48 protein-coding genes (1 of these 48 cut by a window edge) are annotated in these 57,671 nt (G+C 43.6%); 27 read left to right on the top strand and 21 right to left on the bottom strand.

Features of this window, described 5'->3' with window-relative positions; all coding sequences use genetic code 11:
- The 6 genes from I6E84_RS09670 to I6E84_RS09645 all read left to right on the top strand — a co-directional run.
- On the top strand, window positions 1-113 hold the 3' end of the coding sequence (locus I6E84_RS09670; protein ID WP_197217820.1) for an RnfABCDGE type electron transport complex subunit B. Its footprint begins 721 nt before the window's first position; 113 of the gene's 834 nt are visible here — the last part of the coding sequence; its start codon lies beyond the left edge, outside the window; it ends in the stop codon at window positions 111-113.
- Window positions 114-244: 131 nt separating this feature from the next.
- The gene (gene nth / locus I6E84_RS09665) at window positions 245-940 is read left to right on the top strand and encodes an endonuclease III (protein ID WP_197217818.1); all 696 of its coding nucleotides are present in this window, start codon (window positions 245-247) and stop codon (window positions 938-940) included.
- Between the two features lie 49 nt (window positions 941-989).
- The gene (locus tag I6E84_RS09660; RefSeq protein ID WP_197217722.1) at window positions 990-1,586 is read left to right on the top strand and encodes a DJ-1/PfpI family protein; all 597 of its coding nucleotides are present in this window, start codon (window positions 990-992) and stop codon (window positions 1,584-1,586) included.
- Between the two features lie 161 nt (window positions 1,587-1,747).
- Window positions 1,748-2,914: a methionine adenosyltransferase gene (gene metK, locus I6E84_RS09655; RefSeq protein ID WP_110922765.1), complete on the top strand. Its 1,167-nt coding sequence runs from the start codon at window positions 1,748-1,750 to the stop codon at window positions 2,912-2,914.
- 71 nt (window positions 2,915-2,985) lie between these two features.
- Window positions 2,986-3,342 carry a DUF3144 domain-containing protein gene (locus I6E84_RS09650; RefSeq protein ID WP_110922764.1) on the top strand — a complete coding sequence of 119 codons (357 nt, stop codon included), beginning with the start codon at window positions 2,986-2,988 and terminating at the stop codon, window positions 3,340-3,342.
- A 228-nt stretch (window positions 3,343-3,570) separates the two neighbouring features.
- Window positions 3,571-3,912 (top strand): hypothetical protein, encoded by a 342-nt coding sequence (locus I6E84_RS09645; protein ID WP_197217721.1) that lies wholly within the window; start codon window positions 3,571-3,573, stop codon window positions 3,910-3,912.
- 216 nt (window positions 3,913-4,128) lie between these two features.
- Here I6E84_RS09645 and I6E84_RS09640 read toward each other — a convergent pair whose 3' ends face one another.
- The 8 genes from I6E84_RS09640 to I6E84_RS09605 form a co-directional block, all read right to left on the bottom strand.
- Entirely contained in the window at window positions 4,129-5,784 is a 1,656-nt protein-coding gene (locus I6E84_RS09640; RefSeq protein WP_110922762.1) for a BCCT family transporter, read from the bottom strand.
- Window positions 5,785-5,985: 201 nt separating this feature from the next.
- On the bottom strand, window positions 5,986-7,629 hold the full coding sequence (locus tag I6E84_RS09635) for a BCCT family transporter (RefSeq protein WP_197100100.1): 1,644 nt from the start codon (window positions 7,627-7,629) through the stop codon (window positions 5,986-5,988).
- Between the two features lie 178 nt (window positions 7,630-7,807).
- Window positions 7,808-9,052 (bottom strand): PQQ-dependent sugar dehydrogenase, encoded by a 1,245-nt coding sequence (locus tag I6E84_RS09630; protein WP_197217720.1) that lies wholly within the window; start codon window positions 9,050-9,052, stop codon window positions 7,808-7,810.
- 180 nt (window positions 9,053-9,232) lie between these two features.
- Window positions 9,233-11,830: an ATP-dependent chaperone ClpB gene (gene clpB / locus I6E84_RS09625; protein WP_197217718.1), complete on the bottom strand. Its 2,598-nt coding sequence runs from the start codon at window positions 11,828-11,830 to the stop codon at window positions 9,233-9,235.
- Between the two features lie 568 nt (window positions 11,831-12,398).
- Window positions 12,399-12,980 carry a L,D-transpeptidase family protein gene (locus tag I6E84_RS09620; RefSeq protein ID WP_197217716.1) on the bottom strand — a complete coding sequence of 194 codons (582 nt, stop codon included), beginning with the start codon at window positions 12,978-12,980 and terminating at the stop codon, window positions 12,399-12,401.
- Between the two features lie 124 nt (window positions 12,981-13,104).
- A complete protein-coding gene (locus I6E84_RS09615) occupies window positions 13,105-13,884 on the bottom strand; it encodes an SDR family NAD(P)-dependent oxidoreductase (RefSeq protein WP_197217714.1) in 780 nt (259 codons plus the stop codon).
- Window positions 13,885-14,008: 124 nt separating this feature from the next.
- Window positions 14,009-15,724: an AMP-binding protein gene (locus I6E84_RS09610; RefSeq protein ID WP_197217712.1), complete on the bottom strand. Its 1,716-nt coding sequence runs from the start codon at window positions 15,722-15,724 to the stop codon at window positions 14,009-14,011.
- A 293-nt stretch (window positions 15,725-16,017) separates the two neighbouring features.
- Window positions 16,018-17,154: a DNA topoisomerase IB gene (locus I6E84_RS09605; RefSeq protein ID WP_197217710.1), complete on the bottom strand. Its 1,137-nt coding sequence runs from the start codon at window positions 17,152-17,154 to the stop codon at window positions 16,018-16,020.
- A gap of 180 nt (window positions 17,155-17,334) precedes the next feature.
- On the opposite strand from I6E84_RS09605, the gene I6E84_RS09600 reads away from it, so the two are divergent.
- Together I6E84_RS09600 and I6E84_RS09595 are read left to right on the top strand one after the other, a co-directional pair.
- Entirely contained in the window at window positions 17,335-17,787 is a 453-nt protein-coding gene (locus tag I6E84_RS09600; protein ID WP_197217708.1) for a GNAT family N-acetyltransferase, read from the top strand.
- Window positions 17,788-18,080: 293 nt separating this feature from the next.
- On the top strand, window positions 18,081-18,518 hold the full coding sequence (locus tag I6E84_RS09595; protein ID WP_227681431.1) for a GNAT family N-acetyltransferase: 438 nt from the start codon (window positions 18,081-18,083) through the stop codon (window positions 18,516-18,518).
- A gap of 111 nt (window positions 18,519-18,629) precedes the next feature.
- Here I6E84_RS09595 and I6E84_RS09590 read toward each other — a convergent pair whose 3' ends face one another.
- The 3 genes from I6E84_RS09590 to I6E84_RS09580 all read right to left on the bottom strand — a co-directional run bounded on the left by I6E84_RS09590 (window position 18,630) and on the right by I6E84_RS09580 (window position 20,889).
- A complete protein-coding gene (locus tag I6E84_RS09590) occupies window positions 18,630-18,914 on the bottom strand; it encodes a pyrimidine/purine nucleoside phosphorylase (RefSeq protein ID WP_197217706.1) in 285 nt (94 codons plus the stop codon).
- A gap of 61 nt (window positions 18,915-18,975) precedes the next feature.
- Window positions 18,976-20,071 (bottom strand): peptide chain release factor 2 gene (gene prfB, locus I6E84_RS09585; RefSeq protein WP_110922751.1). Its coding sequence is split into 2 segments (ribosomal slippage): window positions 18,976-19,998 and window positions 20,000-20,071, totalling 1,095 coding nucleotides; the frame shifts between segments, so codons are not numbered across the junction.
- Between the two features lie 116 nt (window positions 20,072-20,187).
- Window positions 20,188-20,889 (bottom strand): HAD family hydrolase, encoded by a 702-nt coding sequence (locus I6E84_RS09580; protein WP_197217705.1) that lies wholly within the window; start codon window positions 20,887-20,889, stop codon window positions 20,188-20,190.
- Window positions 20,890-21,125: 236 nt separating this feature from the next.
- Here I6E84_RS09580 and I6E84_RS09575 point away from each other — a divergent pair, with 236 nt between their 5' ends.
- Window positions 21,126-21,575: a hypothetical protein gene (locus tag I6E84_RS09575; protein ID WP_197217704.1), complete on the top strand. Its 450-nt coding sequence runs from the start codon at window positions 21,126-21,128 to the stop codon at window positions 21,573-21,575.
- A gap of 118 nt (window positions 21,576-21,693) precedes the next feature.
- On the opposite strand, the gene I6E84_RS09570 is transcribed toward I6E84_RS09575, so the two are convergent.
- Window positions 21,694-22,230 carry a gamma carbonic anhydrase family protein gene (locus I6E84_RS09570; RefSeq protein WP_197217703.1) on the bottom strand — a complete coding sequence of 179 codons (537 nt, stop codon included), beginning with the start codon at window positions 22,228-22,230 and terminating at the stop codon, window positions 21,694-21,696.
- Between the two features lie 659 nt (window positions 22,231-22,889).
- Between I6E84_RS09570 and carA the strand changes: the two genes are divergently transcribed.
- From carA to I6E84_RS09520, 10 genes are all read left to right on the top strand, one after another.
- On the top strand, window positions 22,890-24,122 hold the full coding sequence (carA, locus tag I6E84_RS09565) for a glutamine-hydrolyzing carbamoyl-phosphate synthase small subunit (protein ID WP_197217702.1): 1,233 nt from the start codon (window positions 22,890-22,892) through the stop codon (window positions 24,120-24,122).
- The gene (locus I6E84_RS09560) at window positions 24,119-24,844 is read left to right on the top strand and encodes a hypothetical protein (protein WP_197217701.1); all 726 of its coding nucleotides are present in this window, start codon (window positions 24,119-24,121) and stop codon (window positions 24,842-24,844) included. The genes carA and I6E84_RS09560 overlap by 4 nt, the downstream gene beginning before the upstream one ends.
- 71 nt (window positions 24,845-24,915) lie before the next feature.
- Window positions 24,916-28,185 carry a carbamoyl-phosphate synthase large subunit gene (gene carB, locus I6E84_RS09555; protein ID WP_197217699.1) on the top strand — a complete coding sequence of 1,090 codons (3,270 nt, stop codon included), beginning with the start codon at window positions 24,916-24,918 and terminating at the stop codon, window positions 28,183-28,185.
- Between the two features lie 352 nt (window positions 28,186-28,537).
- Window positions 28,538-29,014, top strand: a complete 477-nt coding sequence (gene greA / locus I6E84_RS09550; protein WP_110922744.1) for a transcription elongation factor GreA — start codon at window positions 28,538-28,540, stop codon at window positions 29,012-29,014.
- Window positions 29,015-29,195: 181 nt separating this feature from the next.
- A complete protein-coding gene (locus tag I6E84_RS09545; RefSeq protein ID WP_227681429.1) occupies window positions 29,196-30,167 on the top strand; it encodes a hypothetical protein in 972 nt (323 codons plus the stop codon).
- A gap of 112 nt (window positions 30,168-30,279) precedes the next feature.
- Window positions 30,280-30,855, top strand: a complete 576-nt coding sequence (locus I6E84_RS09540) for a hypothetical protein (RefSeq protein WP_197217696.1) — start codon at window positions 30,280-30,282, stop codon at window positions 30,853-30,855.
- 148 nt (window positions 30,856-31,003) lie between these two features.
- Complete coding sequence (locus I6E84_RS09535; RefSeq protein WP_197217695.1) at window positions 31,004-31,618, top strand: hypothetical protein; 615 nt, start codon at window positions 31,004-31,006, stop codon at window positions 31,616-31,618.
- A 137-nt stretch (window positions 31,619-31,755) separates the two neighbouring features.
- On the top strand, window positions 31,756-33,024 hold the full coding sequence (locus I6E84_RS09530; RefSeq protein ID WP_197100088.1) for a putative DNA modification/repair radical SAM protein: 1,269 nt from the start codon (window positions 31,756-31,758) through the stop codon (window positions 33,022-33,024).
- Between the two features lie 78 nt (window positions 33,025-33,102).
- Entirely contained in the window at window positions 33,103-33,975 is an 873-nt protein-coding gene (locus I6E84_RS09525; RefSeq protein WP_197217693.1) for a TIGR03915 family putative DNA repair protein, read from the top strand.
- A 141-nt stretch (window positions 33,976-34,116) separates the two neighbouring features.
- Window positions 34,117-35,439: a glycosyltransferase gene (locus I6E84_RS09520; RefSeq protein ID WP_227681427.1), complete on the top strand. Its 1,323-nt coding sequence runs from the start codon at window positions 34,117-34,119 to the stop codon at window positions 35,437-35,439.
- Between the two features lie 87 nt (window positions 35,440-35,526).
- Here the strand turns inward: I6E84_RS09520 and I6E84_RS09515 are convergent, their stop codons facing one another.
- Both I6E84_RS09515 and I6E84_RS09510 read right to left on the bottom strand, forming a co-directional pair.
- The gene (locus I6E84_RS09515) at window positions 35,527-36,174 is read right to left on the bottom strand and encodes a cupin domain-containing protein (RefSeq protein WP_227681425.1); all 648 of its coding nucleotides are present in this window, start codon (window positions 36,172-36,174) and stop codon (window positions 35,527-35,529) included.
- Window positions 36,152-36,889: a gamma-glutamyl-gamma-aminobutyrate hydrolase family protein gene (locus tag I6E84_RS09510; RefSeq protein ID WP_110922738.1), complete on the bottom strand. Its 738-nt coding sequence runs from the start codon at window positions 36,887-36,889 to the stop codon at window positions 36,152-36,154. The genes I6E84_RS09515 and I6E84_RS09510 overlap by 23 nt, the downstream gene beginning before the upstream one ends.
- Window positions 36,890-37,233: 344 nt before the next feature.
- Between I6E84_RS09510 and I6E84_RS09505 the strand changes: the two genes are divergently transcribed.
- The 6 genes from I6E84_RS09505 to I6E84_RS09480 all read left to right on the top strand — a co-directional run bounded on the left by I6E84_RS09505 (window position 37,234) and on the right by I6E84_RS09480 (window position 45,221).
- A complete protein-coding gene (locus I6E84_RS09505; RefSeq protein ID WP_194197303.1) occupies window positions 37,234-38,577 on the top strand; it encodes a glutamine synthetase family protein in 1,344 nt (447 codons plus the stop codon).
- Window position 38,578: 1 nt separating this feature from the next.
- The gene (locus tag I6E84_RS09500) at window positions 38,579-39,910 is read left to right on the top strand and encodes an NAD(P)/FAD-dependent oxidoreductase (protein ID WP_227681423.1); all 1,332 of its coding nucleotides are present in this window, start codon (window positions 38,579-38,581) and stop codon (window positions 39,908-39,910) included.
- Between the two features lie 174 nt (window positions 39,911-40,084).
- A complete protein-coding gene (locus tag I6E84_RS09495; protein ID WP_197217691.1) occupies window positions 40,085-41,578 on the top strand; it encodes a Na+/H+ antiporter NhaC family protein in 1,494 nt (497 codons plus the stop codon).
- Between the two features lie 173 nt (window positions 41,579-41,751).
- The gene (gene aguB, locus I6E84_RS09490) at window positions 41,752-42,621 is read left to right on the top strand and encodes an N-carbamoylputrescine amidase (RefSeq protein ID WP_197217689.1); all 870 of its coding nucleotides are present in this window, start codon (window positions 41,752-41,754) and stop codon (window positions 42,619-42,621) included.
- A 48-nt stretch (window positions 42,622-42,669) separates the two neighbouring features.
- Window positions 42,670-43,776, top strand: a complete 1,107-nt coding sequence (aguA, locus tag I6E84_RS09485; RefSeq protein WP_197217687.1) for an agmatine deiminase — start codon at window positions 42,670-42,672, stop codon at window positions 43,774-43,776.
- A gap of 71 nt (window positions 43,777-43,847) precedes the next feature.
- Window positions 43,848-45,221, top strand: coding sequence for an NAD-dependent succinate-semialdehyde dehydrogenase (locus tag I6E84_RS09480; RefSeq protein WP_197217686.1), 1,374 nt, complete (start codon window positions 43,848-43,850; stop codon window positions 45,219-45,221).
- 95 nt (window positions 45,222-45,316) lie between these two features.
- Here the strand turns inward: I6E84_RS09480 and I6E84_RS09475 are convergent, their stop codons facing one another.
- The 3 genes from I6E84_RS09475 to I6E84_RS09465 all read right to left on the bottom strand — a co-directional run bounded on the left by I6E84_RS09475 (window position 45,317) and on the right by I6E84_RS09465 (window position 49,999).
- Window positions 45,317-46,759: an APC family permease gene (locus tag I6E84_RS09475; RefSeq protein ID WP_197217685.1), complete on the bottom strand. Its 1,443-nt coding sequence runs from the start codon at window positions 46,757-46,759 to the stop codon at window positions 45,317-45,319.
- A 326-nt stretch (window positions 46,760-47,085) separates the two neighbouring features.
- A complete protein-coding gene (gabT, locus tag I6E84_RS09470; RefSeq protein WP_197217684.1) occupies window positions 47,086-48,360 on the bottom strand; it encodes a 4-aminobutyrate--2-oxoglutarate transaminase in 1,275 nt (424 codons plus the stop codon).
- Window positions 48,361-48,532: 172 nt separating this feature from the next.
- The gene (locus I6E84_RS09465; protein WP_197217683.1) at window positions 48,533-49,999 is read right to left on the bottom strand and encodes an NAD-dependent succinate-semialdehyde dehydrogenase; all 1,467 of its coding nucleotides are present in this window, start codon (window positions 49,997-49,999) and stop codon (window positions 48,533-48,535) included.
- A 234-nt stretch (window positions 50,000-50,233) separates the two neighbouring features.
- On the opposite strand from I6E84_RS09465, the gene I6E84_RS09460 reads away from it, so the two are divergent.
- Entirely contained in the window at window positions 50,234-50,998 is a 765-nt protein-coding gene (locus tag I6E84_RS09460; RefSeq protein WP_197217682.1) for an IclR family transcriptional regulator, read from the top strand.
- Between the two features lie 86 nt (window positions 50,999-51,084).
- Here I6E84_RS09460 and I6E84_RS09455 read toward each other — a convergent pair whose 3' ends face one another.
- From I6E84_RS09455 to I6E84_RS09445, 3 genes are all read right to left on the bottom strand, one after another.
- Window positions 51,085-52,131, bottom strand: a complete 1,047-nt coding sequence (locus tag I6E84_RS09455; RefSeq protein ID WP_197217680.1) for a histone deacetylase family protein — start codon at window positions 52,129-52,131, stop codon at window positions 51,085-51,087.
- Window positions 52,132-52,248: 117 nt separating this feature from the next.
- Window positions 52,249-53,475 carry a CaiB/BaiF CoA transferase family protein gene (locus I6E84_RS09450; RefSeq protein WP_197217678.1) on the bottom strand — a complete coding sequence of 409 codons (1,227 nt, stop codon included), beginning with the start codon at window positions 53,473-53,475 and terminating at the stop codon, window positions 52,249-52,251.
- 186 nt (window positions 53,476-53,661) lie between these two features.
- Complete coding sequence (locus I6E84_RS09445) at window positions 53,662-54,846, bottom strand: acyl-CoA dehydrogenase (RefSeq protein WP_010198628.1); 1,185 nt, start codon at window positions 54,844-54,846, stop codon at window positions 53,662-53,664.
- Window positions 54,847-55,037: 191 nt separating this feature from the next.
- On the opposite strand from I6E84_RS09445, the gene I6E84_RS09440 reads away from it, so the two are divergent.
- The gene (locus I6E84_RS09440; RefSeq protein ID WP_197217676.1) at window positions 55,038-55,865 is read left to right on the top strand and encodes an IclR family transcriptional regulator; all 828 of its coding nucleotides are present in this window, start codon (window positions 55,038-55,040) and stop codon (window positions 55,863-55,865) included.
- Window positions 55,866-55,934: 69 nt separating this feature from the next.
- Here the strand turns inward: I6E84_RS09440 and rtcR are convergent, their stop codons facing one another.
- Entirely contained in the window at window positions 55,935-57,644 is a 1,710-nt protein-coding gene (gene rtcR / locus I6E84_RS09435; RefSeq protein WP_197217675.1) for an RNA repair transcriptional activator RtcR, read from the bottom strand.
- Between the last annotated feature and the right edge of the window lie 27 nt (window positions 57,645-57,671).

The following is a 57,671-nucleotide window of genomic DNA, read 5'->3' as shown; positions in this document are numbered from 1 at the left end:
CAGCCAAGATACGTAGCAAAATTAAAAAGCTAGAGAAACAGTTAAGCGTTCGTGCAAATGATCAAAAGCAAGCCGATCTTGAAGCGCTACAAGCGGAGCTATCACAGCTCTAATCGTGCAACATGCGATTCATACAATAGCGTGGATGGTATATGGTATAAATCATGCACTACATACATCACCTAAAGAACTCGATAGCCAATAGTCTTTCATGACTAATCGCCAAAATAGTAGTAAAGATACCATGAGTAAAACCGTCAAACACAAAACAGCTGATACACCGCCATCAAGACGAATGCCCAATCGTGACGTGCGCCCATTTTTTGAGAAGCTGGCAGCAACGATTGATGAGCCCGTCACTGAGCTCAATTATGACAGCAATTTTGAGTTATTAATTGCAGTGATATTGTCTGCACAAGCAACGGATGTGAGTGTCAATATTGCCACCCAGCAATTATATCCTGTGGCCAATACACCTGAGGCAATATTGGCATTAGGTGAAGATGGTCTGAAAACATATATCAAAAATATTGGCTTATATAATGCCAAAGCAAAAAATATCATCAAAACCTGCCGAGATTTGATTGAGAAATTCGATAGTACCGTCCCTGATAATCGCAAAGATTTAGAATCACTGGCGGGCGTTGGGCGTAAAACAGCCAATGTGGTGTTAAATACCGCTTTTGGTCAGCCCACTATGGCGGTCGATACTCATATTTTTCGGGTGGGAAATCGCACTGGTCTGGCTACAGGCAAAAATGTGCTAATCGTCGAAAATAAACTGGTTGAGCGTATACCAGACGATTTCATCGTTGATGCACACCATTATCTTATTTTACACGGACGTTACACCTGTCAAGCGCGCACACCGAAATGTGGCGCTTGTCCGGTGTACGATGAATGTATGTTTAAGGATAAGGCCGCATTTTTAGAGTTATAAAGGTAAGTCTATAACGCTGTTTATCTTTTAACGAATGTCAGAGGTTTTTATGCATACGATTACCGCGCTAGTGTTCGATGATTTTGAAACCTTGGATTTGTTCGGACCTATCGAGATGTTTGGGAGCTTGCCTGAGCATTATCGTATTCAATTTACCTCCATAGCTGGTGGTATCATCCGCAGTAAGCATGGCGTACTTATGCAAACGATTGCAGTCACAGAGTTAGCGTATCAGACTGATATTGTTTTAGTACCGGGCGGGCTTGGTACGCGGCAGCTAGTCTACAACCCCTCCTTTTTGCAAACGTTAACAACCCTCACTGATGAGGCTGATTGGGTACTTAGCGTCTGTACTGGTAGCGCCTTGTTAGCGAAAAGCGGTGTATTAAACGGTAAGCGAGCCACCTCTAATAAAATGGCATGGCAATGGGTAATATCTCAATCTAATAAGGTCCATTGGGTAGCGCAAGCACGCTGGGTTGTTGATGGAAAATTCTATACTTCATCAGGTGTGAGCGCTGGTATGGATATGGCGCTTGGCTTTATCGCCGATAGACATGATATAGATACCGCACGTCAAATCTCTAACCATACCGAATATCACTGGCAAGAGAATAGCGGTATGGACGAATTTTACCGCGCTTAATCATTATCTGGTTACCTCATAACACCATCCATTGCTAGAGTTTTTCCTCGATACACGGTAAAATACGATAATTTTTTGATTCCTTTTCGTCTTTTCATTTAGATATATTTAATAATGACTGAGTTCGTAGACTACAGTCCCTGCAATTAAGCGACCCTTTTATGCGTGAATACAACTTATTTACCTCAGAATCTGTAAGCGAAGGTCATCCTGACAAAATGGCTGACCAAATCTCAGACGCCATCCTTGACGCTATTTTACGTGAAGATCTGCATGCACGTGTGGCATGCGAAACCTTAGTGAAAACCGGCGCTGTGATACTCGCAGGTGAAATCACCACGACAGCAAATATCGATTTAGAGCGTCTCGTTCGTGACACCGTAAATGGCATTGGCTATCATCATTCAGATCTAGGTTTTGATGGCGAGACTTGCGCAGTGATCAACATGCTCGGCAAACAATCTCCTGAAATTGCCCAAGGTGTCGATCGTAGCGACCCTGAAGAGCAAGGTGCAGGCGATCAAGGCTTGATGTTCGGATATGCCAGTAATGAAACCGAAGTATTAATGCCAGCGCCTATCGAATATGCGCATCGTTTGATGGAGCGTCAGTCTGAGCTACGCCGCGCAGGAGATCTGCCTTGGTTACGCCCAGATGCCAAAGCACAAGTTACGCTAAAATACGATGGTAATAAACCTGTAGCGATTGATGCAGTGGTATTATCAACGCAACATGATCCTAGTATTTCACAAGCCGATCTACAAGAAGCGGTCATGGAATCTATCATCAAGCAGGTACTGCCTGCTGAGCTTTTACATGCCGGTACACGCTATCATATCAATCCAACTGGTAAGTTTGTGATTGGCGGCCCTGTTGGTGATGCTGGGCTAACTGGTCGTAAAATCATTGTCGATACTTACGGCGGTATGGCTCGTCATGGCGGCGGTGCTTTCAGTGGCAAAGATCCTTCAAAAGTAGATCGCAGTGCAGCTTACGCGGTACGTTATGTGGCAAAAAACATCGTCGCAGCAGGCCTTGCCGATCGCTGTGAGGTTCAGGTCAGCTATGCCATTGGTGTCGCTGAGCCGACTTCTATCTCTGTCAATACGTTTGGTACCAGCAAAATCAGTAACGATGAAATCATTCGTCTGATTCGTACGCATTTTGACTTGCGTCCTTATGGCATTACCCGCATGCTGAACTTATTACAGCCAATGTATCAGCAAACAGCTACCTTCGGTCATTTTGGTCGTCAAGGTTCAGAAACTGCCTTTACATGGGAAAAAACAGACAAAGCTGAAATCTTGAAAGCAGATGCTGGTTTATAAAATCCTTGCTTTAACTTATTTACAAACCGTTTTTAGAAATTTAATTTATTGATACTTATTAGGAGCAGCTCATGTCTCAAGACACGACTCAAGGCAACGAAGTTGATACCAACGTTGAGATTACCCCTGAAATGCAGGCATTTTACCAACGTGCTGATGCCATCATTGGTATCGCAAACAGCCAATTGGGTCCTGAAGCACATTCAGGACAAGTAGGCGCTTCTTTATTGTATGCAGCCGCCCGTTATAGCGCGTCAGTCGCTTCTATCGGTTTTGTCAAAGGCGATGATTTTGCCAAAGAAAAAGACGATATCGTTGAGTTTTATGTGAAGCAATATCGCCAAATGCTAAGCGACAACCTAACAGATTATGCGCAGAACTTTGATAAATATGTTCAGCTTAATCAAGATGACAAAGCAGCCAAATAGCACCGTGGCGTTTCGCTAAATCTCGCAAAGCGATGAAAGCCATTATAGTGATAAAAATTAAACCCAAGCTTATGATTAAGCTTGGGTTTTTTGTTCATCATGATTTAGTAGATGACTGCTCATAAATAGGCTACTATGGATGGAAACCACTTGATTCATAACATGGTTGAAGCTGACTATCGATAACAGGGATTTATCGAACTTTATCTTCTATAAGGACATATTATTATGAACCACTTACTCAAATCATGGCGATTGTGCGTGTCATTATTAGGCTTATCCGCAGCCATCGCGTTAACTGGCTGTAGCAATATCCAAGGCATTGATACGCCTGATACAGCCACCTACCCTATTCATAGCACTGAGCATCACCAACCGATATCTAGCGACAATCCTTTTACCAAATGCCCGCCCTACAATCCTGAGCAAACGATGTGTACCGCACAATACGATCCTGTCTGTGTCAAAGTGAAAACTGATTCAGGATTTAATTATCGTACTGCGGGCAATTCATGCTCAGCATGCGGTACAACGACGGCATTAGGCTATGTGAAAGGACAATGCTCATAACCTTGCATATATAGCCATTCCACTATAAAAATATTACAGCGTTAACCTCGTTTGAAGTATCACCTATACACCTGCACTCGGTTGCCTTGTATTCAAATTATATTGAGCCGACTATAGATAATTTAGATTAAAATTAAAAATAGCTGAATGATATAAAAAGCCCCCACTTAATCATAAGTGAGGGCTTTTAAATATTACTTTCGATTAACTTATTATTTAATTTTTAGAGTCTTCAAGATCAAGCGGACCTGTTAGCAAGTCTTCATCACGGAACTCGTTGGCTGAGTTATGCTCTGCTGACTCTTCGGTGACGAACCATTGCTGATTACGATATAGTATCAGACGATCTCGACTCAAGCCTCGTAGTAACGAATACATCATAATAACGATGACGATAGCGAAAGGGAAACCCGAAACGATAGAGGCTGCTTGCAGGGCACTCAATCCGCCTGCTGTCAACAGTACGGCCGCAATAACACCTTCTGTACCTGCCCAAAACAGACGCTGAATCTTTGGTGGATTGGCATCGCCACCAGAGGTCAACATATCAATCACAAAACTCGCTGAATCTGACGACGTCACAAACCACAAGACAATCATCACGACAATGAGTAAGTTAACGGCTGAGGTTAATGGGTAAGATTCCATCAGCTTGAAGATAGCACTGCCTGTATCTGCTTGTACCGCCTCGACAAGACCAGGACTCACCATACTAGGATCGGCTGCTGCCATCAGTTCCATATGCACCGCTGAACCACCGAAAGCGGTAAACCATAGGAACAAGATGGTAATAGGAATCAACAACACCCCTAATATAAACTCACGAATGGTACGACCACGAGAGATACGAGCGACAAACACCCCGACAAAAGGTGACCAGCTGATCCACCATGCCCAATAGAATATCGTCCATGAAGACTGCCAATTATCCTGACCTTCATAAGACTCTGTCCAAAGACCTAAGGGAACAATTTCATGTAAATAGTTACCAACATTTTCGACAAAACTATTAAAAATAAACTGCGTAGGGCCTAATATAATCACAAAGCTCAGTAGCACAATGGTGAACAAGATATTGATATCACTCAAACGCTTGATACCTTTATCTAGTCCCATAAACAGTGACAATCCTGCCAGCACCGTAATCAATGCAATGAGAATAACCTGAACGGTCGTGTTATTAGGAATACCAAATAAAGTCTCAAGACCTGAGTTGATCTGTAACACGCCTAAACCGAGTGTCGTCACGACACCAAACATCGTGCCAAACACTGCTAGCGTATCCACCGTATGGCCCCAGCCCCCATATATTTTTTTACCCAATATAGGATATAGTGTCGAACGGATGGCTAATGGCAAACCCACTCGGTAGTGGAAATAAGCCAATGACAAAGCGACCATACCGTAGAGCGCCCACACATGTAAACCATAATGTAGAAACGATATATTCATCGCTTGTTTGGCGGCAGCGACCGTTTCAGCTTCTCCTAATGGCGGTGCCATAAAATGGTACAACGGTTCAGCTGTTCCCCAATAAAGCAGCCCAATACCGATACCAGCGGAAAACAACATGCCAATCCAAGATAATAGGTTATATTCTGGTTTTTCATTTTGATGACCAAGCCTGATATCGCCATAGCGACTAAATATCATATAGATGCTCATCACCAATGTTAAGTTGACAACCACAATAAAAAACCAGCCAAAGCGTAAAGACACAAAGGCTTTTGCATGACCAAAGACCAGCTCTGCTTGCTCACTAAAGAGAGTGCCGAAGATAATAAACGCAAGAATTAACAACGCTGAAGTTAAAAACACGGGTTTACTTACCCGCGGAAAAGGGCCTAATCGACCAACTTTCACATGATCCATGTCGTAATCTCAATTTTTTGGGGTGGCTACCTTAACAAGATATGCGCAAACTATCAAATCTAAGCAGATATTCATTACAATTGAAAATATAAAAAACCCCAAAATACCTGCGTATTTTAGGGGTTTTTTCGAACGTCACTACTAATCAGTGCAACTTAATTAACAATAAATGCTGCAACAATTATTAGTTATCTTTGATGATTAGTCACCCTCTACAATCTTAGGTGGCCCTTTTAACAAGTGCTCATCAACGAATTCATTCGCTGAATTATGGTCTGCTGATTCATCAGTAATAAAGCCTTGCTGAGCTCGATATAGAATCAGACGATCACGACTCAAACCTCGTAACAACGCATACATCATGACAAAAATCACTAAGGCAAACGGTAGTCCGGCTACGATAGCCGCCGCTTGTAAGGCAGATAGTCCACCAGCCGCTAGCAATATAGCAGCGATAACGCCTTCTGTTGTTGCCCAAAACAAACGCTGAATCTTTGGAGGATTGGTATCACCACCAGCGGTCAGCATATCGATAACAAAACTGGCCGAGTCTGATGAGGTCACAAACCATAGCATGATCATAACCACAATCAGTAGCGTAATCGGTTTTGCCAATGGGTAGTACTCAACCAACTTAAAGATGGCACTACCAGAATCCGCTTGTACTGCTTCAACCAATCCTGGGCTGATACCCGACACGGCTGAAGCAAGCTCCATATGAACAGCAACGCCACCAAAAGTCGTGAACCAGAAGAACAAGATAAGCATTGGGATCAACAACACCCCAAGCGTAAATTCACGGATAGTACGACCGCGAGAGATACGGGCAATAAAGATACCAACGAATGGTGCCCAACTAACCCACCATGCCCAATAAAATATCGTCCAACTACTTTGCCAATCTGTCCCGCTATAAGACTCGCCCCACGTACCTAGTGGTACAATCACGGTCAGATAGTTGCCGATGTTTTCAATAAAGCTATCAAAGATAAACAGCGTCGGCCCTAAGATGACCATAAACGCCAATAAGACGATTGTGAATCCAATATTTATATCACTAAGGCGCTTAATACCTTTGTCCAAGCCCATCATAACAGAAGCGGCTGCAAGCGCTGTAATAAACGCAATCAAACCAAACTGTACCGTAAGACTATTAGGCGTACCAAACAACTTCTCTAGTCCAGAATTGATCTGCATCACGCCAAGACCTAGTGAGGTAACCACGCCAAACATCGTACCGAACACTGCCAAGATATCGACCGTATGCCCCCATCGGCCATAGATTCTTTTGCCGAGCAAAGGATACAGAGTTGATCGAATCGATAACGGCAACCCACGACGGAAATGGAAGTACGCTAAAGACAGCGCCACAACCGTATAGATACCCCAAGCGTGTAGACCCCAATGCATAAATGAGATGTTCATCGCTTGCTTTGCAGCTGCTACCGTTTCGGCATCGCCCATTGGTGGTGCCATAAAGTGATACAACGGCTCCGCTGTACCCCAATAAACTAAGCCAATACCAATACCTGCAGAAAACAACATACCAATCCAAGAGAACAGATTGTACTGTGGTCGCTCCGTTTGATTGCCTAGCCGAATGTCGCCATAGCGACTCATTGCCAAGTAAATACAAAGCGCGAGCGCCGCATTGACTAAGAGAATAAACAGCCAACCAAACTTATCAGTAATGAAATTTTGTAAAAAACTAAAGACGGCCCCTGCTGTTTCAGTGAAAAGTGCACCAAAAATAATGAATCCAATTATCAACAGTGACGATGTAATAAACACAGGTTTACTCACCCGTGGAAAAGGTCCTAATCTGCCTACTTTTACTTCTTCCATGTGCAAGTCTCAAAATCCAAGGAACATTACCTTAACAAAATAGGCCTTAACTATCAATCTTTTACAAAATAAAGCTTGATAAAACAGTTAATTTAATCTAAAAGATTTAATAAATTTATTTAAAATAATTGAATAAACTAAGAAATCAACACTACCTTCTTAGAACGCTAGCATGATGTTATTTAGGCAATAATCTGAGTAATTGACCATCATTACCATCTTCTAACACCCAAACGTTACCATCTACCGCCAGTACACTACGAATACGCTCCCCCATATCATAGCGATAACGTTCAGAAGCTGTGTTGTCATCATTCATACTCACCACAATGAGCGCTTTGGATGACAAACCACTAATCAGCACATTGCCTTGCCATGCTGGAAAATCATTCTCTGTACCCGCAGAATAGAGGCTCATCGATGAAGGTGATATAACTGGTGTCCATGTGATTTTGGGTGCTTCAAACTCAGGCCGAGTATCATGATCAGGGATATCAATCCCCGAATAATTGCGACCATTGGACACGAGTGGCCAGCCGTAATTTTTGCCTTTTTCAATCAGATTAAACTCATCTCCGCCTCTTGGACCCATCTCGTGCGCCCATAACTTACCGCTATCATCGAATGCCATGCCCAATATATTACGATGACCTATCGTCCAAAACTGCTTGGCGATGTCATTTGTATCATTTAAAAATGGATTGTCTACTGGGATAGAGCCGTCAGCATTTAGGCGTATAATTTTACCCAAATTGACACTCATATCTTGCGCTGGCGTTTTTTCTTGGCGCTCGCCTGAGCTGATATATAAATATTGTCCATCAGGTGAAAACAAGAGACGATGACTGTAATGTCCTTGCCCTTTTACTTTTGGAGATTGCTCCCAAATGGGCGTAATAGCTTGCAAACTTGGTGTACTGGTATCTAAACCCATTAATCTTGTCTTAATGACTTTGGCACCGAATTCATTACTATCTGCACCCTCACCTGCTTCAACGTAGCTTATATAGAGATTGTTAGAACTAGAGAAATCTGGCGCAATAACCACATCACCAAGTCCCCCTTGCCCGCCATAAGCGACTTTTGGTACGCCAGTCACTGCTATCTTCGCACCTGTTTCGATATCAACTATAAATAACTCACCTGTCTTTTGTGTCACCAATATTTTTTGTGGTGCATTATCCGCTTTAGGTAACGCTGCCATCGCCCAAGGTTCATTAAAAGTAGCAATAATTTCAGTGGTAAATTCTGGTTTATCAACACTCATGGACGAATTAGTATCTGAGGTTTTGTATTCTGCTAGATCTTCATTGGTATTAACTACCGACTGATTGGAGCACGCCGACGTGCTAATCAGCAATGTTGCTACTATAATCGGTAAAGTTAACGGCGCACTTAGATATTTTTCATTGATTATCGCCATGTTGTCATCTCCTTGTATTTTGCATTCGTCTTATGATTCCTTAGATTATTTATAGCATAGTAAAAGCATGCAAACGGTAAATAATAATAGCCTACAACGTAAAAACCCCTTACTTACCCATGTAAAATATAGGCAAGTAAGGGGTTGGTTTTATGAAGAAATAGTCCGTTTTTTTAGATATTAACTCATTCTAAGTTTATTAAAGCTCAGCTTATCATCAGCACCGACATCGACTTTGATGATATCTCCCGCTACAAAATCACCCGCCAATAGCTTCAATGACAATGGATTTTCAATCTCCTGCTGAATGGCACGTTTGAGCGGACGCGCACCATACACAGGGTCATAACCGACCGCGACCAACTTGTTCATCGCATCAGCTGACAGCTCGATATCCATCTCACGATCATGCAAGCGTTGACGCAAACGATCTAGCTGGATGGCAGCAATTCCTGCCATTTGCGACATACCAAGTGGATGGAAGACCACAATCTCATCGATACGGTTGACAAACTCTGGGCGGAAATGCTGACCAACAGAGTCCATCACCTCAGCTTTGATATCCTCGTAACTTTCACCGACCATTTCTTGAATTTTATGCGAACCCAAGTTACTGGTCATAATAATCACAGTATTCTTAAAATCAACGACGCGACCTTGCGAATCCGTCAAACGCCCATCGTCCAACACTTGTAATAATATATTGAATACATCAGGATGCGCTTTCTCAACTTCATCAAACAAAATCACACTATAAGGTTTACGGCGAACAGCCTCAGTCAACGCACCGCCTTCTTCGTAGCCAACATAGCCTGGAGGCGCCCCTACGAGACGGCTGACACTGTGTTTTTCCATGTACTCACTCATGTCGATGCGCACTATCGAATCTTCACTATCAAACAAGAAGTTCGCCAATGACTTGGTCAGCTCAGTTTTACCGACCCCTGTAGGCCCAAGGAATAAGAACGAGCCAGAAGGACGGTTGGGATCAGACAAGCCCGCTCGGCTACGGCGTACTGCATTTGCTACCGATTCGACCGCTTCATCTTGACCAATCACGCGCTCATGGAGTTTTTCTTCCATTGCCAGCATTTTTTCACGCTCGCCCTGCATCATTTTGTTGACTGGAATACCCGTGGCAGCCGCAACTACTTCCGCAATCTCATTGTCTGTGACTTTGTTACGTAGCAATTTAACACCACTGCCTTCACCTGTCTGCTCTTTTTGTTCTGCCAAGTCAGACTCAGTGATACGGCGCTCTAGCTGCGGGATGGTTTCGTATTGCAGCTTGCTCATGGTCTCATAGTCACCTTCACGACTGGCTTTGTCATAGGCAATACGGGCCTTGTCTAACTCGTCTTTTAGCTGCTGACTGCCTTTGACCAGTGCTTTTTCTGCTTGCCAAATTTCATTAAGATCAGCGTACTCTTTTTCTAGCTCTTCAATTTGCGCATTCAATACTTTACGCTCTGCTTGCGCGCCAGCGTCTTCTTCATTTTTGAGTACTTCACGCTGCATTTTCAACTGAATCAAACGACTGTCTAGCTTGCCTAATGCTTCAGGCTTGCTGTCCATCTCCATACGTAAGCGACTGGCCGCTTCGTCAATTAAGTCAATCGCCTTGTCTGGCAACTTGCGATCGGTAATATAACGATGGCTCATGCGTGCCGCAGCAATGATGGCGCTGTCTTGGATATCGACCCCATGATGCAGCTCATAGCGCTCTTTGAGGCCACGTAATATCGCAATGGTATCTTCAACCGTTGGCTCATCGACCAGTACTTTTTGGAAACGACGCTCAAGTGCCGCATCTTTTTCAATATACTTGCGATACTCATCTAATGTCGTCGCACCAACGCAGTGTAGCTCACCACGAGCTAGTGCAGGTTTTAGCATATTACCTGCATCCATCGCCCCTTCAGATTTACCGGCGCCGACCATGGTATGCAGCTCATCGATGAATAAGATGACGTTGCCTTCTTGCTTGGCCAAATCGCTCAATACGCTTTTGAGTCGCTCTTCGAACTCACCGCGGAATTTTGCCCCTGCAATCAGTGCGCCTAAGTCTAATGACAATACTTCTTTACGGCGTAGACCTTCTGGCACATCACCATTGATGATTTTTTGTGCCAAACCTTCGACGATAGCCGTCTTACCGACACCCGGCTCACCAATGAGCACTGGGTTGTTTTTGGTACGGCGTGATAGCACCTGAATGGTACGGCGAATCTCTTCGTCACGACCAATCACTGGATCCAGCTTGCCAAGCTCCGCCTGCTCAGTCAGATTAATGGTGTATTTATTTAATGCATCACGCTGATCTTCTGCATTTTGGTTATTCACCGTATCATCACCGCGCAGCTGCTCAATCACCGCTTTTAGTTTGCTTGCTGTGACACCAGCACTTTCAAATATCTTTTTGGTTTCACCTTGTTCAGCAAGTGCCAACATCACCCATTCAGTGGCGATAAAATCATCACCTTCTTTTTGCGCTTGGCGATCTGCCAAGTTTAAAATCTTGACCGAGTTTGGATTCAGATTGACGTCACCTGTCGGCTCCGAAATCGTTGCTTGATTATCTAATGCCTTCGCCACACCGTTTTTTAGAGCAGGAATAGAAGCGCCCGCTTGTTGGCAAATAGACAAGTTAGACTCATCTTGTAGCAATACAGCAAGCAGATGCACAGGATCGATACCCGTATGATCGCGGCCTAATGCTAGGCTTTGTGCTTCTTGAATAGCGGATTGCAGTTTTTGGGTAAATTTCTCAAATCTCATATTCACATCCTTTTATAATTAGTATTTACAGCAGATGCTTTATAGTCTAGCGACTACTGTTATCTGTCACTTATATAAGGTATATATACACCTATTTCAAGCCAATTATCGAATAAAACCTTACTATAAGCAATGATATTTAGCTTCGCCTATTGATTAATATCGTTTAAATATACTTTTAAGATAAATTTAAAAGGCATTTAGAGCAAATGGCACTATGAAATAACTAAAAATATAGTCACAGAACTCTAAAATGGGTACAAGGCAGCCGACTGCAGATTGTACAATTAGTACATCTAAGGAGGGTAACGCCGTAGCGGTTTAGTAGTTAATCGACTATAGACACAGTATAACCATGCAAAAGCATGATTAGTATGCGATTAAATATGAATGATAGGTAGTCGTTTTAAGATCAGCTAGTCGATTTAAAATAATATAGACACAAGGAGAGTGAGTGGCAGTGAGTAAAGGTATTCAAAGTAAAAACGATACAGATAGTAGATTATGTAATCCTGACACGTTATCTGATTTATAAATGATTGGCTCTATCAGAACACAATAGATAGCCCTATTCTACTATCTCAATAGGGATGCCAAGCGTTACTGCCGCCATAATTTCATCCATCTCATCATCGGTAACGGCGATACAACCATCGGTCCAATCGTACTTCTGATTGATAGCAGCCAAATGACCAAAGCCATTCATCTGACCATGAATCATAATATCTCCGCCCGGACTGACACCCAATTGCTTAGCACGGGCTTTATCGGCAGCATTGGGATAGCTGATATGGATAGAGCGATGGGCAATAGAATTTTCGTTTTTATAATCTAACGTATAAGTACCGATAGGTGTGCGCTGATCGCCTTCTTGCTGTTTATGCCCGACTGGACTATCGCCCAAGGCAATGCGATAGGTACGAATGACGTCATCACCACTCAATAACTGCAAACGGCGTTCGGATTTATCAACGAACACTTTATCAATCACCACATCAGCGATAGGCTGATTATTCTGCTTATCAAAGGTACTGCTACTCGCAGACGCGCGTGTCATGTAATTAAAAACGCTGCTGCTGATAACCGTAACCACCCCGAGGCCAATCAAGATAAGTAAGAAGCGATGAGTGCGATTACGTAAGAATGCCATGAGATGACCCTTTGTGATATTGATAACGTTAAATACAGTTAATCATAATCTATCAAAACATGGCACCTGCTACTGTGTAAATCATATGAAAAATGACTATCACTCTGTCATTTTATACAGATAACTACACCATACGAATCGCACCATCTAATCGAATGACTTCTCCATTTAGGTAGGCATTATCAATGATATGGACAGCCAATTTAGCAAACTCATTTGGCGCACCCAAACGCTTAGGATAAGGGACACCTGCCTCTAGCTCCTCACGAGCTTTTTCAGGAATACTGTCCATCATGGGTGTGGCAAATACACCAGGTGCGATAGTCATCACGCGAATACCATGACGAGCCAACTCACGTGCTAACGGTAAGGTCAAACCAACCACGCCCGCTTTAGATGATGAATAACTGGCTTGACCTACTTGCCCATCGAAAGCAGCGATAGATGCGGTATTAATAATAATGCCTTGATCTGAATTCTTTTCAACACTGCTATCATTAGCCACGCGTTTAGCGATACTGGCCGCAACCAATCGCGCCACGTTAAACGAGCCGACCAGATTGATATTAACACCGCGACTGAATGACCCAAGGTCTGCTGGATTGTTTTCACGATCCAGCAATTTTTGTACGACAGCGATACCTGCACAGTTGATAGAACCTTGTAAGCCGCCAAATTCTTTTTCGGCCATATCCACAGCCGCTTGCACCTCATCACCGCTAGTCACATCACAGCGCACAAAGCGTGCATTACCGCCCAACTCTGCAACTAGAGATTGTCCAGCTGACTCGTTTAGATCAGCGATAACGACGTTGCCACCTTGCTCTACGATAGCACGAGCCACTGACTCGCCTAGACCTGATGCACCACCCGTCACCAAAAAGCTGTGTTTTTCAATTTGCATAATTATTCCTTTAATTAGTATTTTTATTGAACGTTTTCTTAATTTTCCTGACGCATTGATGTTTTGATATTTGATATTTAATCTTCAATCCAGTCGTCAAAAGCTATCATGAACATAGTTACAGCTAAGCCAATGACAGACTACGTAGTAAAAAGCGCTGAATTTTACCACTTGGCGTTTTCGGTAATTCTGTCACAAACTCTACCTCGCGCGGATACGCATGAGTGGATAGACGCTTACGCACAAGGTCTTGGATTTCTTTGGCAATTTGCTCACTCCCAGCGATGCCGTCTTTTAGTACCACATAAGACTTGATGGTATGCCCGCGCACCTCATCTGGCACACCAACGGCTGCTGATTCTGCGACTGCTTCGTGCTCGAGCACCGTATTTTCGACATCGGTTGGCCCTACCCGATAGCCTGCGGTGATAATGATGTCATCATCACGCCCTGAGAACCAATAGCTGCCATCACTGTGACGTTCGACCACATCACCTGTCAGATAGTAATCATCTACAAAGGCTTGTTTTTCGTTCCAGCTATAGCCACGGAAATAAAATGCTGGCGATTGACTGACCACAACAGCGAGCTGTCCTTGCTCACCATCAGGCAACACTTGTATGTCATCATTTAGTACCACCAATGTATGCCCCGGTAACGCCATACCCATCGAGCCAACGGGACTCTTATGTGCCAGTGCATGATGGGCACAGCAAGTCATACCCGTTTCTGTTTGCCCGTATTGGTCTTTTACTTGGCAGCCCAGATAGGTTTCTAGCCAGCTGACGACTTCGGTATTGAGTGTCTCTCCTGCCGAGTTGGCACAGCGTAAAGATAGTTTGGCATTCGTATCGTTATGAATTTCTTCATTAACATTGTCAAACACACCGCTAGATTTCATCATACGAAAGGCAGTTGGTGAAGAGGCCAAATTGGTAATCTGATGACGCACCATAAAGTCGCGAGTATGGGTAGCATCAAAGCCCGCTTCATTGAAATAAGTAGTGACACCTAATAGCAAAGGCCCAGTGATTGCATAGTACAATCCATATGCCCAACCAGGATCGGCCATATTCCAATAGTGATCATCGTCGCGCAAATCAATCGCGTAGCGCATGTAGAGATAGAAAGCCGATAATGCCCCTAGTGGCACACTCACGCCTTTTGATTTACCCACCGTACCTGAGGTAAACATTTGCAAGAATGGCGCATCCGTATCGAGCGTCACGGATTCTAGAGTTTGCGGCTGCGCTACCATTGACTCGGCATAGTGATCATCACCCCAAGTCTGAGCATCCTCTACGTTACCTACCATGACCATTTTGGTTTGCTCGGCCAAATCTTCAAATTTGCCACGATTCTCTTGATTGGTAAAAACGACTTTGGTGTCAGCTTTGTCCATCCGATACTTAATTGAATCATAACCAAAAGCGGTAAATAGCGGCTGATAAACTGCCCCAATCCGCCAAGTTGCTAGTACAACGGTGAGTAATTCAGGTGTACGCGGTAGCATGGTCGCGACTTGGTCACCGACTTGTACGCCATAAGACAGTAGTAAGTTAGCGACTTGCGCACTCGCCGCATCTAGCTCAGCAAAGCTCATATGAGTCACGTTGCCAGAGGTATCTTCATGTACTAGCGCAATGTTATCACCGCGACCGTCACGTACATGACGACCACAGCATGCCATATAAGCATTCAATCGATCGTCTATCTGCGTGCCAAAGATTTCTGACAGCAGCGCGTTCATGTCGAAGTTATTATAATAATCAGTATAGTTTCTTGGTGTGATGGTAGCGTCTACATCAACGATCGTAGCAGTTTGAAAGGCCGTGTTCATAAGCTAATCCTTTAGCAATAACAGATAACTGGTAAAATGGTGGTTATGATTGTAAAACGGTCACATCCTATAGACCGTTCAATATCTTCATATTTATCATGTCCTATTAGTAACGCATTTTTATGTTTATTTCAATACATAACGTATCATTTTCATAGTAAATACTAATTTTTATAGAAATATAAATTCACTATATAGTCTATTAACCATCACTTCGATACAAGGAGTGTCATCCTAAGTGATGTCTAGTATGGCTAGCAAGATGAACGTCCTAAGGTTTTATAGTGAGCCGACTATCGTATGCTTAAAAAGCCTAGTAGCGCCTTTTCTTCACTGCTTTGATGTTTTTTGGTACGTCCACGATGGGCATTTTTGTACGGCTCAAAAAACTGACCCGCTAAAAACTGATCGATAACGACGGGATGAATATAAGATGCGCGGCATACTGTCGGGGTATTGCCTAGCTCCTCTGCCACGCTTTTGACCATATCAACGACCAGTTGTTGGCGCTCAGCGCTTTTAGGATCAGTGGCTAATATTGTTTTTCCATGTGCTGTTTGTAGCTCATCATATAAATGACTGGCTGCGAGGACACTGGCCATCCAAGTACGGAAATCCTTGGCGCTATACATATTGCCAGTACCATCACCACAGCCAGTACCATCACCACAGCCAGTATGAGTGCGTATATAATCATTAATATCGGCGCTGTCGACGACTTGTTTGTGCCCGTTGTCGTCTAAGTATTTGAAAATCTGGTAGCCAGGTAATTCAGAACATGCCTGTACAATGTCAATCAAACGCTCGTCTTGTAGCTCAATATGGTGCTCTTTTGCACTTTTTCCGACAAAATCAAACGCCAGTCCATTGTCCGTTTCATTTACATGCTTGCTGCGTAGCGTGCTTAAACCATAACTTTTATTAAGCTTCGCATAACGGCTATTGCCAATACGAATTAAGGTAGTCTCTAACAGTTTGACTACCGCGGCGAGCACATTAGCTCGTGACAAGGGCTTAGCATCTAGATCTAATTCAACCTGAGCACGTAGATTCGGTAGCGCCTCTGCAAAGCCAATCATGGCATCAAACTTCGCTCGATCACGTACGCGATCCCACTCTGGATGGTACAAGTATTGCTTGCGCGCTTTGTCATCACGCCCTGTCGATTGCAAATGCCCTGTTTCATCTTGGCATATCCAAACGTTCGACCACATCGGTGGTATCACCAATGCATCAAAACGCTTGCGTAAAGCCTTGTCTTTGACCGTGTTACCAGTGGCGTCCTTATAGGTAAAACCGCGACCCCAGCGTCTACGCTCATAACCAGGCTCATCATCACTCACGTAGCGTAAATTCGCCAAACGAGCCAGATGTTCATAGTTATGGCGCACATCTACTGCTTTATCTGTCTGATGGTTTGGCTTAGCCATAAAAATATCCGTCTTATAAAATAGTCGTTTTAGCATAATTAATGATGGCTATTTTTACTGTTTACTTGCCACGGGCAAAGTGTAATCGATGTGTAAAACTAAGCGGATGGCAGGGTTCCCAATTATTGAATTTTAGGGCATAATTTAATGACTATCAAAACTTAAGTTGAATAAAACACAATGAAAAACCCTTCTATAAAAATCACTTCATTATCTAATGCAGATTACGACTTTTGGTTAGCATTGTGGCAAAACTATCTAACCTTTTATGAGACCAGTTTGCCCATGAGCACGACTGACACAACATGGCGCAATTTGCTAGATAGCAATGTAGCTATTTATGGATTTGGCGCATGGCAGGATGGTACATTAGTAGGCATCACTCATGTGGTGCTGCACCCCAATACATGGAATACCACGGAATGTTGTTATTTAGAAGATTTGTATGTTAGTGAATCTGTTCGCGGACAAGGTGTCGGGCGAGCCTTGATTGAATATGTGTATGACTTTGCACGCCAGAAGAAATGCAACCGTGTGTATTGGACGACGCAAGAAGGTAACACAACGGCACGCACTCTATACGACACCATTGCCACTCAAACAGATATGGTGCAGTATCGTAAAAACTTATAGTTTTCTATAGTTCAGAAATAAAAAACACCAAGTGTTATTAAACACTTGGTGTTGATTGTCTAAAAACAACCTTATATAAATACGCTTTCTAAAAATTTTATTTACCGTATACACATAAGTATGCTGTTTTAGCATAATTAATGACGGTAGTTTTTGCTGTTTATTTGACACAGACAAAGTGTAATGCTGTGTAAAACTAAGCGGATGGCAGGGTTCTCAATTATTGAATTTTAGGGCATAATTTAATGACTATCAAAACTTAAGTTGAATAAAACACAATGAAAAACCCTTCTATGAAAATCACTCCATTATCTAATGCAGATTACGACTTTTGGTTAGCATTGTGGCAAAACTATCTAACCTTTTATGAGACCAGTTTGCCCATGAGCACGACTGACACAACATGGCGCAACTTGCTAGATAGCAATGTAGCTATTTATGGATTTGGCGCATGGCAGGATGGTACATTGGTAGGCATCACTCATGTGGTGCTGCATCCCAGCACTTGGACCAGTAATGGATGTTGCTACCTGCAAGATTTGTATGTTAGTGAATCTATTCGCGGGCAAGGTATTGGAAGGGCCTTGATTGAATATGTGTATGACTTTGCTACTCAAAAAGGCTGCAACCACGTCTATTGGAAAACACAAGAAAGTAATGCTGATGCACGCCAATTGTATGACAAAGTCGCAAGCTTAACGGACATGGTGCAGTATCGTAAAAACCTATGATTTGTACTACCTGTCTTATGATTTACAATGAATGAGCAAATAAAAAGCGCCAAGTGTTAAACACTTGGCGCTTTCTTATCAATACGGCTTTATATTAAGGCAGCTTAGACATTATTTACCGTAAACGCATAGATATGCTGTTTCTACGGCCACTTTTACTTGAAACTTCTGATTGGCCTCAACCATAAATTGCTCGCCAGCATTAAAAGTCTGCCACTCGTCACTTTCTGGCAATTTAACGGTCAACGCGCCACTTACCACGCTCATGGTTTCAAATTCGCTAGTACCAAACTCATACTCACCAATTTCCATGACACCGACAGTAGCAGGCTTAGTCGCTGTTTTAAAGGCAATAGAAGTCACTTTATCATCAAAATAATTATTAACGCTTGGCATAATTTTCCTTAATTAAATGTTAGTTGCTATTTTAAAACGGCTGCTTGTTTAAAACGGCTGCTTACAATCCTGCTTTTAGACTGGCTTCAATAAACTGATCGAGGTCACCATCTAACACAGCACCAGTGTTAAAGGTTTCAACACCAGTACGCAAGTCCTTGATACGTGAGTCATCAAGCACGTACGAGCGAATTTGACTGCCCCAGCCGACATCAGACTTACCATCTTCAACCGCTTGTTGTGATTCCATACGTTTTTGCATTTCTAGCTCATACAGCTTAGCACGTAGCATTTTCATCGCAGTGGCTTTGTTACCATGTTGACTACGCTCGTTCTGACAAGTGACGACCACACCACTTGGCTCATGGGTAATACGTACCGCAGAATCTGTCGTGTTCACATGCTGACCACCCGCGCCAGATGAACGATAGGTATCGATACGCAGGTCAGCCGGATTGATATCAATCTCGACGTTGTCGTCAATCTCAGGCGACACAAACACCGCAGCAAACGAGGTATGACGACCATTATTACTATCAAATGGTGATTTACGTACCAAACGGTGGACGCCAATTTCGGTGCGCAACCAACCAAAAGCATAATCGCCTTTGATCTCAATCGTAGCTGACTTAATACCCGCGACGCTACCAGATGACACTTCAATCACATCAACTTTGAAATTATGCGCTTCTGCCCAACGTGTATACATACGCAGCAGCATCTCAGCCCAATCCTGTGCTTCTGTACCACCACTACCTGATTGAATATCCAAATAGCAGTTATTTGGATCCATCTCGCCACTGAACATCCGGCGGAACTCTAAATCAGCCACACGTTTTTCAGCATTATCTAGCTCGGTCTGCACATCAGCGAGCAGTGATTCATCGTCTTCTTCTACCGCCAGCTCTAGCATAGCAGATGCATCTTCTAATGTCGTCTCAAGTGACACTACCACATCGATGACACCATCAAGATGGCTTTTTTCTTTATTAATCTTGGTCGCACGCTCTGGATCGTTCCATAGCTCGGGGTTTTCTAACTCTAAATTAACTTCTTCTAAGCGCTCTTGCTTACCATCAAAGTCAAAGATACCTCCGCAAATCCTGCCCACGCTCAGATAAATCTTTGATTTGTTCTTGATACGGATTGATTTCCATAAATGTTCCTGTTTTTTTAAATAAATATCTAACGGATATGCCGTCATTTTAAATGAGATTGAGGCTAAGTAGTTGGCTAATTAGTACCGCTTATATATTAAATAGCGTTAAATAACCTAAATCGACCAATCTTCTACTGCCCAGTGATGCGCTAACGCATGAGCATGTAGCGCATCGTCCGGCGACACACAAATTGCCACATCCGCCCACTCAAGCAATGGAATATCATTTTTAGAATCTGAATACGCATACGTTTTTTCAAAGGTAACCCCAGCCAACTGCTGCTTATTCACCCATTTATCTAAATGATATATCTTACCTTCTTTAAAATTGGGCTTATCCGCTAACTTACCCGTATAACGCTCATCTTTTATCTCAAGCGGTGTCGATAACACATTGGCGGCTTCTATACCGAAACGTTTAGCAATGGCAGAGACCACAAAATCATTGGTCGCAGAGATAATCACCACAGCATGACCCTTCTCAATATGTTGACACAACACTTCCATCGCTTTTGGACGAATATGCGGTTCGATTTCGCGTTTGATATAATCTTCACGCAACTCATGCAAACGCGCCAAGGGTAATGTGGTCAAAAACTGGGCGACAAATTCATTGTACTCGGTGGCATCGAGCGTGCCTGCTATATATTGCTCATAAAATTCTTGATTGGCTGTGCGATACTGCGCCTCATCGACCAGCCCGTTATTAACGATATATTCGCCCCACAGATAGTCGCTGTCGACATCAAGTAAAGTATGATCTAAATCAAATAGTGCCAGTTCTTTTTTAGTGTTTTGTGTGTGAGATGCTTGCATAGCGAAGCCTTATTATTTTTTGAAAAATTTGATGGTGAGTAGGATTAATTGTCATTAAAGGTTATATCGACCATATTTGCTCTAAAGCCTTCAATATAGTCGGTTTTATGGATATAACGTTTACTCAGTAAATTTGCTAGAACACTACTGTTTGCTAGACATAATTATGGTAAATTATTTCTTTAGCCCATTTTATAACGGGTCTAGAGGACTTAATAAGCAACCCAGAGAACCTTATGAAAGCATATGATAACAAAACCAGCTTACCTAATAGACCGCACCGCCCAGCTCGTTCTATCAGAGAGATCAGACAACGTCGATTGGGTGATGCTTATCAATCACCTTTAGACCGTGTGTTCTATGCGCTCTTGAATGGCTTGATGTATGGCTTTGGTGGCTTACTTATCGACCTTGCCATTGTTGTCATTCGCTCAGTAGCTGGTCTTGGTAATGGTGAAATTTTTTGGCTATTCACCCCTTTCATGATCGTCCTTGGCGTATTGATAGGACTCATCGTTGGTAAAAACGCAGGTGCTGAGAGCGTCAACGCATTACATATCGACGAAACTGCTAACCATAATCCTTATCTCGATGACACCTCTATCAGTCATGATATTTTTCGTGGACTCATTATAGGTATCATTATCTTTGCCGTTATTTGGCTGGTTATGATGCTCATGGTATAACCACTGGCATCATATTATAAGAATATAAAAAGGATGGAACAATATACTACCATCCTTTTATTTTTATCCACTACTGATCGCTTCCGCTGTACTGAACTGATCGCTCGCCCCGTACTAATTAATCAGGCATTGCGATTTCTTTTAAGCCTGTTTTAAACTTCTGACAACGTTCCGCATAATGCATCGCTGACAATTTCAGCATCGAGGCTTGCTCATCTGTTAATGTTTTCACCACTTTTGCTGGTGCGCCCATCACCAATGAGTTGTCCGGAATAACCTTGCCTTCCGTGACCAATGCTTTGGCACCAATGATACAGTTTTTACCGATTTTGGCATTATTCAATACCACTGCACCAATACCAATTAAACTGTTATCACCGACTTCGCAGCCATGCAGCATCGCTAAATGCCCAATGGTGACATAATTGCCGATTTTCACCTCAATACCTGCATCAGTGTGAATCACACTGTTTTCTTGCACGTTGCTATAATCACCGATATGAATCAGTTCATTGTCACCGCGGAGTACCGCACCGAACCAAATATTGGCTTGATGTCCCAAATACACATCGCCGATAACTTGTGCAGAATCTGCTACCCAGCCATTAAAAGGCATAGCGAACTTAGGCACCTTGTCTAAATATTGATAAATCATAACCACTCCTTGTTATTGTTTTTTATACTAACCTAATAATAGATAGCTATCTATATCAGTCAATAATGCCCTCTATTGTGGCAAAGCCTTCTATCAAAATCTAGTGCTATTCACCCCAGTATGATGGTTGTACCAGTCACGGTGAGAAACACCTAGCTTTACTTAGGCTATTATCACCGTTGTAGCTATTTACTTAAAACAAGTCATCACTTAGAACAAATCATCTTTTAGACCATAAGAATAGAAAAAATCATTCATCGCAATTAAAGCGCTGCTCATCATATGCTGTTTTTCATATATTTTTTTCAGAAATCTTTTATAAACAATTATTTAATAGATAGTATATTGTATATTTACGGTAGATGAGAAATCTGTGCCCGTTAAGTTAGGAAATCGACTGGCTATCTGCGTGTATATTGTATATAATGCGCAAAATCTGTGCCTAAGCGAGCGGACATGATGCAAGTTACCTATTCACTATCTAGTGGGTTTTGTAGTTTCCATCAATAATGTCTTCTCGCTTTTTTGTGGAAAAATTTTGGGTTTAGTTGTTTTTTATTCTTAATTCATAGTCATTATCGAGATATAAAAAGCTGCGTTCAATCCGAATTTTAATCATGAGAAATTACGGCACTCACCAATAACAGCGGAGGCAAACCTTGAATTCATCGGCAGAAATACAAGCAATTTTGGCATTAGCAGACGGTACGATTTTTCGCGGTGTGAGTATCGGCAGTCTCGGTCATCGTGTCGGTGAGGTGGTGTTTAATACAGCCATGACAGGGTATCAAGAAATCCTAACTGACCCCAGCTATGCTCGTCAGCTAGTGACCCTAACCTATCCGCACATCGGCAATACTGGTACCAATAGCGAGGACACTGAGTCTGGTAATGGTCATCAAGTATGGGCAGATGGTCTCATCATTCGTGATGCCACTATGGTTACTTCAAACTTCCGTAACTCAGAATCATTGAGTGATTACTTACAAAACCATGATACCGTCGCAATCGCTGAGATTGACACCCGTCAATTGACTCGTCTACTGCGTGATAAAGGCGCTCAAAACGGTTGTATCATGACAGCCTCTAATGGCAAGACCATTAGCAGTGATGACGAGCAACAAGCCATCAAATTGGCGCAAGAGTTCGCTGGTATTGAAGGCATGGATCTGGCAAAAGAATGCTGTACTAAAGAGACGTTCGAATGGACAGCAGGTACATGGGATTTATCAGATACCCTACTTAACCGTGATGCCGTTGGTAGTCATGATAGCGGTACAGGCGGATTTTTCAAGCAACTAGGCACACACGTTGAGCACAAATTTAATGTAGTCGCCTATGACTTTGGTACCAAGACCAACATCTTGCGCATGCTCGTCGATCGCGGCTGCCATGTAACGGTCGTACCAGCACAAAAGCCTATCGTTGACGTGCTAGCGATGAATCCAGACGGTATCTTCTTATCGAATGGCCCTGGTGACCCTGCCGCTTGTGGCTACGCTATTGACAGCGTGCGTCATATCATTGAGCAAACTGACGTGCCAACGTTTGGTATCTGTTTAGGCCATCAGCTAGTCGGTCTTGCCAGCGGTGCAAACACCATCAAAATGAAAACTGGCCATCATGGCGCTAACCATCCAGTACAAGACTTGGCGACTGGTACGGTTATGATTACCAGTCAAAACCATGGTTTCGCGGTTGATGAAGACACACTACCTGATAACGTTAAATCTACCCATCGCTCATTATTCGATGGTACCAACCAAGGGATTGAGCTGACAAATAAGCCAGTATTTAGCTTCCAAGGTCATCCAGAAGCCAGCCCTGGTCCACATGACTGCGCGCCATTGTTTGATAAGTTTGCTGAGATGATGGAAAAGGCGAAATCGTGAGCAAGTCTGTCAAAAGTAGTTTGTTGATTGGAGTATTAGCAATTGGTTTGGCGGCATGCACTACCACCAAACCAACTGTTGACCATATCAACTTACAAGATCAGCAGAAATTAGCGGTGTCTAATGCTAAAGTAACAAACAAGCAAGAACTAAACCTGAAAGATAAAAGAGAATTATTAGCGGAAAAAATTAAACTTGCTGATTTTTCTATCAGAGGAATAAATGACCCCATATTTATTGATTTCTTATTATCTGATGGCAATATCTCAAAACAAGATAAGCAATGCGTTTTCAAAAATATCGACAGAAAAGCTTTTTACAAACTCTCTAATCATAGTATTGAATACTTTATAGATAATCACTCAGAAAATACTGATTTATATTTAGATAAGTTAGACCGTCTGATTTCTATCGTAGATATTTTTTACAACCATTCAGGTCCAGTTGATTTTGACGATAAAAATTTATCAGCCTCTCCTGCGCTAACACTACTCTCAGAAGAAGATTCTTTAATTTTTCAAGAAATGATTAAAGATGAATACTACAAAGACCTATTAATAATGATAGGTCAGCCTGCAGAAGTAAATGGTTCGGTTTTTGATTTTTCTGTCATGAAGCTTTTAATCCTTACAAACTTTGTACGTGAATCTGAACAGCAGTGCAATCTTAATAGCACACCGCTACGATATAAACTTTTGAGTCAAGAACTAAAATCTAATTAACATTGTAAAAGTCAGCATCTTAATAAATACCTTGAGAATTCAAACCCGCCAAAATAGGACTTAAAAACACTATGCCAAAACGTACCGACATAAAAAGCATTCTTATCATTGGCGCAGGCCCCATCGTCATCGGCCAAGCATGTGAGTTTGACTACTCAGGCGCACAGGCGTGTAAAGCACTAAAAGAAGAAGGTTACCGTGTCATCTTGGTCAATTCAAACCCTGCGACCATCATGACCGATCCTGTTATGGCTGATGCCACGTATATCGAGCCAATTACTTGGCAGACGGTTGAGCAAATCATTGCTAAAGAACGTCCCGATGCTATCCTGCCAACGATGGGCGGACAAACAGCGTTAAACTGTGCATTAGATTTGGATAAGCATGGCATATTGACCAAGTACGATTGCGAACTGATTGGTGCAACTAAAGACTCAATCGAGATGGCAGAAGATCGCAACTTGTTTGATAAAGCAATGAAGCGTATCGGCCTTGAATGCCCACGCGCTGAAACGGCTGAAACCATGGAAGAAGCATTTGCTACCCAAGAAAAAATGGGCTATCCATGTATTATTCGTCCTTCATTCACGATGGGTGGTTCAGGTGGCGGTATTGCGTATAACCGTGATGAGTTCATTGAAATTTGTGAGCGCGGTTTTGATTTGTCTCCTAACCATCAGCTACTTATCGATGAGTCGTTAATCGGTTGGAAAGAATACGAGATGGAAGTGGTTCGTGACAAAAACGACAACTGCATCATCATCTGTGCCATCGAAAACTTTGATCCAATGGGCGTGCACACGGGCGACTCTATCACGGTTGCACCTGCGCAGACTTTGACGGACAAAGAATACCAAATCATGCGTAATGCTTCATTGGCAGTACTGCGTGAGATTGGTGTTGAAACAGGCGGCTCAAACGTACAGTTCGGTATCAACCCTGATACAGGTCGCATGGTCGTCATCGAGATGAACCCACGTGTATCGCGTTCATCAGCATTGGCATCAAAAGCCACTGGTTTCCCGATTGCTAAAATCGCGGCAAAATTGGCGATTGGTTATACCCTAGATGAATTGCAAAACGACATCACTGGTGGCAAAACACCAGCGAGCTTTGAGCCTGCGCTTGACTATGTTGTGACCAAGATACCTCGTTTTAACTTTGAAAAATTCCCGCAAGCCGATAGTGTTTTATCAACGCAGATGAAATCAGTCGGTGAAGTGATGGCGATTGGCCGTAACTTCCAAGAGTCGATGCAAAAAGCATTGCGTGGTATGGAAACGGGCAATGATGGTTTTGATGAGCAGATTGACTTTGCCGCTATCAAAGACGGTAGCCTTAGTACTGACAAAGCCCGTAGCGAGATTCATAACCGCTTAACCATTCCAACGCCTGAACGCATTTATTATATTGCTGATGCCTTCCGTATCGGTATGAGCGTCGATGAGGTCTTTAATCTTACCAAAATCGACCCATGGTTCTTGGTACAGATCGAAGACATCGTGAAAACTGAAGAAACTGTGAAATCATTAGGCTTCGGTGGCTTAACTGAAGACAACTTGCGTCGCTTTAAACGTAAAGGTTTGTCAGATTTGCGTCTGGCCAAATTGCTTGGTGTCTCACAAAAGCAACTGCGCAAAAAACGTTGGGATTTAAACGTTTATCCAGTTTATAAGCGCGTGGATACTTGTGCGGCAGAATTCTCTACCAGTACCGCTTATATGTACTCAACGTATGACAGCGAGTGTGAAGCCAACCCTACCAATAACAAAAAGATCATGGTTATCGGTGGTGGTCCTAACCGCATCGGTCAAGGTATCGAGTTTGACTATTGCTGTGTACACGCTGCCCTTGCGATGCGTGCAGATGGCTACGAGACCATCATGGTCAACTGTAATCCAGAAACGGTTTCAACTGACTATGACACCTCAGACCGTCTATACTTTGAGCCAATCACGTTAGAGGACGTACTAGAAATCGTCCGTATCGAAAACCCTGATGGCGTCATTGTACAATTTGGTGGTCAAACACCATTGAAACTGGCTCGCGCCCTTGAAGCCGCTGGTGTGAAAATAATCGGTACTAGCCCTGATGCGATTGACCGCGCTGAAGACCGTGAACGCTTCCAACATATGATTCAGCAATTGAATCTTGTCCAGCCAACCAATGCATTAGCGACCAGCTTAGAAGACGGCTTGGTTAAAGCAAAAGACGTTGGCTATCCATTGGTTGTACGCCCATCTTATGTACTAGGTGGCCGCGCGATGGAAATCGTCTATAACGAAGATGAGCTAAGACATTATCTGCGCACTGCGGTACAAGCATCAAACGAAGCGCCAGTATTGCTAGATCGCTTCTTAGATGACGCCATCGAAGTCGATGTGGACTGTGTCTGTGATGGTACTGATGTCGTAATTGGCGGCATCATGCAGCATATCGAACAAGCGGGTGTTCACTCTGGTGACTCAGCCTGTTCGCTACCGCCTTACTCGCTATCTAAAGAGTTATGCGATGTGATGCGCGCACAGACTATTGCTATGGCTAAAGAGTTGGGCGTTATCGGTCTGATGAACGTACAGTTTGCCGTAAAAGGTGAAACTATTTATATTCTTGAGGTCAATCCACGTGCTGCGCGTACCGTACCATTTGTCTCTAAATGCATTGGTACATCATTGGCACAAATCGCTGCTCGCTGTATGGCTGGTACGTCGCTCAAAGACCAAGGCTTTACCAAAGAGATTGTTCCTGCATTCTATGCCGTTAAAGAAGCGGTCTTCCCATTTGCTAAGTTCCCTGGTGTCGATCCAATCTTGAGTCCTGAGATGAAATCAACAGGTGAAGTGATGGGCGTTGGTAAAACCTTTGGTGAAGCGTTCTACAAAGCCATCATCGGTAGCAATGAGCGTCTGCCAGGTCTACCGACTGAGGGCGAAACCAAAACCGTCTTTATCTCAGTACGTGACAGTGACAAAGCGCAAATCGCGCCTATCGCTCGTCAGCTGGTAGACTTTGGCTTTGACATTGTGTCTACCACTGGTACACAAAAAATACTGAGCGACGCTGGTATCGAATGTAAGCAAATCAACAAAGTAACCGAAGGCCGTCCACATATCGTCGATGCATTGAAAAATGGTAAAATCGACCTTATCATCAATACGACTGAGGGCAAGCAGGCACAAGAGGATTCATTCTCTATTCGCCGCAGCGCGCTGCAAGGTAAAGTATTCTATGTCACGACATTGGGCGCGGCAGATGCCATTTGCAAATCTTATTCGATTGACTTGCCATTCGAAGTTTATAAGCTACAAGATTTACATGAACAAGCAAAGACTATTGCTTAGCTCTATTGACTTGGCTGAATAATTTCAGTAGATTAAGCATAACAGTCAGGCTTATGTAAAAGCTCATGCGAAATTGGTTTTTATATGACAGTAATGCTCTAATCAAACAATACCTTTGAAAAGACAGACCCAAAAAGCATAGTGGCTAAACTGCGACTATGCTTTTTATTACGTAAGGTTAAGTGTGCATTAGTGGAGCATAAATACGCTCATACATAACCAATCGTATGCTAGTTATGCAGCCTAAACCACTCTCTTTTTATATTTTATACCCATTGCAATAATCCCAACACCATCTCACTATTCACTAAGAGTAGGAGATGGTGTGGTGTTATTGGTTTAAGGAAAAAACATGCAACGTTATCCCATGACTCCGCAAGGACATGAGGCTTTAGAAGCCGAATTAAAACAGTTAAAAAGTATCGACCGTCCACGCATCACGGCTTCTATTGCTGAAGCGCGCGAACATGGTGATCTAAAAGAAAATGCTGAATACCATGCAGCCCGTGAGCAGCAAGGTTTTTGTGAAGCACGTATCCGTGATATCGAAGCCAAGCTTGGCGGCGCGCAAGTCATCGATCCTTCGACGCTGCCACAAGAAGGTCGTGTGGTATTTGGTGTGAGCGTTATCATCGAAAACATGGACACCGAAGAAGAAAAACAATACCAAATCGTTGGTGATGACGAAGCAGACTTTAAAGCGGGTAAAATCTCTGTCAACTCGCCAATCGCTCGTGGTCTTATCGGTAAATCAGAAGGCGATGAAGCCCGTATTGAAACGCCTAAAGGCGTGGTCGAATATGAAATTATGAAAGTCATATACAACTAGTATCGCTCCATCATTTGGCCTAACATCTTACTAAACACAATGATGACTAAATGATTGACCTTGGCTATTATAAATACTGATACCCTCGTTATTTGACATGCGCTATAGTGTCATTTAACGAGGGTTTTTTGTTTGCGCGTTATCTACTGCTTCACTTACTATTACTTTAAAGGAGTCTTTTATGAATATGGATTTTGCAGCATCACTGGTTATCACCAAAAAAATAGCGGTTCAAAAAACATCAATAGCCACTGCTATCTCTTCGATTGTTGCAGGCACTTTACTTGCCGTATCCTCAGCACATGCTGCGCCTGAAATAAGCATTAATCCGTCTGCTAGCGGCAGTACAACTGTGGTTGAGCAGTACTCTGATGGTAACACCGCGACTATCACTGCAACACCTAATGGCATCACCATGCAAGACGGTATGCCTTATGCTGTGACGCAAGTAACAACGACCCCAAGCTATGTCGTTCGTCAAAGCGCTAACGATACTATCATTTCTCAGGCCAGCACCACCGTCACTAGTGTGCCTGTGACCAATCAGGGGAGCAATGCCGTCACCAAAGTGAATGTTATCACCACACCACTCAATAACGTAAAGCAAGTCCTGCCTGTCGCATCTGCTAATCAACTGCCAGTGATGAATGCATCAACTGCCATTCAAGTCATGACCAGCTCATCAACGTTTAACCAATCAGCGATTAGCCCAACCTTTACCGATCAAACTGCTAAGACGGTTTCTTTAGAGACCCTACAACTAACCCCAAGCTTTAGTAAGCCTGATGTCGTCAATGCACAAACTAAGGTCATGAAAATATTAAAGAATAAAGAAGGACGTGAGATAGCAGTGCCTGCCAATCATATTGCTCAAGGTGATATTATTGAATACCACACCACTTATACCAATACCACCAATCAACTAGTAAACGGTGTCAATGCGATGGTGTCATTACCGAATGGCATCCAGTTGGTATCGCTAAACAGTTTACTGCCAACCCTTGCAACCACCGATGGCAACAGCTATCAAGTGATTCAACCAATGAGTAACACGGCAGCGACGCAAGTGAGCTACTCTGGTCTTAAATGGGATTTGGTCAATCTAGATGCCAATGCAACACAGACCGTAGTGATACGCGCTAAGGTTCAATAGAAACTAGGCCGTGGTTGTTTAATAAATTTGATGAGGTCTTGCTGGCTAACTTTCTAGCCGGCAATACCTTTTTTTAAATTGCCAAGTTTTCAATCATTGAGGAAGATAAATCATGAGCGTACTGTCCATTAGAATACTCTTATTCCTCATTGTTCCTGTAGGCATATTTACGGTATTCAAAGCGATAAAACTACTGAGAAGCGCATTCAATGGCGACGTATTATTAGCGCTGCCCTACCATGATAGCGTTGGTAGTTTCACTGTCTCGAAGTCCGGTGTTTATAGCATTTGGCACAAAGGCCCTGTGTTTAAAAAAACGCCGCTGGCTAAATTTCGACCTCATATCTCAAGTACCTCTACTGGCAAAGATATTAAGCTTAATCCCTCAATACTATCTCCACGCTCAAATAACTTTGCCACTGGCAGAATGGAGCTTTTCACCTTTCGGGCGGAAATTGGTCATTACGAATTAAAGCTAGTATCAGGGTCAAGCACCTCAAGACTGCAGGCAACTATGGGAAATGTCATACCTTTGGCAGATATTGATTTAAGCCTCTATTCTATCGAGGTTAAAGAAAGCCAATCACAGATCATAACGATACTGGCTATTCCCCTTCTACTGCTTGGTATTTTGGGTATTGTAGGTGGCTTGGTGCTCGGGTTATTGGCTGAGCAATTTTTTGTATAAACCATAACTGGCTCATATATAGTAGGTACATTGCCATGCTCACTCAGCCTACTATTCGTAATACTTGCATTCACCTTTATCATTTCTTAATAACCAACCTTTTGCTATAGTGCCTTAAATTCAAAACAAATATTCGGTTATTACCAGCATGTACAACTTCACCTCTCTCTCTTCATTGGCTTTTATTATTTTCGGCTGTATTTTAAGTGCTACATCTTTGGCTAAATCTGCCGAAGCAGAATTTGACGATCGCTTTTATATGTCGAAAATTTGTACTGCGTATATGAGTAAAGAAGATCATGGATATTGTGATGATGGTTATGTTCTTAAAAGCGAAACCTTGGAAGGCGGTCAAGTAAAAGAAACTCTGCTTATGGACGGAATCGGTAGCTACGGCTGGAATCATACCTCGCTTAAAAAAATTGATAAAGATACTTATCATGTCTATATTGGTTGTGGCAATCCGTGCGGTGCCAATATGTTATTTGGGCGTGGCGATAAAGAGCAGAACTTTGGTCGTTATTTCAACTTTGATCTAAATAGTCAATGTAGCGTTGCATATAACCACGACAAACAGTTATGGACGGCTAGCCGATTTTTTTCAGATAAAGAAATTGCTTTACCTTTGACCTATGATCCTGATGCTTTTGCGGCTTACCCCAAGTACGATGTTGAGTTTGATAAAAAAGGACATCTTATTGTCAAAGAATACTTCTCAGAAGAAGTGGTTCAAACTTTGCCTAATCCTTGTACTTCTCGTTAACCCTAAAAACACATAAAATCGATGGCCATAGGCGACAACCGTTGTCGTTTAATTTCTTAATTTTAGCTATAATTACAATGACTTAACGCTAATTTTGTTAAAATAGTCTTTCATTAATGCATTGGTAAATACCGCTTATGGCAACCATCAATTATGAACGACTACAAGGCAAACTAAACATCTTAGCGGACGCTGCTAAGTATGACGTTTCCTGCTCTTCCTCCGCTGGTACACGCAAGAACCAAGGCGGCGGTCTCGGTGATGCCTCAGCGACAGGTATCTGCCATAGCTATACCGAAGATGGCCGCTGTGTCAGTCTACTCAAAATCCTGCTGACCAATCATTGTATTTATGATTGTGCTTACTGTACCTCACGCAAAAGCAATGACACCCCACGTGCTGCCTTTAGTGTCGAAGAAGTCGTTGATTTGACCATGCAATTTTATCGCCGTAACTATATCGAAGGCTTGTTTCTCAGTTCTGGTATTTTTAAGAGTGGCGACTATACGATGGAGCGACTGGTTGAGGTCGCCAAACTACTGCGTACCCGCGAGCGCTTCAACGGTTATATTCACCTAAAGACCATCCCAGGTGCGTCAAAAGAGTTACTGCTAGAAGCTGGGCTGTATGCTGATCGCTTGAGCGTTAATATTGAGATTCCGACCAAATCAGGATTGGCATTGCTCGCGCCAGAAAAATCGCATGAGCAATTAAAGGCACCCATGGAAACGGTAAAAGAAGAGATTATCACCATCCGTGAGAGCCGTAAAACCCATAAAAAAGCGCCAAAATTCACGCCAGCGGGTCAGACCAGTCAAATGATAGTCGGCGCCAGTAATGAGACCGACTTGCAGGTTATCCAGCTATCGAGCCACTTCTATAAAACGTATGATCTCAAGCGTGTTTACTACTCTGGTTATGTACCAATGCTGTCTGATAATCGTCTGCCAGCGATTGGAACGCCGGTGCCTATGGTGCGTGAAAACCGCCTTTATCAGGCAGATTGGTTAATGCGTTTTTATGGTTTTGGCGCGCACGAGATAGTAGAGCCGGACTCGCCATTTTTAGATTTGGACTGTGACCCAAAACTGGCTTGGGCCATACGCCATCGTGAGCATTTTCCCGTTAACATCCAAACCGCAACTTATGAGATGATTGTTCGTATACCCGGTATTGGTACCAAAACGGCTAAAAAAATAGTGAAAGCGCGCAAGTTTAATCAGCTGACGTTATATCATCTCAAAAAGATGGGAGCGGCCGTCAATCGTGCCAAATACTTCATCGCGACTACTGGTAAAAATGAACACCTTGCTCATTTGACCCGCGATAACTTCCGTCAATATGTACTGGCACAGACGCAGACCAAGTTTAAAGATCAGCGTAGCGGGCAGCTGGCCTTATTTTAAATGTAAGAATAAAGTTTATTCGTAAGATTGATTCTTAAAATAAGCCACTACACGTCAACTGTTTTCTGAGGGCAGCTAATGTCAGTACTTGTTCAAAACAAAACTTACTCTGTCGGTCAAGTAACGCCTAGTATTGTGCTTTATGAGCCAAGTTTTGAAGGTTGGCTGAGTGCGGTCTATCATGCCTATGAGCATAAATTACAACACGATTCCGCATTACAGCTCATAGCGCAAGATTGCTATATACCCTCATTGATTGCTCAAGCAACCAGCGTGGCAACTGATGAAGACAAAGCCGAGCGTGTCCTCACAAAACTAAATAAGTTATTGGGGCGCTCAGGTATGCGCAATATGCTGTGGGGATTTTTATCTGAAAAGGATAATATCGGCACCACTCTATTTCAAGTAGTTAAATACGCCATCGACTATCCCAATCGTCAAATCATGCAGGATTTGGGTAACTTAGACGTGCTTGAGCTGGTGCAAACGGTCAAATCTGTGGGTCGTGAAAAGCACCGCATGGAAGCATTTGTGCGTTTTGAGCATACCACTGATGATATATATTTTGCGCGAGTGGAGCCTGATTTTAATGTATTGCCACTGATTGGTGAGCACTTCCGTCAGCGCTATCAAGACCAGCATTGGGCCATTTATGATATCAGTCGCGGATTTGGGATTTATTATGACAAAAGCCAAAGTACACCGTCACACCCTGCCACACTGCAAACCATTACTGACCTTGATGATGCGGTATTGCGTAATCCTGCCAGTATCCATAGCGAGGACGAGCAGCGTTACCAGAAGTTTTGGCAAGGCTACTTTACCAACGTCAATATCAAGGAACGTAAAAACCCCCGTTTGCACAAACAGTACCTGCCGCAGCGCTATTGGAAATATTTGAGCGAAAAACAAGTATTGCCCAATGCTGAACATTTACAAAAACGTCGATAAGCGTTTTCAGCGTTGTATCTATGGCAGACTTACTCCTCGCTCTGAAAAACAAACGCTTTAACTTTACCTTGATGGTTGAGTTTTTACTGCTTTTAACTGACAATAGCAACTTGATATTACTAACCTGTGATCGACGCTATTATGAAAGTTATGCGCTTACTGTCGTCTTTGAAGCATGATGAATCCGAGCGCGGTATTTTTCATCTTGGGCGCGCATTGGTCAAAAATGGACATACCTCTATCATCGTCTCAAGCGCTGATGAAGACAATGATTTGGTCAGACGCCTCAAGCGTGACGGCAATATCTATCACCAATTACAAATGAATAAAAAGTCTTGGTTATCACTACTCCAAGTTGCCCCACTACGCCATTTGATTGAAAAGTACGAGCCCGACGTCATTCATGCGCACTCGCGTACGCCAGCATGGATTGTACATTTAGCATTGCGCCGTGCACGTGTCAAACGTATGCCAAAACTGGTCTCGACCATGTATGGCTTTTACCCTATCAATAGATATTCACAAGCACTGCTCAATGTCGACACGCTTATTACCGTCTCTGACAGTGTTACTAACTATCTAAAACACCGACTACGCCGTGAAGATACCGCACCAAAAATTATCAAACGTATCTATCGAGGTATTGATACTCGCCGCTATCCCTATCGGCATAATCCATCAGTTTATTGGCTACGTCACACCTTTGCAGAATACCCAGAGCTTGAGCACAAAAAGTGGCTGATATTTCCAACCATTATCGGCAATGAATATGGTCAAGAGTGGTTGATTGATATTTTGGGTAATCTACAAGAGCAGTTCCCTAATATCCATGTCATTATCATGGACGATGACTATAAAGATGGCGATGTGGCGCATGAAGACTTTCGTCAACGCACTAATACCTTAGGTCTGGCGGAGCGCATCACTTATGTGGGTAGCAAGCGCAATGACATGCGAGAGTGGCTATCGGCGGCAAATATCGTGATGGCACTGGCCAATGAGCCAGAGTCTATTGGTATCAATGCGCTGCAAGCGATTCACTTAGGCACTCCCGTCATTGGTTGGGATCAAGCGGCCTTTAGCGAAATTCTACAACCGCTCTATCCGCAAGGATTGGTCAAAAAATACAATGCGACCTCTCTCTGTAAAGCGGTTAGAAACCAGTTGGAAAGCGTGACTCGTCCTGAGATGACGAACAAATTCACGATGCGTGAGATGATTGAGGAAACCCTCAAGGTCTATCAAAATCTAAGTGATATGGCGCTGGCAGAAGAGCAAGCTGAAGCCGATGCGGCAGCGGTAAGAAGAATTAAGAAGTATTTGAAACCCACTGCCAATACGATAAATAATAAAGCCAAAATTTATGATGCTAGGGCAAAACATAGCGATTCGCTAGCAAACACAGAACCTGCTAAAAAAAGGCTTTCTGAAGCAGCCAACCTCTCAAAAGAGACAGATACTTAGAAAGCCTGTTATAAATATTCAGCTATCTACTGACTGTACGCCTATAGATATTTCCGTGCCCGTTCTTACCAGCCGCCACCCTTCCAATTAATATGTCGCTGGCGTATGCGCGCTGACGATGCGAGTGATGGCATTGCTTGGATTGATAAAAGTATGCGGATGACAAGTTTTAATCACGTAGCTATCGCCTTCATTTAATAGGTAGGTAGTATCATCGATACGAATGATAATCTTGCCTTCGATGACCGTACCAATCTCCTCACCTTCATGAGAAATCCTATCTTCAGTCGAACTGTTCGGCTGATAAACCTCGATCAAAAACCCTAAATTCTTGATCGGACTGCCATTGAACACCTGTTTGATGGAGACCCGACTGTTTGGCTCACTAATCTCTATGAGGTCTTTTGGCGTAACGACGACTCTGTCTTTACGCTCTTTCCACTCGTCACTAAAAAAGGTATTTAGGTCAGAGTCGAGCACCTGCAAGATCGCTTTTAGCGTGTTGACAGCAGGGCTAACCTTATTACGCTCGATAGCACTGATTGAGGTATTGGTCAGTCCTGCCAGTCTCGCTAGTTTACGCTGTGAGAACCCTTTAGTAAGGCGCAATTGATTGATTTTTTTACCGATATTCTCTTCTGGCTTTTCAACCGATTCAGGCGCCTCTTGTTCTTCAACAGAGATTATCTCGTCATTTTCTGGGATATCGTTATCAGGATTTTGTTTGACTGGCATAGTGAATAAATTCCGTAAATAAAAATTTGGAAAAACCATCTTGTGCATAATTCAGCTCAGGATGCCATTGTACACCAATCATAAACGGATGTTCTATTAAGCTAATCGCCTCTACCAATCCATCACGTGCCAGCGCTTCTACAAACAAACCCTCACCCACTTTATTGATGGCTTGCTTATGTAACGAGTTAACGTGCCACTCGTCACCAAATGCTGCAAGCTTCCCTTCAGGCTGAATAATGACGTCATGTACTGGCTGATATTGCACTTCTAGCGGCTGGGTATTGTCTTCTAAATGCTGCTCATAGAACCCTTCTACTTCACGCCAATCAGGGTATAGCGTGCCATTGAAATGCACATTCATCTCTTGTAACCCTCGGCATACTGCTAGTAAAGGTGTGCCAGATTCCGCTGAATAAGCCAGTAGTTTAAAGCTTAGCTCATCACGATTTAAATCCTGCTTTTCTTCTACATGCGATGCGCCATAACGCATCGGCGCGACATTACTATAACTCCCTGTCAATACAATACCATCTGCCAACGCGACCAATGCATCAAAATTCTCGCTGTCAGCAGCCGTATAGGGAAGCAATATTGGATTGCCACCATAATACTGGATAGCATCGATGTATTTTTGATATACCGCTTGGGCTGGCTGGCCGTCCACCATTTTGTGACAGGAGACGATAGCGATGATAGGTCTAGAAGTAGGCATGTGATTTTCCCTAAATGTGATATCTGTACCTAGATGTCCAGATACTGCGGTATTTAACTTAACTAAAATTTATCATAACTACCTAGTAAATGTAAACTATAAACTTCATTGTCTATAAAATCGGTTTATATGAGTTATATAAATTACTTTTAGGTAATTAAAAATAAATATTGACAACTATAACCTTCATCCATATATTAAAAGACATCTTTATGACAAAGAACAATTTTTATACATTTAGAAAGTTGATAGACAGTATCCCGAAATACGTTAAGTGCTTCATATCGTGAACAAAATCAGCAAGGCCAACCCAAATATTTCAAAAACTGACAGGGATGAACAACATGACGACGACCAACGGAACCATCACATCTGCAAGTAAAACTGAATATGTATATGTTGCAGCAGGTGATATCAACGGCTTACTTCGCGGTAAACGTATCCCATTTAACCAAATGGACAAAGCACAAGCTGGTGGCATCCGATTGCCTCTATCTATTTTAGGCGTCGATATTTGGGGTGCAGACGTCATCGAGTCCTCTCAATGTAATGGTGATATTGATGCCATTGCTCGTCCTACAGGTCGTGCCGCTTATCCCCTTCTTAATACCAGTGCAGCCTCATCGCTATTACCTGTTTGGCTTTATACCGAAGACAATGAACCGTATTACGGTGATGCCAGACACGTTTTGGACTACATCAGCAAAAAATTCAAAGCGCTTGGTTTGACGCCAGTCATGGCGACTGAGCTTGAGTTTTATTTGGTGGACTACACAGAAGGTGAGACGCCAAAACCACCTATTCGTCCGAAAAGTGGCCTGAGATTAAATAAAACCTCTATTTTAAGCATCAATGATTTATTACAGTTTGATGAGTTTTTAGACGAAGTCTATGCTCAGTGTGAGAAACTCGATATTCCGGTTGATGCTGCTTTGGCTGAGAATGGCTGTGGTCAGTTTGAGATTAATTTACTACATGTCGATGATCCGTTAAAAGCTGCCGATGATGCGATACTATTCAAACAAGTGGTCAAAGCGGTCGCTGCTCGTCGTAAGCTCACTGCTACCTTTATGGCAAAACCGTTTGGCCTACAATCAGGTAATGGCTTCCATGTACATTGCAGCTTATTAGATAAAGATGGCAACAATGTCTTTGATGATGGATCAACGGAAGGCTCAGATATACTACGTCATGCCGTTGCAGGGCTATTGAAGACCATGTCAGATTGCACGTTATTGTTTGCACCACATGTCAACTCTTATCGCCGTTTTGCACCAGGTACATTGGCACCGAACAATGTGTCATGGGGCTATGAAAACCGCACAGCAGCCGTACGTATCCCAGGTGGCGATCCAAAAGCGCGCCGTATTGAGCATCGCGTTTCTGGCGCTGACGCCAACCCTTATCTCGTCTGTAGTGCGGTATTGGCAGGTATGCTGTATGGTATTGAAAACAAACTGGAAGCACCTGAACCAATCAATAGCATTACTTATAATGAAGAAGACCTCAAAACCTTACCGTTAGATTGGCTCTCAGCCATTCGTCAGTTTGAAAACAGCGACGTCATTGATGCCTTATTCCCAAGCGAAATGATTGAACTGCTGATTGCGGTTAAAAAACAAGAAGCCAAACGCTTCTCTCAGCAAGTCACCAATCTTGAATACCTCACCTATTTACAGGATGTCTAATATGTCAAATAGCAAACCGTCTAATAACACGCGCAATATCCCGCATTATTCAGATAAAGGACAGTATCCTGATAGCTACTATGCTGCCAGTCGCAATCCTAAACCAGATAGACCAACGCTAGAAAATGACATTCATGTTGAGATTTGCGTGGTGGGTGGCGGCTATAGTGGCCTATCAACGGCACTGCATCTCATGGAGACAGATCACGAAGTGGTCGTGCTAGAAGGCGCACAGATTGGTTGGGGTGCATCAGGCCGTAACGGTGGTCAGATTGTCAACGGTCTGAATGCGAGCTTAGAAAAAATCAAAAGCTCTTATGGTCAACAAAACGCCGATTTTGTCGGTCAGCTCGTCACACGCGGTGGCAAAATCATTCGTCGACTAATCCAAGACTACGACATCAGCTGCGATTTGAAAGAAAAGAATATCTTTGCTGCCTTAAACAACGGGCAATTAAAAGATTTGCAGAAAACGCATGCACTATGGGAAAGCCACGGCATGCATGATCGCGAAATGCTAGACAAATATGGCATGCAAGAGCATATCAAGTCAGAGGCTTATGTAGGCGGGGTTATCGATCATTCAGGTGGACATTTTCATCCGCTAAATCTTGCGCTTGGCGAAGCCGCTGCCATTGAATCACGTGGCGGTACTATTTATGAAAACACGCTAGTCGTTGATGTTGAATATGCTGATGATCATATCAAGGTCATCACTGAGTTTGGCACGGTCACTTGTAAGCAAGCCGTTATGTGCGGTAACGCTTACTTAAACAAAGTCATTCCTAAGCTAACTGACCGAGTCATGCCCGTATCGACACAAATTATCGCCACCGAACCATTAGGTGACTTAGCAGACAAGCTGCTCCCAACTGACGTCTGTGTCGAAGATGTCCGCTATATCCTTGATTACTATCGCCTGTCAGCAGATAAGCGTATGTTGTTTGGTGGTGGTACAGTCTACGGTGGTCAAGATCCTTCTGATATCACTGCCAAAATCAGACCCAACATGAATAAGATTTTCCCAGAGCTGCGCGATGTAAAAATTGATTATGCATGGAGCGGTAACTTTGCGTTGTCTTTTTCACGGGTACCGCAGATGGGCAAGCTACATGATCGCGTGTTTTTTGCACACGGTTATAGTGGACATGGCGTGACAGGCTCGCATCTGTTTGGACAGATATTGGCTGATGCTATCAATGGCAATACCAAAGAGTTTGACACGTTTGCAAAAATTCCATGGATTCCTTTCCCTGGTGGTCGCGCACTACGAGTACCTTACTCTATGATGGGATCATGGTGGTACGCGCTAAAAGACACGACTGGCTTATAAGTAACGTAATGGCTTCAATTTTCTGCTTAATGATAAGCAAGACTTTGAAGCCATTAATGCAACAGATTGTTATTACTAACTCGATAGGAAGTCCACTCGTACTTCCTATCGATCATCACCTTAAAAACAGGATCTTTTCTATATAAGCCATAATGTCACACAAGGAACGTCACCATGAACATGAAACTCAATGACGCTGTTGAAGAGCAGTATCATAACAAACGAGTATTTCTCACTGTCGTAGTGGGAATAGCTATCTATCTTGCCTTTGTCTGGTTATCATCCACCCGCGATGCATCAGAGTCTTGGGGAATCCTCTCCTTACTACCCACCATGCTGGTACTCATCATTGCCATCGTCTCCAGACGCCCCTTTGAGTCAATGATCGCAGGCTGTGTTGCTGGCCTTGTCATGCTCAATCCATTCGATCTAGTCTCCCCTTTTGCAGATAATATCTCAGCCGTACTCGGTAACGAAACCATTATTTGGATCGTCCTTGTTTGTGGTCTCATGGGTGGTCTTATTCAATTGCTCGAAGTGAGTGGTTGCTTAGATGGTTTTAGTGAATGGCTCAAAAGAATTATTAAATCACGCAGACAGTCGTTACTCGCGACTTTTGCATTAGGTGTTGTGGTCTTTATCGATGATTACCTAAACTGTTTGGCCGTTTCGACCTCAGTGAAAAAACTGACAGATACTTATGGCGTGTCTCGTGAAAAACTCGCTTATATTGTCGATTCTACCGCTGCTCCTATGTGTGTAATCGTTCCTATCTCTACCTGGGCGGTCTACTTTTCAGGCCTGTTAGAGGAAAATGGCGTGGCAGCAGACGGCGCTGGTATGTCGCTTTATATCAGCTCTATCCCTTTTATGGCTTATGCTTGGTTTGCCCTACTTATTGTTTTTTTGGTGGCTTACGGTATCTTAGGCGACTGGGGTCCGATGAAACGTGCAGAGAAACGCGCCAAAGAAGGCAACCCTGTTCCAGAAGACTTTGTCGATGAGCAATTGGTTTCAAATGTCAAAGCCAAACGCACGTTATCATTCAAAGCCAATATTTTTAACTTTGCATTCCCAATGATTTTGCTTATCGTCTCAACTATTTACTTTGAAGTGGATTTATTAAGAGGCGCATTGCTTACCTGTTTTGTGACCGTGATGGTCTATTGGGCACAAGGTCTTTTAAGTTTTGAGACCCAAGTAGAGTCTATTTTTACAGGCTTTAAAGTCATGTTATATCCATTATCGACCGTTATTGGTGGTTTCTTTTTGAAAGCCATTAACGACGAGCTTGGTATGACCATGTATGTCATTGACGCTATCTCACCGCATATGACGATTATTATCTTCCCTGCTGTTATTTTCGCTGTCATGGCTTTCTTAACCTTTGCAACCTCATCAAGCTGGGGCCTATACGTCCTTGCCATGCCGATTGTATTCCCAGTAGCAGCTGCACTAGGTGTTAGCACGCCATTGGTTATCGGTGCTTTGTTATCAGCGTCATCGTTTGGTAGTCATGCTTGCTTCTTTAGTGATTCATCACTATTAGCCGCACAAGGTGCTGGTTGTTCACCCATGCAGCATGCCTTCACGCAGTTCCCTTATGCGATGCTTGGTGCTGTGCTATCGGTTGTTACCTTCTTAGGACTTGGTTTTATGATGGCTTAACGCTAGATAGTGAGTAAAGAAGCTGCTACTGCTACTCTCACTGCTAAATAACTTCTTAACCACAATACGGTTTAAATACATCACTATTTAAACCGTTACTATGACCAAACCTTACTTTTATTACGCTTTATTTTATTCATATAAAAGACAAATTATAATCAAGGAGCTACACCATGCGATCAGTTACTGTTGCCAGCACTCAAATAGCCTGCACTTGGGACAAACAAGAAAACATCGATAAAGCCACTGCATTGGTCACTGAAGCTGCGAAAGCTGGTGCCAATATCATCTTGCTACAAGAGTTATTCGAAACCCCTTATTTTTGCCAAGTACATGATTTTGAATATTTCAACTTGGCTACCGAAGTCGAGCACAATACGGCCATCAATCATTTCAAAGAACTGGCCAAGTCGCTTGAAGTGGTACTGCCTATCAGCTTTTATGAAAAATCAGGCAATGCGATGTTTAATAGCGTGACCATTATTGATACCGATGGCGAAATACTGGGCACTTATCGCAAAACTCACATTCCAGATGGCATTCCTTATGCCGAAAAATTCTACTTTACGCCTGGTGACACTGGTTTTAAAGTTTGGAACACTAAGTACGGCAAAATCGGTGTGGGTATTTGCTGGGATCAGTGGTTCCCTGAATGCGCACGTAGCATGGCATTGATGGGTGCAGAAATGCTGCTGTATCCAACCGCCATTGGTGATGAACCAACTCTAAACATCAACTCAACTGGCCACTGGCAGCGCTGTATGCAAGGACACTCTGCGGCTAACCTCATGCCTGTTATCGCCTCCAACCGTATTGGCGAAGAAACCATCAGCCAAAATGGCACTGACAGCACCATGCAGTTTTATGGCAGCTCGTTTATCACTGATGGACGCGGCGAGATTATACAAGAAGCCTCGACCGATAAAAGCGAATTTATCATGGCCACGTTTGATCTGGATGCACTGGCAGAACAGCGTCGTCAATGGGGCGTGTTCCGCGACCGTCGCCCATCAATGTATGGCACATTACTCACGCACGGCTAACCCACTTCCTCTATTTCTATAACTGCTTGAGTTCGATAAGGTGACTTTATGTCCACATTACTGACAGGTTCAACCCCCAAACAAGACGGCTTTTATATGCCTGCAGAATTTGCACCTATACAAAAAGTCTGGATGGTATGGCCATATCGAGAAGACAATTGGCGACAAAAAGCCGTCCCCGCGCAAGCAGCATATGCAGACGTTGCTAGCACCATTAGCCAATTCAGTGAGGTTGGCGTTTTGGTCAACGCTGATGATTTTGATAATTGCCGTGCGCAACTGCCCGATAATATCGATGTGATAGCCATGCCAAGCAATGATGCGTGGGCACGTGATACCGCTCCGACTTTTTTAATCAACGATGCTGGCGATATACGTGCTTGTGATTGGACATTTAATGCATGGGGCGGCGATTACGATGGCCTTTATACGCCTTGGGATGACGACGACAAGCTCGCCGAGAGACTGTGCGAGCACTTAGATATTGAGCGCTATCGTACAGACGGTTTCGTACTAGAAGGCGGCGCGTTTCATGTCGATGGAGAAGGTACGGTATTGACCACCCGTATGTGCTTGCTCAGTCCTGGGCGCAACCCTCACTTAAATGAAGCGCAAATCGAAGACATGCTGAAATCGCATCTAAATGTCGAAAAAGTGCTGTGGATTGATGACGGTATCGATCCTGATGAAACCACTGGGCACATTGATGATATTGCCTGCTTTGCGCGACCTGGCGAAGTGGTCTGCTTATTTACTGATGATACTGAACATCCATTCTATGAAGCCACTCAAAAGGCGTATCAGCAGCTCTCAGAAATGACGGATGCCAAAGGTCGGCAGTTAAAAGTGCATAAGCTATGCTGTACCAAGCAATCTGTAACCTTGCCTGACAATGCTGATATTACTCAGTCAGAAGATGCAAAATCCCGATTGGATGACGCATTATGTATCTCTTCTTACGCCAACTTCTTGATCTGTAATGACGGTGTCATTGTGCCGCAATATGATGACGTTAATGACAGTTTAGCGATTGAGCAGCTTGAAAAAATCTTCCCTCAGCATCAGGTAGTTGGAGTACGAACGAAAGAGATTGTATTTGGCGGCGGCAATATCCACTGTATTACTCAGCAGCAGCCTATCGCCAACGCGCAATAACGAGATTTATGTATTTTATACATTGCTTTCTAAACATAACCAAAAATAAAATGTAAACAAAAGGACTTTTTATGAGCGATTATCAAGTAAATAACCCAGCCACAGGCGAACTCGAAGCCACCTACCCTACGGCAACCGAACAAGATATCCAACAAGTGATTGAGCAAGCGGACACAGCTTATCAAAGCTGGCGTCATGTTCCACTAAGTGAACGCAGTGCGCTACTCCATAAAGTCGCTGATATCTATCTTGACCGTCAAGAAGAGCTAGCACGTATCGTCGCCAATGAGATGGGTAAACCAGTCGCTCAAGCAAAAGGTGAGATTGGTCTGGTCGCTGACATCTATCGCTATTATGCAGACAATGCTGAGCAGCTATTAGCACCTAATACCATCGACGTTGATACAGGAACAGCTTCTGTAGAAAAACGCCCTGTAGGTGCACTACTAGGCATCATGCCTTGGAACTATCCACACTATCAAGTAGCTCGCTTCGTCGCGCCAAACGCCATGGCGGGTAACACCATTATTCTAAAGCATGCACCGCAATGCCCTAAGACAGCCGAAATTATCGTCGATATCATGAAAGACGCAGGCATGCCTGATGGGGTTTATAACAATATCTTTGCGACCAATGAGCAATCAGCGACCATCATCAACGATACACGCGTACAGGGTGTTTCATTGACGGGTTCTGAGCGTGCAGGTCAAGCGGTTGCAAAAGAAGCTGGCGGCGCACTCAAAAAGGTTGTCTTAGAGCTTGGTGGTTCGGATGCCTTTATCGTTACTGCTGATGCTGATATCAAAAAAGCCGTACAAAGAGCCATCTCAGGTCGTTTTGGTAATGTCGGCCAAGCCTGTAATGCCGCTAAACGCCTAATTATCGTCGATGACGTTTATGATCAATTCGTTCAAGCATTCACCGATAACGTACGTGCCATGACATTGGCAGACCCATTAGACGAGCAAACGTTTATGGGACCAATGTCTTCAAAAGCGGCAGCCGATGGTCTTCAAAAGCAGCTGGATAGCGCCATTCAAGCGGGTGCTACTGTTTTAGTAGAAGGCGGCATAGTAAAAGATAAGCCAGGTGCTTGGTTTGCCCCAGCTGTACTAACGGATGTGACTGAGTCAATGGATGTCTATCGTCAAGAACTATTCGGCCCTGTTGCTGTCATTTATAAAGCTCGTGATGTCGACCATGCCATCCAAATCGCTAACGATGTGCCATTTGGTCTTGGCGCTTCTATTCAGACGCAAAATCCAGAACTGGCCGCAGAAATCGCTGAGAAATTAGAAGTGGGCATGGTCACTATCAATGCCCCATCTGGTAGTGAAGCCAATACACCATTCGGTGGTGTTAAGCGCTCAGGTTTCGGTCGTGAGCTAGGTACGTTAGGTATTACTGAATTCTTAAACTATAAGCTGATTCGTAATAAGTCTTAAGAGCAAGTTTTAAGAGAAATAAAACTTTAATTGCATAAACTAAAAAAAGCCTAACGTTTGACGTTAGGCTTTTTTAATGGATATTTTAAATAGATTTAGTTTTTTGGTGGATTGTCTTTCAACCACAGCTGATTCACGATTTTTAATTCGCGCAACTCTTCTGCCATGATGGCTTCACTTTTGCCAGGGTACTTAATGGTTGCATAACCATATAGCGCCACACCTAACACCGTCCAACCAAAGAAAATCCACCATTCGATAGCGGTAAGCGCAGATGGCATACCTGGCATGTATAGTGCCAATAAGCCAAAGCTTAGTGCGATCGTGATCATACCCACCAGTTTACCTGCAGGTATCTTAAATGGACGTACCATATCAGGCTCACGGTAGCGCAGCACTAAGAAAGAGATAGCAACACAAGTATAAGCAATGACGATACCAAAACCACCAGCATCAACAATCCAAACCAACATTTTGCGACCAAATAATGGCGCGAGCGTGGCTAAACCACCAATCAATAAAATCGCATTAACAGGTGTATTATATTTTGGATGTAATTTACTTAAGAATGCTGGCAACATATGCGCTTTTGACATTGCATATAGTAGACGACTACCACCAATCAAGAACGCATTCCAGCTTGATAAAATACCCAATACGCCACCGATAACCAGTAAAATACCGGCCCATTTGCCATGCCACGCATTGGTCATTGCATCCGCGGTCGCCAAGGTAGAGTTTTCGGCTTGAATCAATGGCAATGTGGTACCCACACTCCATGCAACTGCGATATACCAAAGTACCGCAATTGTTATTGATACGATTAGGAATTTGCCGATATTAGGACGGGTTAAATCAATCTCTTCAGCCGCTTGTGGAATCACATCAAAGCCGACGAACATAAAGGGAACCATCACGATAACTGCCATCACGCCAGCAGCGCCACCAATAAACGCCGGAGCTTGTATCGCAGTCGATGTCGCAGGATTATATAATGCCGCGCCAATGAACAGTAATATACCGACAAACAAGATCCCTACAACCGCTGTTTTTTGGAACCATGCACTGACTTCCATGCCTCGTACATTCAGCCATGTGACAATCACTGACCCCAGCATCCCTACACCTACCCAAGTGGCATAGACATCCCAACCAGCGATCGTCCAAAGATAACCCTGATTATAATTGGGAATAAAATACTCAACCACCGTCGGCAAGGCGACTGCCTCAAATGCGACGACTGAGAAATAACCAAATAGAATACTCCATGAGCAGATAAAGGAAACATTGACCCCTAATGCTCGGTGGGTATAAGTATGCTCACCGCCCGTGATAGGCATTGATGAAGCGAGCTCAGCATAAGTCACACCAATCAGTATCACTGCCAAACCACCCAATAAAAACGCTAACATCGCGCCCCACGTACCAGCAGATAAAATCCAGCCGCCAGCCAGTACTACCCAACCCCAACCTACCATAGCACCAAATGCTAAGGCTATGATATCAAACATCCCTAGCGATTTTTTTAGTCCAGACATAACTTACTCCTTGTCTATGTGTCACCCAGATTAACTCGTCAAAGCTAAGCTGGCTTTAGTGTATTCGGGCATAGCCCATTATCGTTATTTTCCGTACTTACCCTCTCATAGGGCATACCTATGAATGGGGTTAAATCGCTTTATTCATTCACTATATTGACCTTGTATTTCGGTCATAATAAAAGCCCGCTCAAAAAAATAACGGCGTCTTGTCATGCAAGGCGCCGTTATTTATTCAATCACTCAGAGTAAGTACTCTTAATTACTCTCAGGACAGGCTTACCATTGCTTTTAAATCACTGCCTTTTAAAACATTGCTGTTCAAATTAAGCAGTTAATATACCGCCAATGATATCAAGGCCTTCTTGTAAAATTTCATCTTCAACCGTCAATGGCACCATTACGCGGATCGCATTGCCATACATACCACAAGACGCTAGTAACAGGCCTTGCTCAAAAGACTTCTGTTTAAGATTGGCAGTGGCAGTGGCATCTGGCTTGCCTTCACTATCAACCAAATCAAATGCTAGCATGGCACCTTTATAGCGAATGTTGCCAATGCTGCTCAGATTTAAGCCTTTTAAGAATTCGGCAATGGTATCGCCAATCACGACACTACGCTCAAGCAAGTTTTCTTCTTCAATCACTTCTATGACAGCCAATGCTGCTGCCAACGCAATCGGGCTACCAGAATACGTACCACCCAAACCACCTACTTGCGGTGCATCCATAATGTCGGCACGACCAATAACTGCTGACACAGGATAGCCACCAGCCAAACTCTTAGCTGTGGTCATCAAGTCTGGCTCCACACCTAACTGCTCGCCTGCAAACAAAGTACCCGTTCTGGCAAAGCCACACTGGACTTCATCAAAAATCAGTACAATGCCATGCTCATCACAAATCTCACGTAATGCTTTGGCAAATGATGGTGTTACTTGATGGAAACCACCCTCGCCTTGAATAGGCTCAATAATCATTGCCGCTACTTCGCTTGGATCGATGTCAGCTTGGAAAATCATATCAAGGCTATGCAGTGCCTGTGCTTCTGTGATATTTAACTCTTCGGCAGGGAACAATGCATGGAAGACAGGACCAGGCATTGGGCCAAAGTTCTTTTTGTACGGCAATACTTTACCAGTTAGGCTCATGCACATCATGGTGCGACCATGCCAGCCACCAACGAAAGAGATGATGCCTGGGCGACGGGTTTTCGCACGAGCGATCTTGATGCAGTTTTCGACGGCTTCAGCACCAGTGGTCAAAAACAATGCTTTGGTTGGACCGCTGATAGGTGCTTTTTCACACAGTTTTTCTGCAAGGTCAACGTAGCTTTCATAGCTAACAATTTGTGCAGCAGTATGCGTGAATTTGTCGACTTGCTCATGCACACGTTGGGTAATCTTTGGATGACTATGACCAGTATTTAATACCGAGATACCACCAATAAAATCAATATAACGATTGCCTTCAACGTCCCAAATCTCTGAGTTTTTTGCTCTTTCGGCAAAGATAGGAAACGCGATACCAAGGCCGGTAGGTAAAACAGCTTTACGGCGGGCAAGTAATGCTTCGTTAGTGGTTTGGGTGTTCGTGGTCATCAGAATGTCCTTTTTTCATGTGGTGTTGGTTGTATTAAATTCATTACTATCAATATTATTACTATCGATGTCATTGTGATGGTACTAGTACCATCACAATGGCTACCATTAAAATGGGTATTACGTTTTAGCGATCGTTATATAGTCGATTCAATATAGTGGAATGACTATATTAGCTAACGTCAGAACACCAGTACTTGGTTACTACGTAATCTTCGATGCCGTATTTTGAGCCTTCGCGACCAAAGCCTGATTGTTTCACACCACCAAACGGTGCTACTTCTGTAGAAATCAAACCAGTGTTGTGGCCGATGATGCCGTACTCTAAGCCTTCGGTCACACGCCATGAACGAGCGTAATCACTACTATAGAAATAAGCCGCTAAGCCATAGATGGTGTCATTGGCTTTACGAATGACTTCTGCTTCATCTTTAAAAGTAAAGATGGTAGCGATAGGGCCAAAAATTTCCTCAGACGCGATATCCATATCACTACTGATGTCCGTAATAACGGTCGGATTGTATGCCAGCTCTGACGCGCTATTGATGCTGCCACCAGTGATAAGCTTCGCACCTTTATCTAATGCATCTTTAAGTAGCGCTTGTACTTTATCTAGGGCTTTTTTATTGATGAGAGGTCCAATATCGACGCCTTCATCCATGCCATTACCGACATTTAGCTCAGCGACTTTTTTGACGAACACATCTAAGAATTCTTGTTTGATGCTCTCTTGTACGTAAACACGGTTGGCACAAACACAAGTTTGACCAGCATTACGATATTTAGACGCAATAAGACCTATCGCTGCTTTTTCAAGATCTGCATCATCAAAGACGATAAACGGGGCATTACCACCCAGCTCTAACGATAGTTTTTTGATGGTTGGTGCACACTGAGCCATCAATATACGACCCACTTGTGTAGAACCAGTAAACGACAACTTATGAATACGTGCATCACCCGTTAGGATTTCACCAATCACCGCTGATTGACCAGTGACCACTTGAATAACACCAGCTGGGATACCCGCTTCTTCTGCTAATACACCCAGTGCCAAAGCAGAGAATGGCGTTTCAGTCGCAGGTTTGATAATAATCGTACAGCCAGCTGCCAATGCAGGAGCGGCTTTACGGGTAATCATCGCCGATGGAAAGTTCCAAGGTGTAATAGCGGCACAAACACCAACTGGCTGCTTGAGCACGACGTGACGTAACTGCGTGCTATTGGCAGGAATGACATCGCCATAGATGCGCTTACCTTCTTCTGCAAACCAGCGAATGAAGCTATTTGCATAACCAATTTCGCCACGTGATTCAGTCAAAGGCTTACCTTGCTCAGCGGTCATGATAATCGCAAGATCTTCTTTATTAGCATCAATGAGGTCTGCCCATTTTTGCAGCAGCTCTGCACGCTCTTTTGCGGTCTTAGCTGCCCAAGCGATTTGAGCGTCATGAGAGTAAGCAACAGCGTCATTAACGTCTTCAGTCGTCAGACTTGGCACTGTGCCAATAAGTTCATTATTAAAAGGGTTGTTTACATCGAGGGTTTCTGCATCGCTAGCACCATACCAACCGTCTTTGGTCAGGCACTGTTGTTTAAGTAAATCTGGATTTGATAGTTGCAGTATGTTTTTTGGCATGGTAACGCTCCTTGTTCTTAAGCGTCATGCTTGTTTATTATGATAAACAAAGCCACGACACTTACAGTCACGAATAATAGTTGATAACTAATAATATGTTCAATATACTGAACAACAATTCTATATATGAGACATCATTATAAGAATGATATGATGTGTTTTGCAACCCTTAATAATAATATTTTAATCATTGGTTAATAGCCCTTTATTTTACTTCACTTTTATAGGCGCACTATGAGCACAACTGCCGTTCCAGCATTGGACAAAATGTTTCAAATTTTAGATTTAATTACTGATAGCCCTCAACCGCTGACAGCCGCTCATATTTCTAAGCAACTTGACCTACCTCGTAGCTCAACCCACAATATTTTGCAAAGTCTACTGACCAAACATGTCATTTATAAAGACGTTGATAGCCGCTTTCATTTAGGCTCATATCTCATGTATTGGGCGGGAAAGTACGAACAGCAGCAAGGGGTTATACAGTTATTCAAAGACCTTATCGTACAATACCCTGTACTGCTGCAGCATACGGTCACGTTGTCAAAACTAGATTTGGGTGAAGTGGTATTTTTGGCCTGTCACGAATCGCCTGCGCCGCTCGGCTTTACTTTCCGTGCTGGAGTACGTGTGCCTGCGGTATTTTCTGCAACGGGCAAAGCCATGCTGTCGACCATGTCGATGAGTGCTATAAAATCATTATACGAAGACACGTTTCCTGAGCCATTGACCCAAAACTGTGTGCGTGATTTTGAGTCATTCGCTATTGAGACGACCCTCATTAACAGTAGCCGCATCTCATTGGACAATGGGCAATTGCGTGATGGAATGTATTGCTTAGGGACTTATATTCGTAATGCATCAGGTGTTGCCATCGCTGGTATGGCGGTGAGTTTTTTGCAGGGAGAGTATGAGATAAGACGCGAGGAAGTGAGTGCTGTTTTGATTGAATTGGCTGAGCAAATTGAAAAGCGTTTGGGGTTTATTTCTCACTCATAAGGTATAGTTGCAGAGTTTAAAGCCACCAAACCCTGCAACCAATTTTCTTGCTCTCTATTGCTACTGATTTTTCAGCTGCGTTAGCTCTATTCTGCAATAAGCCCCGATAAAAAGGCTTGCAAATTATCATTGAGCTTTTGAATATAGTAGCCACCTTCAACTAAGACAATCAATGGCTTGTTTAGCGCTTTCATCTTTTGTGCCAATACTTTAAAGCCTTCGGTACTCACGGCACATCTCGCTTCTGGATCGTTTTCATAAACATCAAAGCCCAATACGTGAACGATAACATCAGGGTCAAATAGCGTCATCGCCTCGATAGACTTATCAACATACTCAAAAAATCCCGTTTCATCGGTGCCATGTGGCATCGGGAAATTGATATTGTAGCCTTCACCCTCGCCTACACCTTTTTCAAACACATGTCCTGTCACTGCTGGATAAAAATTAACAGGATCGCCATGTACCGAGGTATACAGCACGTCTTTACGATCATAAAATATCTCTTGGATACCTTGTCCGTGGTGCATATCTGTATCGATAATGGCAATTTTTGCGTATTTTTGACGTAGATGTTCGACGATGATGGCTGCATTATTTAGATAGCAAAATCCACCAGCGGCGCTTTTGCGAGCATGATGACCAGGCGGCCGTGAAAAGCAAAGCTGTATATGACTGTCGGCACGCTCGGTATCTGACGCATTGTCATTCAGCAGTGCTTCAGCTGCATTGAGTGCGGTCTGAGCTGACCAATAGATAGAGGTCCAAGAATGCTCGCTGATGGGCGCACTATCATCCGCTTGGTATTTCGCCGCTTTGGCCATGATTCCAATGCCAGGGTTATCATAAGGTACAAAAATCCCTGTTTGCACTTGTGCGCCTAGATCTTCCTCCACTGCCATCCAGTCATCATAGCCATGCTTGAGAAACTCAACATAACCAAAATCATGAACCGCTAATATTGGCCCGATGCCAACATCGATAGCAGTCGTCACCTCTAAGCCCAATGTAGCTGGTGCTTTTAAAAACTCGACCATACGCTCTGGCACTTCTAACGGCTCATGCATCTTTCCATAAGAAAAATAAGGGAGTGGTCTATGCAGGCTTAGGTTTTCATGGCTATAGATTTTCATGCTCAACATTCCTTGTTTGAGACTACTTGGTTTTAGATTTTTTTGTTTAAAAAACTTTATTTCCTAGCTTTTATTTCGAACACTGATGATTGTAAATATACGGCTATAAGAACTGCTTTAAACAATCCCATCGGCTTTGAGCTTGGCTATCATCTCGCTGTCATAGCCCAAATCAGCAAGCGTGCTATCGGTATGCTCGCTCAATTTCGGTGGCGGCGTACGATAAGTGACGGGCGATGCAGATAGTTTAATTGGGCTACCAAGTGCTTTTACCGGACTACCTTGAGTGCTAAAATCAACGACCATCTCACGTGCCAGCGCTTGCGGCATGGCCAATGCTTCAGCCACGTTATGAATCGCTCCGCATGGAATACCTGCTTGATCTAAAACCTCTAGCCAATATGTGCGTGGTTGCTCGGCAAATTTCTTACTCAACTCAGCGCACAGTAGCTCACGATTAGCAACACGGTTAGGGTTGGTCGTAAAACGCTCATCCATATACCAATCAACTGCAAGCACGTCACACAGTTTGGCAAACTGACTGTCATTACCACAGGCTAAGATAAAGTGCTGCTCGCCCTGACCTGCGAATACTTGATAAGGCACGATATTAGGATGCTGATTGCCCAGTCTGGGTGGCACTTTTCCTGATGCCAAATGGTTCATACCCACATTGGCCAGCATCGCAAGCGCACTATCTAAAAGTGCAACGTCTACCTGTTGCCCTAACCCGGTAGTCTCACGAGCAATCAAAGCCGCTTGAATACCAATCGTCAGCTGCAACCCTGCAAACAAATCAACGACTGCCACGCCAACTTTATGAGGTTCGCCATCACTAGGGCCTGTGATACTCATCAGCCCTGACAACCCTTGGATAATATAATCATAACCAGGGCGCGCGGCATCTGGACCTGTCTGACCAAACCCTGTCAATGACGCATAAATCAGGCGCGGATTGTGTTGTTTTAGACTGTCATAATCCAAGCCGTACTTTTTTAGACCGCCCACTTTGAAGTTCTCTACCAAGATATCACTATCAGCGGCCAGTTTCTTAATGATGGCCTGCCCTGCATCAGTAGTGATATCGACCGTGAGTGACTTTTTATTACGGTTAATCGTCGCATAATAAGCAGACGTATCATCGCTGAATGTTGGCGGTGCCCAGTGGCGAGTTTCATCGCCAATATGTGGACGCTCAATCTTGATAACTTCGGCACCAAGATCTGCCAATACCTGCGTACAAGAAGGCCCTGCCAGCACTCTCGATAGGTCGAGAACTTTAATCCCGTGCAATGCGCCTTTTGCCAATTCATTGCTGTTATCGCTATTGCTATCGACAGTCATAATAATCCCTTATTGTGTGGCGTATTTTGATAATAAAATTGTTATTCATGATGTAATTGCTAAGAAGTTACATCATGAACAACAACTGAAAAACGTACGCTACTGCTTATATATGCTTCGTAAAAAGCCAAACAATAACGTACGTTAGGGCATGTGCTAAATCTGAACATTTAACTTAAATTCAGTTTAAAAGAACGCTTGAATCCCTGTTTGCGCACGACCTAGGATAAGCGCGTGGATATCATGCGTCCCTTCATAGGTATTAACAGCCTCTAAGTTCATGACGTGACGGATGATATGGAACTCATCAGAGATACCGTTACCGCCATGCATATCACGAGCGATACGTGCGATATCCAGTGCCTTACCGCAGTTATTACGTTTAATGAGTGAGATCATCTCAGGTGCTGCATTGTCCTCATCCATCAAACGACCCACGCGTAGCGCCGCTTGTAGACCTAACGTGATTTCAGTCTGCATATTGGCAAGCTTCAACTGTACCAGCTGCGTTGCCGCTAGCGGACGACCAAACTGCTTACGATCGAGCGTGTACTGACGAGCTGCTTTCCAGCAGAATTCAGCCGCACCCATCGAACCCCAAGCGATACCATAACGGGCTTTATTCAAGCAGCCAAATGGTCCTTTTAGACCACGGATATCTGGGAAAGCATTGGCTTCAGGAACGAATACTTTGTCCATGACGATCTCACCCGTGACTGATGCACGTAATGAGAATTTGCCTTCGATTTTCGGCGCAGACAAGCCCTTCATGCCTTTGTCTAAAACAAAACCACGAATCTCGCCAGCATCATCTTTTGCCCACACGACAAACACGTCAGCGATAGGGCTGTTGGTAATCCACATTTTATTACCCGTCAGCTCATAGCCACCGTCCACTGCGCGTGCACGAGTAGACATTGATGAAGGATCTGACCCCGAGTCTGGTTCAGTCAAACCGAAGCATCCTACGTACTCACCCGAAGCAAGCTTAGGTAGATAACGCTCTCTTTGCTCTTCTGTACCATATGCCCAAATAGGATGCATCACTAGGCTTGACTGTACGCTCATCGCTGAACGATAACCCGAGTCTACTGCTTCCACTTCCTTGGCAATCAGACCATAAGCCACACTTGATAAACCAGCACAGCCATAACCTTCAATCGTGACACCCAGCAAACCCATTTCACCCATTTGACGCATGATATTACGATCAAAATTCTCGTTGCGATTGGCTTCAACGATACCCGGCATTAGCTCTTTTTGAAAAAACTGACGGGCGCTGTCTGTAACCATGCGTTCTTCTTCAGTAAGCTGGTCACGTAGTAAAAAAGGATCTTCCCAATCAAAGCGTGGGCTGGTAGATGTTGCCATGTGGATCTCCTTGGTATCAGTCATCCTGACTGACGAATAGTGATTGATACATCATTTGGTCTAACAAGTCATTGACTTCGTTATTCCGCTGTGCAAAACTTAGTTTCATAATTTAAAACCATTAAAGCAAACTTTCGCTGCGCTGTAAACCTTTATCAAAAAATATCGCCATCAAAAGAGATAGGAATAAAATGACAAAACCATCATCGACAGTTACGCCACTATTAGAACGCATGCATGGCGTTATGAGTCAGAGCAAAGAAGAGAACGACCGACAGTTTGTGACTGCATTGGCACGGGGACTGATCATACTGGCGGCTTTTGAGCATCATGAGCGGCTCACCCATCAGCAGCTGTGTCAGATGACAGATCTGCCAAAAGCAACCATTACCCGTCTTATCCATACCTTAACTACGCTTGGGTTTTTACGTGTCACTGAGCACGGACATTATCAATTGGGCAGTAGTGCTGTACGTCTAAGTGCGACCGCGTGGAGTCGCCACGATATGGTCGCAGCGGCTGAACCTTTACTGCGACAGTTTGCTAGTGAGAATGAAGTATCAGTGAATTTGGCAACCGAAGTCGAAGGAGAGATGCGCTATCACGCCTGCTGTCGTAGCCCTGCTCGCCTGTCAGTTAACTTGCAAGTTGGCTCAGCTGTACCCGTCGCACGCACTGCCATTGGACGGGCTTTTTATGCGGCAAGCGCGCAAACAAGACAGGCTGTCATCATTAGCAATCTACAAGAGAATTTGTCTGATGAGGATTATAACCATGCACAAACTGCCCTAGCCAGCGCGACTGAGCATTATGAGAAATATGGCTATACCGTGTCTGATGGGGAGTTTTCTACTGATATATTGGCGGTCGCCATTGGTGTATTTGATGTCGCGACTGGACAATATACCTACTCACTCAATGCCAGTGTGCCAAGTGCCAACTGGGAAGCAGATGACTATGCGGCGATGATTGTGCCAAAATTGCAGGCATTGGCTGAGCGGATTGGGAGTGGGGTTTAAAAATATATAATAGAGCTATAGTACGAGCATCCTGGCTTAGTTGATGGGTTTTATCTTATGAAAGATGCTTCATTTTAGCTCATCAAACCGCAGCTCAAATTTCATTAGATACTTACGCAATCTATCGCTATCGTTCGGGCTTTTTAATTTATCGCGTGAGTTGGTATATAGATAGCGCCCCGCCGCTGCTTGGTTTTTATGGTTGATACAAACCTCAATCACATATGCCAATTGCACTGCATCAAACGGATCAATAGTCGCAAGAGTTTCCTCATCTAGATATTTTATTAAAATATTATGGCTACCTTGCTCGATGGTTTCACTATTTAAAACGGAATCAAAGCTGTTATTGCTTAGGCTATTTTTAGTCCTAACATTACCGCTGTTTAAGCTATTAGAGCCGTTTGAACTGTCAGGCAACTCCCAAAGATGTGTTAAGCGCTCAATCTCTGCTTGTACGTCTACTTCCCTAATCACCTTACTTTCAGCCAGCGTGGTCAGACGAATCATACTGGCCGTCAAATCACGAAAGTTCCCCTCCCATGTCGCATCCGCACTCATCGCAAAAGCTTCATACAGCTGCCTTGCTTCTGGGGTAAATCGGTAGTGCTGCTGCTGCTCGCTACCCAAGCGCGCTAGCTCATAGTCAATATTGGCAGGTAAATCTTCCAACCTATCTTTGAGTGATGGCAGAAAGAACGTCCACGTATTGAGACGCGCAAATAAATCTGCCCGAAACTCACCATTAGCAACCGCTTGCCGCAAGTCTTTATTAGTACCTGCCATTAGCTGAAACGACACGCTAATCGGCGTATCACTACCGAGCGGGTAAAAGCGTTGTTCCTCCAGTGCGGTCAATAGCATCGCTTGCTCATCCAGCCCAAGCTCTCCGATTTCATCTAAGAATAATAACCCACCATCGGCTGATTTTAGTAGCCCATCACGGCTCGTCGCAGCGCCCGTAAAGGCACCTTTGACATGACCGAATAACACACTCATGGCGGTGTCACCACGCAGCGTGGCGCAGTTTACCTCGACGAATTGTTCGAGCATGTTTTTGCCTTGCGTACTGCTGGCTTTGGCTTTTTTAAGCGCGTAAATTTGGCCTGCCAGTTGCGACTTGCCCGCCCCTGTTGCGCCCATCAGTAGTATGGGTGCAGTTGATCGGGTGGCGACTTTTTCGATATCGGAGATGAGCTTTTGATAAGCGGCATTTTGGGTGACTAGATTGGCTTGCAAGGTTTGCCAATGTTGCTGTTTTTCTGCTTCAAAGCGTTCACGTAATCCATCATAGCGCGAGACGTCCAAATCAATCACTTGATAGCGCCCTTGCGGATCGGCTTGGTCGGGTCTTGGGCAAGGGGAAGTCTGAATCAAATCAGCTGGGATAAATCCCGCCTCTACCAACAAAAACCAGCAAATCTGCGCCACATGCGTACCCGTGGTCAGGTGCAATAAGTAATCGGTATTGTCCTGAAAATCAAACCCTGCGGCAAAGTCATACAGCTCAGCATAAACGTCGGCAAAATCCCACGGACTGGTCAACGCGACATGATGACCAATCACGGTAGTGTTTGGGCTGACCTGCGCAATATCATCGGTAATAATTTTAAATAGCCGCTTATCGCGCTTGCTATATAAGATATGCAGCTCATCGACGAGCAACTCATCATGCAGGCCTAAACTGACGGTTGGTCGCCAACGTTGCCAACGCTTGTCATTAAAGCCATTGTCTAAAGTAGTACCGAGGAAGCCAATGACGGCGGTTTTGTTAGACATAAGGTTCAACCATCCAAAATATTGGTG

Origin of the sequence: Psychrobacter sp. SCQQ22 (genome assembly GCF_015864605.1) — a bacterium.
Classification (GTDB): Bacteria; Pseudomonadota; Gammaproteobacteria; order Pseudomonadales; family Moraxellaceae; genus Psychrobacter; species Psychrobacter fozii.
Note: the sequence above shows the minus strand (reverse complement) of the source record. Positions and strands in the feature narration are given on the sequence as shown.

Bases quoted from the DNA above. Each gene is read 5' to 3' on its own strand.
- nth (WP_197217818.1), top strand. From the start codon at position 245: ATGAGTAAAACCGTCAAACACAAAACAGCTGATACACCGCCATCAAGA.
- I6E84_RS09660 (WP_197217722.1), top strand. From the start codon at position 990: ATGCATACGATTACCGCGCTAGTGTTCGATGATTTTGAAACCTTGGAT.
- metK (WP_110922765.1), top strand. From the start codon at position 1,748: ATGCGTGAATACAACTTATTTACCTCAGAATCTGTAAGCGAAGGTCAT.
- I6E84_RS09650 (WP_110922764.1), top strand. From the start codon at position 2,986: ATGTCTCAAGACACGACTCAAGGCAACGAAGTTGATACCAACGTTGAG.
- I6E84_RS09645 (WP_197217721.1), top strand. From the start codon at position 3,571: ATGAACCACTTACTCAAATCATGGCGATTGTGCGTGTCATTATTAGGC.
- I6E84_RS09640 (WP_110922762.1), bottom strand. From the start codon at position 5,784: ATGGATCATGTGAAAGTTGGTCGATTAGGCCCTTTTCCGCGGGTAAGT.
- I6E84_RS09635 (WP_197100100.1), bottom strand. From the start codon at position 7,629: ATGGAAGAAGTAAAAGTAGGCAGATTAGGACCTTTTCCACGGGTGAGT.
- I6E84_RS09630 (WP_197217720.1), bottom strand. From the start codon at position 9,052: ATGGCGATAATCAATGAAAAATATCTAAGTGCGCCGTTAACTTTACCG.
- clpB (WP_197217718.1), bottom strand. From the start codon at position 11,830: ATGAGATTTGAGAAATTTACCCAAAAACTGCAATCCGCTATTCAAGAA.
- I6E84_RS09620 (WP_197217716.1), bottom strand. From the start codon at position 12,980: ATGGCATTCTTACGTAATCGCACTCATCGCTTCTTACTTATCTTGATT.
- I6E84_RS09615 (WP_197217714.1), bottom strand. From the start codon at position 13,884: ATGCAAATTGAAAAACACAGCTTTTTGGTGACGGGTGGTGCATCAGGT.
- I6E84_RS09610 (WP_197217712.1), bottom strand. From the start codon at position 15,724: ATGAACACGGCCTTTCAAACTGCTACGATCGTTGATGTAGACGCTACC.
- I6E84_RS09605 (WP_197217710.1), bottom strand. From the start codon at position 17,154: ATGGCTAAGCCAAACCATCAGACAGATAAAGCAGTAGATGTGCGCCAT.
- I6E84_RS09600 (WP_197217708.1), top strand. From the start codon at position 17,335: ATGAAAAACCCTTCTATAAAAATCACTTCATTATCTAATGCAGATTAC.
- I6E84_RS09595 (WP_227681431.1), top strand. From the start codon at position 18,081: ATGAAAATCACTCCATTATCTAATGCAGATTACGACTTTTGGTTAGCA.
- I6E84_RS09590 (WP_197217706.1), bottom strand. From the start codon at position 18,914: ATGCCAAGCGTTAATAATTATTTTGATGATAAAGTGACTTCTATTGCC.
- I6E84_RS09580 (WP_197217705.1), bottom strand. From the start codon at position 20,889: ATGCAAGCATCTCACACACAAAACACTAAAAAAGAACTGGCACTATTT.
- I6E84_RS09575 (WP_197217704.1), top strand. From the start codon at position 21,126: ATGAAAGCATATGATAACAAAACCAGCTTACCTAATAGACCGCACCGC.
- I6E84_RS09570 (WP_197217703.1), bottom strand. From the start codon at position 22,230: ATGATTTATCAATATTTAGACAAGGTGCCTAAGTTCGCTATGCCTTTT.
- carB (WP_197217699.1), top strand. From the start codon at position 24,916: ATGCCAAAACGTACCGACATAAAAAGCATTCTTATCATTGGCGCAGGC.
- greA (WP_110922744.1), top strand. From the start codon at position 28,538: ATGCAACGTTATCCCATGACTCCGCAAGGACATGAGGCTTTAGAAGCC.
- I6E84_RS09545 (WP_227681429.1), top strand. From the start codon at position 29,196: ATGAATATGGATTTTGCAGCATCACTGGTTATCACCAAAAAAATAGCG.
- I6E84_RS09540 (WP_197217696.1), top strand. From the start codon at position 30,280: ATGAGCGTACTGTCCATTAGAATACTCTTATTCCTCATTGTTCCTGTA.
- I6E84_RS09535 (WP_197217695.1), top strand. From the start codon at position 31,004: ATGTACAACTTCACCTCTCTCTCTTCATTGGCTTTTATTATTTTCGGC.
- I6E84_RS09530 (WP_197100088.1), top strand. From the start codon at position 31,756: ATGGCAACCATCAATTATGAACGACTACAAGGCAAACTAAACATCTTA.
- I6E84_RS09525 (WP_197217693.1), top strand. From the start codon at position 33,103: ATGTCAGTACTTGTTCAAAACAAAACTTACTCTGTCGGTCAAGTAACG.
- I6E84_RS09520 (WP_227681427.1), top strand. From the start codon at position 34,117: ATGAAAGTTATGCGCTTACTGTCGTCTTTGAAGCATGATGAATCCGAG.
- I6E84_RS09515 (WP_227681425.1), bottom strand. From the start codon at position 36,174: ATGCCAGTCAAACAAAATCCTGATAACGATATCCCAGAAAATGACGAG.
- I6E84_RS09510 (WP_110922738.1), bottom strand. From the start codon at position 36,889: ATGCCTACTTCTAGACCTATCATCGCTATCGTCTCCTGTCACAAAATG.
- I6E84_RS09505 (WP_194197303.1), top strand. From the start codon at position 37,234: ATGACGACGACCAACGGAACCATCACATCTGCAAGTAAAACTGAATAT.
- I6E84_RS09500 (WP_227681423.1), top strand. From the start codon at position 38,579: ATGTCAAATAGCAAACCGTCTAATAACACGCGCAATATCCCGCATTAT.
- I6E84_RS09495 (WP_197217691.1), top strand. From the start codon at position 40,085: ATGAACATGAAACTCAATGACGCTGTTGAAGAGCAGTATCATAACAAA.
- aguB (WP_197217689.1), top strand. From the start codon at position 41,752: ATGCGATCAGTTACTGTTGCCAGCACTCAAATAGCCTGCACTTGGGAC.
- aguA (WP_197217687.1), top strand. From the start codon at position 42,670: ATGTCCACATTACTGACAGGTTCAACCCCCAAACAAGACGGCTTTTAT.
- I6E84_RS09480 (WP_197217686.1), top strand. From the start codon at position 43,848: ATGAGCGATTATCAAGTAAATAACCCAGCCACAGGCGAACTCGAAGCC.
- I6E84_RS09475 (WP_197217685.1), bottom strand. From the start codon at position 46,759: ATGTCTGGACTAAAAAAATCGCTAGGGATGTTTGATATCATAGCCTTA.
- gabT (WP_197217684.1), bottom strand. From the start codon at position 48,360: ATGACCACGAACACCCAAACCACTAACGAAGCATTACTTGCCCGCCGT.
- I6E84_RS09465 (WP_197217683.1), bottom strand. From the start codon at position 49,999: ATGCCAAAAAACATACTGCAACTATCAAATCCAGATTTACTTAAACAA.
- I6E84_RS09460 (WP_197217682.1), top strand. From the start codon at position 50,234: ATGAGCACAACTGCCGTTCCAGCATTGGACAAAATGTTTCAAATTTTA.
- I6E84_RS09455 (WP_197217680.1), bottom strand. From the start codon at position 52,131: ATGAAAATCTATAGCCATGAAAACCTAAGCCTGCATAGACCACTCCCT.
- I6E84_RS09450 (WP_197217678.1), bottom strand. From the start codon at position 53,475: ATGACTGTCGATAGCAATAGCGATAACAGCAATGAATTGGCAAAAGGC.
- I6E84_RS09445 (WP_010198628.1), bottom strand. From the start codon at position 54,846: ATGGCAACATCTACCAGCCCACGCTTTGATTGGGAAGATCCTTTTTTA.
- I6E84_RS09440 (WP_197217676.1), top strand. From the start codon at position 55,038: ATGACAAAACCATCATCGACAGTTACGCCACTATTAGAACGCATGCAT.
- rtcR (WP_197217675.1), bottom strand. From the start codon at position 57,644: ATGTCTAACAAAACCGCCGTCATTGGCTTCCTCGGTACTACTTTAGAC.